The sequence below is a fragment of the Catellatospora vulcania genome, from assembly GCF_009720385.1.
In the GTDB taxonomy this organism is placed as follows: domain Bacteria; phylum Actinomycetota; class Actinomycetes; order Mycobacteriales; family Micromonosporaceae; genus Catellatospora; species Catellatospora vulcania.
This window is the reverse complement of sequence record NZ_WARX01000001.1, coordinates 631,531-689,201: the sequence shown is the minus strand read 5'-3', so window position 1 is coordinate 689,201 and position 57,671 is coordinate 631,531. Positions and strand designations below refer to the sequence as shown.

49 protein-coding genes (2 of these 49 only partly in view) are annotated in these 57,671 nt (G+C 71.9%); 25 read left to right on the top strand and 24 right to left on the bottom strand.

The annotated features are described in order from the left end of the window. Positions 1-224 carry the end of a TIGR03086 family metal-binding protein gene (locus F6W97_RS22305; RefSeq protein ID WP_155372360.1) on the top strand. The gene continues 352 nt to the left of window position 1, outside the view, so the window shows 224 of its 576 coding nt (coding positions 353-576); its start codon lies beyond the left edge, outside the window; it ends in the stop codon at positions 222-224. On the opposite strand, the gene F6W97_RS22300 is transcribed toward F6W97_RS22305, so the two are convergent. Then, positions 185-1,789: an MFS transporter gene (locus tag F6W97_RS22300; RefSeq protein WP_155372359.1), complete on the bottom strand. Its 1,605-nt coding sequence runs from the start codon at positions 1,787-1,789 to the stop codon at positions 185-187. The two genes, F6W97_RS22305 and F6W97_RS22300, sit on opposite strands and share 40 nt — an antisense overlap. Positions 1,790-1,915: 126 nt before the next feature. Here F6W97_RS22300 and F6W97_RS22295 point away from each other — a divergent pair, with 126 nt between their 5' ends. Both F6W97_RS22295 and F6W97_RS22290 read left to right on the top strand, forming a co-directional pair. Continuing rightward, positions 1,916-2,890 carry a LysR family transcriptional regulator gene (locus tag F6W97_RS22295; RefSeq protein ID WP_155372358.1) on the top strand — a complete coding sequence of 325 codons (975 nt, stop codon included), beginning with the start codon at positions 1,916-1,918 and terminating at the stop codon, positions 2,888-2,890. 113 nt (positions 2,891-3,003) lie between these two features. Then, entirely contained in the window at positions 3,004-3,531 is a 528-nt protein-coding gene (locus tag F6W97_RS22290; RefSeq protein WP_155372357.1) for a hypothetical protein, read from the top strand. Positions 3,532-3,563: 32 nt separating this feature from the next. Here F6W97_RS22290 and F6W97_RS22285 read toward each other — a convergent pair whose 3' ends face one another. Further along, complete coding sequence (locus tag F6W97_RS22285) at positions 3,564-4,064, bottom strand: winged helix-turn-helix transcriptional regulator (RefSeq protein WP_155372356.1); 501 nt, start codon at positions 4,062-4,064, stop codon at positions 3,564-3,566. A gap of 55 nt (positions 4,065-4,119) precedes the next feature. Between F6W97_RS22285 and F6W97_RS22280 the strand changes: the two genes are divergently transcribed. Both F6W97_RS22280 and F6W97_RS22275 read left to right on the top strand, forming a co-directional pair. Then, complete coding sequence (locus tag F6W97_RS22280) at positions 4,120-4,647, top strand: PaaI family thioesterase (RefSeq protein ID WP_155372355.1); 528 nt, start codon at positions 4,120-4,122, stop codon at positions 4,645-4,647. A 226-nt stretch (positions 4,648-4,873) separates the two neighbouring features. Next, positions 4,874-5,872, top strand: coding sequence for a S1 family peptidase (locus F6W97_RS22275; protein ID WP_230686874.1), 999 nt, complete (start codon positions 4,874-4,876; stop codon positions 5,870-5,872). 33 nt (positions 5,873-5,905) lie between these two features. Here the strand turns inward: F6W97_RS22275 and F6W97_RS22270 are convergent, their stop codons facing one another. After that, positions 5,906-7,297: a GH1 family beta-glucosidase gene (locus F6W97_RS22270; protein ID WP_155372353.1), complete on the bottom strand. Its 1,392-nt coding sequence runs from the start codon at positions 7,295-7,297 to the stop codon at positions 5,906-5,908. Positions 7,298-7,622: 325 nt separating this feature from the next. Between F6W97_RS22270 and F6W97_RS22265 the strand changes: the two genes are divergently transcribed. The 3 genes from F6W97_RS22265 to F6W97_RS22255 are packed head-to-tail and all read left to right on the top strand — an operon-like array spanning position 7,623 to position 10,467. Next, on the top strand, positions 7,623-8,633 hold the full coding sequence (locus tag F6W97_RS22265; RefSeq protein ID WP_155372352.1) for a LacI family DNA-binding transcriptional regulator: 1,011 nt from the start codon (positions 7,623-7,625) through the stop codon (positions 8,631-8,633). A 23-nt stretch (positions 8,634-8,656) separates the two neighbouring features. Continuing rightward, positions 8,657-10,006 carry a dihydrolipoyl dehydrogenase family protein gene (locus F6W97_RS22260; protein WP_155372351.1) on the top strand — a complete coding sequence of 450 codons (1,350 nt, stop codon included), beginning with the start codon at positions 8,657-8,659 and terminating at the stop codon, positions 10,004-10,006. 14 nt (positions 10,007-10,020) lie between these two features. Next, positions 10,021-10,467 (top strand): hypothetical protein, encoded by a 447-nt coding sequence (locus F6W97_RS22255; RefSeq protein WP_155372350.1) that lies wholly within the window; start codon positions 10,021-10,023, stop codon positions 10,465-10,467. Positions 10,468-10,509: 42 nt separating this feature from the next. Here F6W97_RS22255 and F6W97_RS22250 read toward each other — a convergent pair whose 3' ends face one another. The 8 genes from F6W97_RS22250 to F6W97_RS22215 all read right to left on the bottom strand — a co-directional run bounded on the left by F6W97_RS22250 (position 10,510) and on the right by F6W97_RS22215 (position 20,504). After that, positions 10,510-12,276 (bottom strand): ABC transporter ATP-binding protein, encoded by a 1,767-nt coding sequence (locus F6W97_RS22250; RefSeq protein WP_155372349.1) that lies wholly within the window; start codon positions 12,274-12,276, stop codon positions 10,510-10,512. Between the two features lie 194 nt (positions 12,277-12,470). Further along, a complete protein-coding gene (locus tag F6W97_RS22245; RefSeq protein WP_155372348.1) occupies positions 12,471-12,938 on the bottom strand; it encodes a peroxiredoxin in 468 nt (155 codons plus the stop codon). A 96-nt stretch (positions 12,939-13,034) separates the two neighbouring features. Further along, positions 13,035-13,397 (bottom strand): cupin domain-containing protein, encoded by a 363-nt coding sequence (locus tag F6W97_RS22240; RefSeq protein WP_155372347.1) that lies wholly within the window; start codon positions 13,395-13,397, stop codon positions 13,035-13,037. A 147-nt stretch (positions 13,398-13,544) separates the two neighbouring features. Continuing rightward, positions 13,545-15,002 (bottom strand): glycoside hydrolase family 6 protein, encoded by a 1,458-nt coding sequence (locus F6W97_RS22235; protein ID WP_230686873.1) that lies wholly within the window; start codon positions 15,000-15,002, stop codon positions 13,545-13,547. 246 nt (positions 15,003-15,248) lie between these two features. Next, positions 15,249-16,235 carry an AEC family transporter gene (locus F6W97_RS22230; protein ID WP_155372346.1) on the bottom strand — a complete coding sequence of 329 codons (987 nt, stop codon included), beginning with the start codon at positions 16,233-16,235 and terminating at the stop codon, positions 15,249-15,251. Positions 16,236-16,506: 271 nt separating this feature from the next. Continuing rightward, positions 16,507-18,057 carry an AMP-binding protein gene (locus tag F6W97_RS22225; RefSeq protein WP_155372345.1) on the bottom strand — a complete coding sequence of 517 codons (1,551 nt, stop codon included), beginning with the start codon at positions 18,055-18,057 and terminating at the stop codon, positions 16,507-16,509. 362 nt (positions 18,058-18,419) lie between these two features. Then, entirely contained in the window at positions 18,420-19,331 is a 912-nt protein-coding gene (locus F6W97_RS22220) for a proteasome assembly chaperone family protein (protein WP_155372344.1), read from the bottom strand. Positions 19,332-19,484: 153 nt separating this feature from the next. Beyond that, on the bottom strand, positions 19,485-20,504 hold the full coding sequence (locus F6W97_RS22215; protein WP_196279265.1) for a hypothetical protein: 1,020 nt from the start codon (positions 20,502-20,504) through the stop codon (positions 19,485-19,487). 99 nt (positions 20,505-20,603) lie between these two features. Here F6W97_RS22215 and F6W97_RS22210 point away from each other — a divergent pair, with 99 nt between their 5' ends. The 4 genes from F6W97_RS22210 (at position 20,604) to F6W97_RS22195 (ending at position 25,443) form a co-directional block, all read left to right on the top strand. Then, a complete protein-coding gene (locus F6W97_RS22210; RefSeq protein WP_155372343.1) occupies positions 20,604-21,206 on the top strand; it encodes a TetR/AcrR family transcriptional regulator in 603 nt (200 codons plus the stop codon). 103 nt (positions 21,207-21,309) lie between these two features. Then, positions 21,310-23,286 carry a CocE/NonD family hydrolase gene (locus F6W97_RS22205; protein WP_196279264.1) on the top strand — a complete coding sequence of 659 codons (1,977 nt, stop codon included), beginning with the start codon at positions 21,310-21,312 and terminating at the stop codon, positions 23,284-23,286. A 56-nt stretch (positions 23,287-23,342) separates the two neighbouring features. Continuing rightward, positions 23,343-24,662, top strand: a complete 1,320-nt coding sequence (locus tag F6W97_RS22200; RefSeq protein WP_155372341.1) for an MFS transporter — start codon at positions 23,343-23,345, stop codon at positions 24,660-24,662. A gap of 178 nt (positions 24,663-24,840) precedes the next feature. Continuing rightward, on the top strand, positions 24,841-25,443 hold the full coding sequence (locus F6W97_RS22195; RefSeq protein WP_155372340.1) for a TetR/AcrR family transcriptional regulator: 603 nt from the start codon (positions 24,841-24,843) through the stop codon (positions 25,441-25,443). A 205-nt stretch (positions 25,444-25,648) separates the two neighbouring features. Here F6W97_RS22195 and F6W97_RS22190 read toward each other — a convergent pair whose 3' ends face one another. Together F6W97_RS22190 and F6W97_RS22185 are read right to left on the bottom strand one after the other, a co-directional pair. Continuing rightward, on the bottom strand, positions 25,649-26,434 hold the full coding sequence (locus tag F6W97_RS22190; protein ID WP_155372339.1) for a DUF6807 domain-containing protein: 786 nt from the start codon (positions 26,432-26,434) through the stop codon (positions 25,649-25,651). Positions 26,435-26,483: 49 nt separating this feature from the next. Further along, a complete protein-coding gene (locus F6W97_RS22185; RefSeq protein ID WP_155372338.1) occupies positions 26,484-27,548 on the bottom strand; it encodes an arginase family protein in 1,065 nt (354 codons plus the stop codon). A 73-nt stretch (positions 27,549-27,621) separates the two neighbouring features. Between F6W97_RS22185 and F6W97_RS22180 the strand changes: the two genes are divergently transcribed. The 6 genes from F6W97_RS22180 to F6W97_RS22155 all read left to right on the top strand — a co-directional run bounded on the left by F6W97_RS22180 (position 27,622) and on the right by F6W97_RS22155 (position 34,419). Continuing rightward, positions 27,622-28,725, top strand: coding sequence for a P1 family peptidase (locus tag F6W97_RS22180; protein ID WP_155372337.1), 1,104 nt, complete (start codon positions 27,622-27,624; stop codon positions 28,723-28,725). A gap of 367 nt (positions 28,726-29,092) precedes the next feature. Then, positions 29,093-30,712 (top strand): glycoside hydrolase family 13 protein, encoded by a 1,620-nt coding sequence (locus F6W97_RS22175; RefSeq protein ID WP_155372336.1) that lies wholly within the window; start codon positions 29,093-29,095, stop codon positions 30,710-30,712. A 97-nt stretch (positions 30,713-30,809) separates the two neighbouring features. Continuing rightward, on the top strand, positions 30,810-31,802 hold the full coding sequence (locus F6W97_RS22170; RefSeq protein WP_196279263.1) for an alkaline phosphatase family protein: 993 nt from the start codon (positions 30,810-30,812) through the stop codon (positions 31,800-31,802). Between the two features lies 1 nt (position 31,803). Beyond that, positions 31,804-32,667, top strand: coding sequence for a DMT family transporter (locus tag F6W97_RS22165; protein WP_155372334.1), 864 nt, complete (start codon positions 31,804-31,806; stop codon positions 32,665-32,667). A gap of 133 nt (positions 32,668-32,800) precedes the next feature. Continuing rightward, positions 32,801-33,823: an aspartate-semialdehyde dehydrogenase gene (locus tag F6W97_RS22160; RefSeq protein WP_155372333.1), complete on the top strand. Its 1,023-nt coding sequence runs from the start codon at positions 32,801-32,803 to the stop codon at positions 33,821-33,823. Between the two features lie 191 nt (positions 33,824-34,014). Next, positions 34,015-34,419: a hypothetical protein gene (locus F6W97_RS22155; RefSeq protein ID WP_155372332.1), complete on the top strand. Its 405-nt coding sequence runs from the start codon at positions 34,015-34,017 to the stop codon at positions 34,417-34,419. A 261-nt stretch (positions 34,420-34,680) separates the two neighbouring features. On the opposite strand, the gene F6W97_RS22150 is transcribed toward F6W97_RS22155, so the two are convergent. From F6W97_RS22150 to F6W97_RS22125, 6 genes are all read right to left on the bottom strand, one after another. Next, entirely contained in the window at positions 34,681-35,142 is a 462-nt protein-coding gene (locus F6W97_RS22150; protein WP_230686872.1) for a GNAT family N-acetyltransferase, read from the bottom strand. Positions 35,143-35,379: 237 nt separating this feature from the next. Beyond that, positions 35,380-36,423: an ABC transporter ATP-binding protein gene (locus tag F6W97_RS22145; protein ID WP_155372330.1), complete on the bottom strand. Its 1,044-nt coding sequence runs from the start codon at positions 36,421-36,423 to the stop codon at positions 35,380-35,382. A gap of 31 nt (positions 36,424-36,454) precedes the next feature. Beyond that, positions 36,455-37,510, bottom strand: a complete 1,056-nt coding sequence (locus F6W97_RS22140) for an ABC transporter ATP-binding protein (RefSeq protein ID WP_155372329.1) — start codon at positions 37,508-37,510, stop codon at positions 36,455-36,457. Continuing rightward, complete coding sequence (locus F6W97_RS22135) at positions 37,507-38,397, bottom strand: ABC transporter permease (protein ID WP_155372328.1); 891 nt, start codon at positions 38,395-38,397, stop codon at positions 37,507-37,509. Before F6W97_RS22135 ends, F6W97_RS22140 begins: the two co-directional genes overlap by 4 nt. Beyond that, on the bottom strand, positions 38,394-39,407 hold the full coding sequence (locus F6W97_RS22130; RefSeq protein ID WP_155372327.1) for an ABC transporter permease: 1,014 nt from the start codon (positions 39,405-39,407) through the stop codon (positions 38,394-38,396). Before F6W97_RS22130 ends, F6W97_RS22135 begins: the two co-directional genes overlap by 4 nt. Then, the gene (locus F6W97_RS22125) at positions 39,404-41,284 is read right to left on the bottom strand and encodes an ABC transporter substrate-binding protein (protein WP_155372326.1); all 1,881 of its coding nucleotides are present in this window, start codon (positions 41,282-41,284) and stop codon (positions 39,404-39,406) included. Before F6W97_RS22125 ends, F6W97_RS22130 begins: the two co-directional genes overlap by 4 nt. Positions 41,285-41,332: 48 nt before the next feature. Between F6W97_RS22125 and F6W97_RS22120 the strand changes: the two genes are divergently transcribed. Next, positions 41,333-43,396 (top strand): S9 family peptidase, encoded by a 2,064-nt coding sequence (locus F6W97_RS22120; protein ID WP_155372325.1) that lies wholly within the window; start codon positions 41,333-41,335, stop codon positions 43,394-43,396. Positions 43,397-43,513: 117 nt separating this feature from the next. On the opposite strand, the gene F6W97_RS22115 is transcribed toward F6W97_RS22120, so the two are convergent. Beyond that, complete coding sequence (locus F6W97_RS22115) at positions 43,514-44,518, bottom strand: hydroxyacid dehydrogenase (RefSeq protein WP_230686871.1); 1,005 nt, start codon at positions 44,516-44,518, stop codon at positions 43,514-43,516. A 271-nt stretch (positions 44,519-44,789) separates the two neighbouring features. On the opposite strand from F6W97_RS22115, the gene F6W97_RS22110 reads away from it, so the two are divergent. From F6W97_RS22110 to F6W97_RS22100, 3 genes are all read left to right on the top strand, one after another. Beyond that, complete coding sequence (locus F6W97_RS22110; protein WP_155372324.1) at positions 44,790-46,094, top strand: ABC transporter substrate-binding protein; 1,305 nt, start codon at positions 44,790-44,792, stop codon at positions 46,092-46,094. A gap of 76 nt (positions 46,095-46,170) precedes the next feature. Next, the gene (locus F6W97_RS22105; RefSeq protein WP_155372323.1) at positions 46,171-47,076 is read left to right on the top strand and encodes a carbohydrate ABC transporter permease; all 906 of its coding nucleotides are present in this window, start codon (positions 46,171-46,173) and stop codon (positions 47,074-47,076) included. Further along, entirely contained in the window at positions 47,073-48,002 is a 930-nt protein-coding gene (locus tag F6W97_RS22100; protein WP_230686870.1) for a carbohydrate ABC transporter permease, read from the top strand. Before F6W97_RS22105 ends, F6W97_RS22100 begins: the two co-directional genes overlap by 4 nt. Before the next feature lie 284 nt (positions 48,003-48,286). Here F6W97_RS22100 and F6W97_RS22095 read toward each other — a convergent pair whose 3' ends face one another. Together F6W97_RS22095 and F6W97_RS22090 are read right to left on the bottom strand one after the other, a co-directional pair. Then, complete coding sequence (locus tag F6W97_RS22095) at positions 48,287-49,321, bottom strand: LacI family DNA-binding transcriptional regulator (RefSeq protein WP_155372322.1); 1,035 nt, start codon at positions 49,319-49,321, stop codon at positions 48,287-48,289. Positions 49,322-49,442: 121 nt separating this feature from the next. Further along, positions 49,443-52,325 carry a polysaccharide lyase family 8 super-sandwich domain-containing protein gene (locus F6W97_RS22090; RefSeq protein WP_196279262.1) on the bottom strand — a complete coding sequence of 961 codons (2,883 nt, stop codon included), beginning with the start codon at positions 52,323-52,325 and terminating at the stop codon, positions 49,443-49,445. Positions 52,326-52,588: 263 nt separating this feature from the next. Here F6W97_RS22090 and F6W97_RS22085 point away from each other — a divergent pair, with 263 nt between their 5' ends. The 3 genes from F6W97_RS22085 (at position 52,589) to F6W97_RS22075 (ending at position 56,528) form a co-directional block, all read left to right on the top strand. Continuing rightward, on the top strand, positions 52,589-54,109 hold the full coding sequence (locus F6W97_RS22085; RefSeq protein ID WP_155372321.1) for a beta-N-acetylhexosaminidase: 1,521 nt from the start codon (positions 52,589-52,591) through the stop codon (positions 54,107-54,109). Between the two features lie 139 nt (positions 54,110-54,248). Continuing rightward, positions 54,249-55,292, top strand: coding sequence for a zinc-dependent alcohol dehydrogenase family protein (locus F6W97_RS22080; protein ID WP_155372320.1), 1,044 nt, complete (start codon positions 54,249-54,251; stop codon positions 55,290-55,292). A gap of 33 nt (positions 55,293-55,325) precedes the next feature. After that, on the top strand, positions 55,326-56,528 hold the full coding sequence (locus tag F6W97_RS22075; RefSeq protein WP_155372319.1) for a cytochrome P450: 1,203 nt from the start codon (positions 55,326-55,328) through the stop codon (positions 56,526-56,528). Between the two features lie 91 nt (positions 56,529-56,619). On the opposite strand, the gene bioD is transcribed toward F6W97_RS22075, so the two are convergent. Together bioD and F6W97_RS22065 are read right to left on the bottom strand one after the other, a co-directional pair. Next, positions 56,620-57,333 carry a dethiobiotin synthase gene (bioD, locus tag F6W97_RS22070; RefSeq protein ID WP_155373045.1) on the bottom strand — a complete coding sequence of 238 codons (714 nt, stop codon included), beginning with the start codon at positions 57,331-57,333 and terminating at the stop codon, positions 56,620-56,622. Positions 57,334-57,350: 17 nt separating this feature from the next. Beyond that, positions 57,351-57,671, bottom strand: the 3' portion of a protein-coding gene (locus F6W97_RS22065) for an 8-amino-7-oxononanoate synthase (protein WP_155372318.1). The gene runs 816 nt beyond the window's last position; only the last 321 of its 1,137 coding nucleotides appear in the window; its start codon lies off the right edge, out of view; the stop codon is at positions 57,351-57,353.

Below are 57,671 nucleotides of genomic sequence, written 5' to 3'. Positions count from 1 at the left end.
TCGACTTCCTGGTGCACGCCTGGGACGTGGCCAGGTCGACCGGCTCGGACGCCACGCTCGACCCTGACCTGAGCGCGGCCGCCATGAAGATCGCATTGCGGTGGCCCACCGACCGGCCCAGCAAGGCCTTCGGCGTCATGGTCGAGCCGGACGAGGCCGCCCCGCCCGGCGACCGGCTCGTCGCCTACCTGGGCCGCTCCCCCGGCTGGCCGGACGGCCACTGAGCGGACGCCCCCCGCAGCTCGGTCAGCGTCGACTCGAGCTCGCGCAGATTCGCCCGCACCGCCGCCGCCCGTTGCTCGGCGTCCCGGCGAGGCGCCAGATGCAGCTCCTCCACCGTCCCGTACACCTCGGGCAGCTCCAGCGCGGCCACGTGTCGCAGCGCCGCGGCGGACGAGACGGCGTACGGCCGGATCAGCCGCCGCCTGCCCCGGCGTGCCGTCACGGTCCAGCCGCCCGCGGCGTAGGCCAGCGTCACCGACACCGGCACCGCCGGGCCGGTGTCCACCAGGCCCATCCGGCGGCCCAGCTCGGACAGGTACTCCTGCCACAGCGGGGCCGCCGGGGCGGCCTGCCCCGGCTTGATGTCGTTGATCTGTTGCCACAGCCGCCAGCCGAACACCGGCGTCAGCGTGGCCGCGAAATACGCCGCCCCGGCCAGCCACAGCCCGCCGGACAGGCCCAGCGTCTCGACAGACCACGCGCCGACCATGCCGCCCAGCGGGATGCCGCCGAACGTGATCGCCCCGGTCAGCCCGAACACCCGGGTCTGCATGGCCCGCGGCACCCGCTGGAACATCAGCAGCCCGTACGTGGGGTTCACCGAGGACATGGCCATCCCGGACACGAACGACACGAGCAGCGCCACGCGCAGGTCGTCGCTGAGCGCCAGCACGAGAAAGCGCGGCGCGCCGCCGATGAAGTATCCGATAACGAGGGTCGGATAGCGCGGCAGCCGGGTCACCAGCGCCGCGAAGGCGGCCCCGCCCGCGATCGCGCCGAGCGCGAAGGCCCCGCCGACCCAGCCCAGGGCCACCGGCGAGCCGAGGTGCTCGCGTACCCACATCGGAATGAAGACGACCGCGCTGGCCTGGTTGAACAGGTTCGTCACAAACATCATGCCGACGAGGCTGCGCAGCAGCCGCTCCCGCCGTACGAACCCGAACCCGGTCCGCAGCCCCTGCCAGTAGGACTCCTGCTCGGCACGGGCCGGGTGGTTCTGCTCGCGGGTGATCCGCACCAGCACCGCCACCACACCCGCGCAGCCCGCGAAGGTCACCGCGTCGGCCCAGATCGCGCCGACCGGGCCGAGCCAGGCGATCAGCACCCCGGCCACCGCCGCGCCGATCACCATGGCCGTCCGGTTGAGCGCTGAGAAGACCGCGGTGACCCGTGCCATCGGCGTGCCCGACGCCTCCACCACCGGCGGCAGCAGCACCCGCTTCGACTTGTCGCCGACCCCGCGCAGCGCGCCCAGTGTCGCGACGAGCGCGACCAGCACCGTGAAGTCCGCGCCGCCGAACGCCGCGACCCCGCCCACCACCAGCGCGCTGCCCAGGTCGGTGGCGATGGACACCTCGCGCACCCCGAACCGGTCCGCCAGCGGCGTGCCGAAGATCCCGGCCAGGATGTAGGGCAGCGCCTCGGCGAACGCCACCACGCCGACCTTCGTCGGATCGTCGGTGGTGACCAGGACCAGCCACGGTATGGCCAGGAACGACATCCGCGAGCCGACGGTCGACACCAGCTCGGCGCCGAGCAGCCCGATCAGCGCCGCTCTGCGCTGCATCGCCAACCTCCTCCGGCCACGGGTCCACCGACCCTACCGACGAGTTTCGATCTCCGTCCATACCGATCGCGTGCAGACCGGACGCGACGCCTTCACGTGCCGCCGGTGCGGCCATAACATCAGCGGGTGAGGTTGGAGCTGCGGCACCTGCGGGTGGTCTGCGCGATAGCCGACGCCGGCAGTGTCACCAAGGCGGCGGCCGTGCTCGGCCTCGCCGCGCCCGCGCTCACCACGCAGTTGCAGCGCATCGAACGCGCCTTCGGCGGGCAGCTGTTCGAACGCGACCGCCGCGGCGCCCGCCCCACCCCGCTGGGCGAGCTGGTGCTGGCCCGCGCCCGGGTGCTGCTGCCCGCGGTGCAGGGCCTGCAGGACGAGGCGACCCGGTTCGCCGGGCTGGCCCAGGACGCGGGCGGCGACGGGCTGCCCGGCTACCGCATCGGCGCGGTGAACGGCCCGCTCATCGGCGGGGTGGTGCACCGGCTGGCCGCCGCGCAGCCCAGCGCCCAGCTGAGCACGTACCCGTCGTGGTCGTCGGCGGAGCTGGCGGCGATGCTGGCCGACGCCCGGCTCGACTTCGCGCTCATCGGCACCTGCGGCGAGGCCACCCCGCCCGACGACGGCCGCCTGGTCTGGCACACCGTGGCGACCGCCCCGGTCTTCGTGCTGCTGCCCGCCTCCCACCCCTACGCCGACGCCGACGAGGTCGAACTCGCCGACCTGGCCGGCTCCCGCTGGGCGGCCACCCCCGGCGACGGCTGCTTCGCCGACTGCTTCGCCGCCGCCTGCGCCCGCGCCGGGTTCACCCCCAGCCCGATCCACGAGAGCGACCTCGGCGGCTGCTCCGACCTCGTCCGCGGCGGCAGCGTCGTGGCCCTCTGCCAGCCCACCTTCCGCGAGATCGCCGGCGTACGCGCCGTCCCCCTCACCGACACCCCCCTGCGCTGGCGCCACCTCATCGGCTGGCACCCCGACTCCCCCGCCGCCCGCGTAGCCCCCCGCCTCATCCACTACGCCGAAGAGTCCTATGCCGACGCCATCCGCCTGAGCCCCGGCTACACCCGCTGGCTCACCCACCACCCCGACCCCACCCCCTCGCGTTGATCATGAACTTATGGCACGGGTCGACGGCGTGTCGCTGCCACAACTTCATGATCAACGATCCGTGCGCGCCGCGTTGGTCCCACGAGCGCCGTTAGCCTGGCTAAGCTCTGATGGTGATCGGATTCCGTGCGCTGGTGACGGCGGGACTCGCGGTGGTGACCATGCTCAGCCTGCAGGGCTGCATCGGCGTCGGCGACTCGTGGACCCGCGACCAGGCCGCGCCGAGCGTGGCCACCTCGCCGGCCGCCGGTCGACCGACCGCGAGCGCGCCCGCCGCCACGTCCGCCGCGGGTGCCACCATCAGCCGGGTGGAGTCCAATGTGGCCGCGGTCGGCAACCCGACCTGCGGCGGCGTCGCGCCCTCGGCCATCGCGGTGACCGCCGAGATCACCGACGGCGGCACGCCGGTGACCGCCAAGGCGCACTATGCGATGACCGGCGGCAGCTACACCGGCGAGGTCTCGCTGACCCGCGACGCCACCCTGGCCCGGTACACCGCGACGCTGCCCAAACTGGAGAAGAAGCACTTCACCAGCGCAGCGACCAACATCTTCGTCACCGTGACCATCCAGGGCTCCACCGGCCAGCAGGGCTTCACCTCCATCACCGTCACCCCGTGCGGCGGCAGCACACGCGCCTGAAGGGACGCACCTGCTTCCCGCCGGGCGGCGGGTCAGGCCGCTTGCCCTGCGGCGGGCGTACGCACGCGCCGGATCGCCCCCGGCCCCGGCCGGGTCACCACCTCCCGCGGCGAGCCCACCTCGTGCCCCTCGGCACAGGCCAGCGACACCCGCACCGGCGACCCGCAGTCGCGGTGCACCATGTCCACGGGCGGCCCGGCCGGGTCGGCGAGATAACGGTCGCCCCACTCCCGTACGGCGACCAGCACCGGGTACAGGTCGAAGCCCTTCTCGGTGAGCCGGTACTCGTGGCGCTCGCGCTCACCCGGCTCGCGGTACGGCACACGGTGCAGCACGCCCTGCTCGACGAGCATGTTCAGCCGGTTGGTGAGCACCTGGCGGGGTATGCCGCTGTGCTCGCGCATGTCCTCGAAGCGGCGGATGCCGTTGAAGACCTCCCGCAACACCACCAGGGTCCAGCGTTCGCCGAGCACGGCCATGGCACGGGCCACGGTGCAGTTCTCGGCCGACCAGTCGAGTGCGGTAGGTCTCACTCCTCCAGGCTAAGTCTCGTTGACAGACTCAGCAACCGCCTGCCAGGCTGAGTCCATGACGCAGACCCAGACCGAGCCGGCCGCCGACCGCGCGAACCCGGAGCGCATGCGCACCTTCTCCTGGTCGGACCCCCGGCGCAACGCCGCCGAGCTGGGCCGGCTCAGCGGCCTGGAGCTGCTGCACGCGATGTCCCGCGGCGAACTCCCGGCCCCGCCGGTGATGCACCTGCTCGGCATGGACGGCGTGCAGGCCGAGGAGGGCCGCGTCGTGGTCACCATGCGCGCCCAGGAGTTCCACTACAACCCGCTCGGCGGCGTGCACGGCGGCATCCTGGCCACCCTGCTCGACACCGCCGCGGCCTGCGCCGTGCACAGCACCCTCCCGGCGGGCGTCGGCTACACCTCCCTGGACCTGACCACCAAGTTCCTGCGCCCGGTCAGCGTCGACTCCGGCCTGCTGCGCTGCGAGGGCACCGTCATCTCCCGCGGCCGCCGCACCGCCCTCGCCCAGGCCCAGCTCACCGACGCCCAGGGCCGCCTCCTCGCCCACGCCACCTCCACCTGCCTCATCTTCGACCTGTAAGGACGAAGGAAGGGCACCTTCACATCGCCTGGCGTAGAGGAAGGGCACCTTCCGAACCCGGACCCCGCCCTCACCTGGCGAGCCGCCCGTGACGCGTGCCGTGTCGCGGGCGGCGTGACGCAGCACCCTCCGAAGGCCCGTTGAGCACGCCCCATCGGCTTGGAAGCATGTCCATCAATCGATGTGCAATTCGTCCTACCGGACGGACCTCATCAGGGGAGGACATGTGAAGGCCACCAGAATCGTCCTGTCGATCGCCACCGCCGCCACCGTGGCAGCCGGCCTCGTCGGCATCACCGCACCCGCCCAGGCGGCACCGTCCCGCATGGACGGTGTCGCGCTCGCCGCGTCGCTGGGCGACGACCGCAGCGCGGGCAGCTTCGTCGACGGCTCCGGGCACACCGTCGTCAACGTCACCGACACCGCGGCCGCCGATGCGGTACGCGCCGCGGGTGCGCAAGCCCGCCTCGTCACCCGCAGCACCAAGCAGCTGGACCGGCTGATGGCGGCACTGGACCGCGGCGTCGTCGGCACGGCCTGGTCCGTCGACCCGGTCGGCAATCAGATCGTCGTCGACGTCGACAGCACCGTCACCGGCGCCCGGTACAGCGGCCTCGCGCAGGCGGTGGCCCATTCCGGCGGCGCGGCCCGCATCCAGTCTGTGGCGGGGCGGCTCACCCCGACCATCGCGGCCGGCGACGCCGTCTACGGCAGCCAGTACCGCTGCTCGCTCGGGTTCAACGTGCGCAACGGCAGCACGTACTACTTCCTGACCGCCGGGCACTGCACCGACCTGGCCACCGAGTGGTTCTCCAACGCCAACCACACCACCAAGCTCGGCGACCGGACCGGCACCAGCTTCCCCGGCAACGACTACGGCATCGTCCGGTACACCAACACGTCGATCGCCAAGACCGGCGGCTTCACCTCCGCCGCGAACCCGGTGGTCGGCCAGTCGGCGACGCGCCGCGGCAGCACCACGGGCACCCGTTCCGGCACGGTGACCGGCCTGAACGCGACCGTCCACTACGCCGAGGGCACCGTCAAGGGCATGATCCGCACGAACATCTGCGCCGAGGGCGGTGACAGCGGCGGCCCGCTCTACTCCGGCAACACCGCGCTCGGCCTCACCTCCGGCGGCTCGGGTAACTGCCAGTCCGGCGGCATCACGTACTTCCAGCCCGTGGTCGAGGCCCTCGGCAAGTACAACGTCTCCGTCTACTGACCGCAGGGCACACCGCGAGACCGCCGCCGTGGGTCAGAGCTTGCCGGTGCGCATGACGTCGCGGTACCAGAGCGCGGAGTCCTTGGGGTAGCGGCGCTGGGTCTCGTAGTCGACGTAGACGAGGCCGAAGCGCTTGTCGTAGCCGAAGGCCCACTCGAAGTTGTCCAGCAGCGACCAGGCCAGGTAACCGCGCACGTCGGCGCCGCCGGACAGGGCCGCGTGCACGGCGCGCAGGTGGCCGTCGAAGTAGGCGATCCGGTCCGGGTCGGCCACCCGGTCCCCGGTCAGCGTGTCGGCGTACGCCGCGCCGTTCTCGGTCACCATCAGCGGCGTGCCCGGATACTCCCGGGACAGCCGCAGCAGCAGGTCGGACAGGCCGGTCGGGTCGACCGTCCAGCCCATGTCGGTGACCGGGCCGGGCTGCGGCAGGAACGCGACCCCCTCGCTGCCGGGGTACATCGGGTGCGCCGCCGCGCCGACCTGCGCGCGTACCAGGGCGGGCTGGTAATAGTTGATGCCCAGCAGGTCGATCGGCGTGGCGATGACCGCCAGGTCCCCGTCGGCGATCGCGTCCGCCGCCCCGAACCGCTCGAACAGCCCCAGCATGTCCAGCGGGTAGCGGCCGCGCAGCACCGGATCCAGGAAGATCCGGTTGAGTACGCCGTCGACGCGCCACGCCGCCGCCACGTCGTGCGGGTCGCCGGGGTCCTCGGGGTTGACCCGGGCGAGGTTGACGGTGAGCGACAGCTCGCGTACGCCCGCCGCGCGCAGCGCCTGCGCCGCCAGCCCGTGCCCGAGCAGCAGGTGGTGCGCGGCCCGGAAGGCGGTGCGATTGTCGGTGTGCCCGGGTGCGTGGTCCCCGCTGGCGTAGCCGAGGAACGCCGACACCCACGGCTCGTTCAGCGTGGTCCAGGTGCCGACGCGATCCACGAGCCGGGACGCGGTCACCGCGGCGTACTCGGCGAAGTACGCCGCCGTGTCCCGGTCCCCCCAGCCGCCCCGCCCGTGGGACTGCAGCGCGTGCGGCAGGTCCCAGTGGTAGAGCGTCACCATCGGCTCGATGCCGTGCGCCAGCAGCTCGTCCACCAGCCGGTCGTAGAAGTCCAGCCCGCGTACGTTGACCGGCCCGGTCCCGTCGGGTTTGACCCGCGGCCACGCCACCGAGAACCGGTACGTGCCGACGCCCAGCTCGGCCATCAGCGCGACGTCGTCCCGGTAGCGCCGGTAGTGGTCGCACGCGACGTCCCCGGTGTGCCCGGCGAACACCCGGCCGTCCCGGCGGGCGAACGTGTCCCAGATGGACGGCCCGCGCCCGTCCTCCGCCGCGGCCCCCTCGATCTGGTACGCCGCCGTGGCCGCGCCCCACCGGAACCCCTCCGGGAACCGCAGCGTCTCCGCCGCCGCCTCGGCCTGTTCGATGCTCATCGGTTCTCCTCGTCGCGATGGTTGCCGAACCCGCTGTTCCGCTCGACACTCATCCCTTGACGGCTCCCCAGCAGGAACCCGGCCGCTCATCAGGGCGATTCGCGGCCGGGTCGGGAGAGCGCTCTCAAAGCAGAGAATGGTGTCGAGCCACGGTGCTGTCAAGGGTCTACTACCGTACCGTTTCCGACCATTGCAAACGCTCTCACCATGAAAGCGCTCTCACATGCGGCTTCGTGCCGTAACGCGCAAGGGGTAAGGTCACGTTCGCCGGGATGTGGTCCGGCACAGGTCGGCGGCACTGCCGATGGGGCAGCGAGGAGCACGCATGAGCCAGGCACACGAGCGGCCCACGCTGGAGGCCGTGGCACGCCTGGCCGGGGTGTCCCGGGCGACCGTGTCCCGGGTCGTCAACGGCTCACCCAAGGTCGCCGAGCCGATCCGGAGCGCGGTGCGCCGGGCCGTCGAGGAGCTGGGCTACATCCCCAACGCGGCCGCCCGCAGCCTGGTCACCCAGCGCACCGACTCGATCGCGCTGGTCCTGCCGGAGAGCGCCAGCCGCGTCTTCTCGGACGACCCGTTCTTCCCGAGCATCATCCACGGCGTCAGCCAGGAGCTCGACGCCGCAGACAAGCAGCTCGTGCTGATGATGACCAACACCGTCGCCGGGTACGAGCGCGTCGAGCGCTACACCACCGCCCGCCACGTGGACGGCGTGCTGTTCGCCTCGACGCACGGCGTCGACCCGCTGCCCGGCCAGCTCGCCCGGCTCGGCGTCCCGGTCGTGGTCACCGGCCGCCCGCTGGGCCGTTCCGCGGTCCCCTACGTCGACGTCGACCACGTGGGCGGGGTGCGCGCCGCGGTGCGGCACCTGCTGGAGACCGGCCACTCCCGCATCGCCACCATCGCCGGGCCCCAGGACATGGTCGCCGGCATCGACCGGCTCGCCGGATACCGCGCCGAGCTGCACGGGTCGGACCGGCGCTCGATCGTGGCGGTCGGCGACTTCACCCGCGAGTCCGGCGCGACCGCGATGCGCCAGCTGCTGGAGGACGACCCGCAGCTGGACGCGGTCTTCGTCGCCTCGGACCTGATGGCGCACGGGGCCATCACCACGCTGCGGGAGCTGGGCCGACGCATCCCCGAGGACGTCGCCGTGGTCGGTTTCGACGACTTCGACATCTCCCGGTACACCGACCCGCCGCTGACCACCGTGCGGCAGCCGATCCTGGAGCTGGGCCGGGAGCTGGCCCGCCAGCTGCTGCGGGTCATCGCGGGCGACGAGGTCCCGCCGGCCGTGGTCCTGCCGACGGAACTCGTGGTACGCGCGTCAGCCTGACCGGATTCGGATATACAGGACTCATGGCTGAAGAAGTGGACGTCATCGTCCTCGGCATGGGCGTCGGCGGCGAGGAGGTCGGCGGCAGGCTGGCCGACGCCGGGCTGAGCGTGGTCGGCATCGAGAACCGGCTGGTCGGCGGCGAGTGCCCGTACTGGGGGTGCATCCCGAGCAAGATGATGATCCGGGCTGCCGACCTGCTGGCCGAGGGCCGCCGGATCAACGGCATGGCGGGCTCCTCGGAGGTATTCCCCGACTGGGCCCCGGTCGCCAAGCGCATCCGCGAGGAGGCCACCGACTTCTGGGACGACAAGGTCGCCGTCGACCGGTTCGTCAAGCGTGGCGGCCGGTTCGTGCGCGGCACCGGCAAGCTGGCGGGCCCGAAGACGGTCGAGGTCGACGGGCAGACGTACACCGCGCGCAAGGGTGTGGTCGTCGGCACCGGGACCAAGGCCGCGGTCCCGCCGATCCCGGGCCTGGCCGAGACCGACTTCTGGACCAACAAGGAGGCGATCGAGGTCGAGGAGCTGCCCGCGTCGCTGACCGTGCTCGGCGGCGGTGCGATCGGCCTGGAGCTGGCGCAGATGTTCCAGCGCTTCGGGGTGCGGGTCACCGTCATCGAGGCCATGGACCGGCTGATGTCCTTCGAGGAGCCCGAGTCGTCGGAGCTGATCACCGAGGTGCTCCAGCGCGAGGGCGTCGCCGTGCACACCGGATGCCGGGCGGTCCGGGTCGAGGGCAGGACCGTGCACCTGGCCGACGGCCGGGAGTTCACCTCGGAGAAGCTGCTCGTCGCCACGGGGCGCACGGCGGACCTGCACAAGCTCGGTCTCGACACGGTCGGCCTGGACCCGGCCGCGAAGGCGATCACCGTGGACGGGCACATGCGGGCCGCCGACGGGTTGTGGGCCGTCGGCGACTGCACGGGCCACGGGGCTTTCACGCACATGGCGATGTACCAGGCGGCCATCGCGATCCGCGACATCCTCGGCCAGGAGGGGCCGCCCGCCGACTACCGGGCGCACCCCCGGGTCACCTTCACCGACCCCGAGATCGGGTCGGTGGGCCTGACCGAGGAGGCGGCTCGCCACCAGGGCATCCACGTGCAGACGGCGTACACGAAGCTGCCCGAGGCGACCCGTGGCTGGATCCACAAGGCGGGCAACGACGGGTTCATCAAGCTCGTCGCCGACCGGGACCGGGACGTGCTGGTCGGCGCGACCTCGGCCGGGCCGACCGGCGGCGAGGTGCTCAGCGCGCTGGTCGTCGCGGTGCACGCGCAGGTCCCGGTGCACATGCTGCAGCACATGATCTACGCGTACCCGACGTTCCACCGCGCCATCGAGGCGGCCGTGCAGCAGCTGGAGGTCTAGGGCACACTGCCGCCATGCGACAGCTGATCGTCCGGCTCGGACTGGCCGGCATGGCGGTGGTGCACCTGTGGTGGGGGCTGTGGGCGTACGCCGCGCCCCGCCATTTCTTCGCCACGTTCCCCGGCTTCGGGCACCACTGGACGGCCGCGTATCCGCCGTACAACGAGCACCTCACCGCGGATCTCGGCGCGACCTTCCTGACCCTGGCCGTCCTGCTGGCGATCCCCGCGGTGCGCTACCGCCGCGCGACGGCCCGCCTGGCGCTGGCCGGCTCCGTCGTCTTCAACGCCCTGCACCTGGGTTTCCACACCTTCCACCACGGCACCCTCACCGGGCTCGACCTGAGCGGAAGCCTGTTCACCCTGGTCGCAGGCCTCGGCGTGCCGCTGGCTCTCTTCCTCCTCGCCCCAAAGGAAGGGCACCTTCTTCACGCTATGCGTAATGGAGGGGCGCCTTCTTAACCTCTGACAGCTGCTGAGCTGCGGCTGTGCGGCGCGACGGGTTCAGGCGAGCTGGGCGGACTGGAGGCGGGCGTACGCGCCCCGGCGGTCCAGCAACTCGTCGTGCCGGCCGACCTCCTCGATGCGGCCGTCGCGCATCACGATGATGCGATCGGCGTTGCGGATCGTCGACAGGCGGTGCGCGACGACGAAGACGGTCCGCCCCGCGACCAGGCGCTCCATGGCCTGCTGGATCAGCGCTTCGGAGTGGGTGTCCAGGGCGGAGGTCGCCTCGTCCAGGATCAGCACCCGCGGGTCGCGGATCAGCGCCCGCGCGATCGCCAGGCGCTGGCGCTGGCCGCCGGACAGCCGTGCGCCGCGCTCCCCCACCACCGTGTCCAGGCCGTCGGTGAGCTGGTCGACGAAGTCCAGCGCGTTCGCGTCGGCCAGTGCCCGGCGCACCCGCTCCAGCGGCACGTCGGCCATGCCGTACGTGACGTTGTCGAAGATGCTGCCCTCGAACAGGATCGGCTCCTGCGGCACCACCGACACGAACCGCCGGTAGGTGCGCAGGTCCAGGGTCTCCATGTCGCGGCCGTCGAGCAGGATGCGGCCCGAGGTCGGCCGCAGGAAGCCGATGACCAGGTTCAGGATGGTGGACTTTCCCGCGCCCGACGGGCCGACCAGTGCGATGCGCTCGCCCGCGGCGACGTCGAGATCGAAGTCGCGCACCGCGGCGCCCGCAGCCCCGTCGTACGCGAACCCGATGCCCTCGAAGCGCACCGCGCCGCGTACGTCGTCGACCTGCTGCTTGCCCGCGTTGACCTCCAGGTCGGGGGCCTGCAGCAGCTCACCGGCCGAGCGCACCGACTCCAGCCCCTTGACGAAGATCGGCCCGAGGCTCATCAGGGTCATCACCGAGCCGGTCAGCGTGGTGAAGTACGCGCTGAGCATCACCACGTCGCCCTCGGTGATCGGCACCCAGCCGTAGTACGCGACCAGCGCCGATCCGGCCAGGCAGGCCACGCTCAGCACCTGCATCTGGGTCCAGGCCAGCGCGCCGAAGCGGCCGTTGAGCAGGTCCAGGCGCAGACCCGCGCGCAGTACGCGGTCCAGCGAGCCGTCGACCCGGCGCAGCGCGTCGCGCTCCAGGCCGTGCGCGCGGGTGATCGGGATCAGCGTGGTCATCTCGGCGACCCGCGACGACAGCCGCTCGACCTCGCGGCGGAACGACTCGTTGTCGGTGCGCATGCGGTTGCGCAGCTTCATCACCAGGAACGCCGCGCACGGCACCAGCACCAGGAAGACGGGGAGGAACAGCGGCACCCGCAGCGCGATCACGACGGCCCCGCCGAGCAGCATCATCAGCGCGCCGACGCCGACGTCACCGGCCTGCTGCACCATCTGCTCGATCGCCTCGACGTCGCGGATCACCTTCGACTGGAGCACCGCGGCCGACGAGCGGGAGTGGTAGCCGATGGACAGCTCCTGCATGCGGCGGCACAGGGCCGAGCGCAGGCGGGTGCCCATACGGCGGACGGAGCCGCTGTGGTTGCGTACGAACAGCACGTGGAACGGGTAGTTGAGGCTCAGGCAGGCGACCATCAGGCCCGCGTTCCACCACAGCTGCTCGACGGGCTTGTGCCGCACCACGACGTCGATCACGTTCGCGGTGACCAGGGGCAGCAGCCAGGTCGGGCTGTGCTTGACGGCGAACGCGAGCACCCCGAGCAGCAGCCGCCAGCGGTCCTCGCGCAGCAGGTAGGCGACGGTGCGTACCGGATGCTCGCCGTGGTAGCGGTGGTCAAGGGGGTGCTGGGCCAGCGCCATGTCGTTTCCTGCCTCGCCGGGCGGCCCGCGGGCGAAGGGGTCGTCGGCCGCGGGCCGCCCTTCGCCTTCGAAGTCCAGGCACGAGCCTAGGCGAGGCTGCCCGGCCGGGCCAAGACGGCCCGCTCAACCACGTCGGGCGTTAAGAAGGGCACCTTCTATAACGCGGAGCGTTAAGAAGGTGCCCTTCCTTGCTCTCAAGCCAGGGTCTGGACTACTTCGAGGGCGCTGGAGACGTGCTTGCCGATGTTGGCCTGCGACGAGAACACGTGGCGCACCACGCCCTCCCGGTCGATCACGTAGGTGACCCGCCCCGGCAGGATCCCGAACGTGGACGGCACGTCGTACGCCTTGCGCACCTCGCCGCCTTCGTCGGCCAGCAGCACGAACGGCAGCCGGTAGCGCTGGGCGAAGCCGTCGTGCGACTCGACGGAGTCCGAGCTGACGCCGATGACCTGCGCGCCGGCCTCGGTGAAGACCTCGTAGCTGTCCCGGAAGGAGCAGGCCTCGGCGGTGCAGCCGGACGTGTTGTCCTTGGGGTAGAAGTACAGGACCACCTTCTGCTTGCCCCGGTAGTCGCTGAGCCGCACCGTCTCGCCGCCCTGCGAGGGCAGCTCGAAGTCGGGCGCCACCTCGCCCACCTGCGGACCACGTGCCTTCGCCATGCCTGCCTCCACTGTCACCGGATCATCCACCGTAGGACCCGAATCGTATTCGTGTCCGTTCCGGCGAACACCCGCCCGGTGCCGGTTGTTCCCTCGTCAACGCCGCTTCGCGTACTCGGCGATCTCGCCGAAGTCGAGGAAGACCACGGCCTCGTCGCCGATGACCTCGGCCTCATGGCCGGGCTTGATGGCCACCATGTCGCCCGCCGTGAAGTCCTGGCTGGTCCCGTCCTCCATGGTGATGCGCATGGTGCCGGATTCGCAGTAGCCGAGATGCGAGGTCTGACAGGTGGCGGTGCCGGCGATCGGCCCGACGTTCACCGACCAGCGCCAGCCCGGCTCGAACCGCCCCCGGCCGACCGTCCTGCCGGCGACCTGCACCAGATCCATCCGGCCCAGGCCCTCGAACTGCCGGGACTCGTCGGGCCGGTCGAAGTTCTTGAGTTCCATCCCCGTCATCGCGGTCGCCTCTCAGCGGGCGGGCGCACAGACGTACACCCGAAAGGCCCTTTATCGACCATAAGCCCGGCGGCGTACGGTGCGCAGGCAATGGCCCGACGCCACGACGAAGGGCCGGCGCGTCGTGCGCCGGCCCTTCGTCCCTGCTCAGCTACAGGTGACGTTGTTCAGCTTGAACGCGGTCGGGTTGGTGTTGGTCCCGCTGTACGAGGCCTGGAAGCCGAAGCTCGCGGTGCCGTTCGTGGCGATGCTGCCGTTGTGCGTGGCGTTGCGGGCCGTGACGTTCGCCCCGCTGGCCGTCACCGTGGCGTTCCAGGCGTTGGTGACCGCCTGGTTGCCAGCGTAGGTCCAGGTCAGCGTCCATGAACTGATCGCCGGGCCGCGGTTGGTGATGACCACCGAGGCGACGAAGCCGTTGTTCCACTGACTGTCCACCCGGTAGCTCACCGAGCAGGAACCCGTGCCCTGGCTCGCCGACGGGGACGGCGAAGGCGGAGTGGACGGCGAGGCCGAGGGCGACGGCGAGGCGGACGGCGACGGCGGACGCGACGGGGACACCGACGGCGACGGGACCGTGGACGGGCTCGGCGGAGGGCTGGTCACGATGCCGTTCTGCGCCAGCGAGTAGGCCAGGTCCGGCACGAACTGCCCCGCGCCCGCGGCACAGCCGTCCGCCTCACCCGGCAGCTTGATCCAGATGTACGCGTCCACGGTCGCCTCACCCGTGTTCGTGGTCGGCGCCTGGCCCGTGCCCCGGCCTGCCGGGTCGCACCACTCGCTGCCCAGTGGGCCCTTGCCGTTGCGCGACGTGTCGACGACCTGGTGCAAGTTGCCGTTGCCGAGCGCGTTGAGCACGTTGCGGCCGAAGTTGACCTCGTCGGCGGTCCAGCGGTAGTTGGACGCGTTGGAGTAGAAGCCCGCCGCGTTGGCCACGCCCGCCGCCTGCAACCGCGATGCCGTGTCCGCAGGGCTGTTCCAGGCCGAGTGCCCCGCGTCGAGGTACACCTTCACGCTCGGGTTGACCTGCTTGAACTTGGTCACCGCGTAGCTGAGCGCGGAGTTGCGCTCGGACTTCTCGGTCGCCGACAGGCAGGTCTGCAAGGCGAGCGAGTCCGGCTCCAGGATGACCACGGCGGTGCGCGTGCCGAGGCCCGCGGCGAAGCTGTCGAGCCAGGTCCGGTAAGCGGCGATGGTCGGTGCGCCGCCCGCGCTCGCCCCGCCGCAGTCGCGGTTGGGCAGCATGTACGGCACCAGCACCGGGACCTGGTTGGCGTTGTTCGCGGCGGTGACGTACGAGCTCACCTGCGACTGGATGGTGCTCTGGTTGTAGTTGGCGAACCAGACCGCCTGCGGCTGGCTGCCGATGCGCTGGCCGATCAGGCCCGCGCGGGAGTCGTTCGGGTTCGCGGCCAGCCACCGGTTCACATTGGAGGTGGGGTCGCGGTAGAACGTGCCGGACAGCGTGCCGGCGGAGGCCTCGGTGGTGGCCAGCAGGACGCCGGCCAGCGCGGTGGCGGCGGTCATGGCGGCGGCCGCGCCGAGCGCGACCAGGCGGCGGTCACGGCGGCGACGGTAGCGCGGCGATGACGTGAGATCGGGGGTCAACGCGTCTCCTAGGGACGTCTGTGCATGGTCTAGGTGCAGTGAGCTGCCCGGACCCGGCTACGACAGACGGCACGGCCCTGCGCTACCCGTACGAACCGAATGGTTCTGCCCTTCGCACGGCAACGCCCGACTCCCGCCCCCATCATCACCCGCCCCGACGTGGAAAGGAAGGGCACCTTGACATCGCCATAGGTAGCCCAAGGGCACCTTGTCAACGCTGTACCGGGCGTGAGCAGGGAGGACTGGTCAGACCGGGCCGAGCAGCCAGAGGATCAGTGTGAGGGTGCCCATCGACAGCAGGCTGGAGAACAGGATCGCGTCGCGGCTCAGCGCGGTCGAGGCGCGGAACTCCGAGGCGTACACGAAGGTGTTCTGCGCCGTCGGCAGGCCCGCGACCAGCGTGACCGCCAGCAGTGCCGCGCCGTCGAGGCCCAGCAGCCAACGCCCGATCAGATACGCGGCGACCGGCTGAGCGACCACCTTGAGCAGGACCGCCACGGTCACCTCCCGACCGGGCAGCCGCCACGACGACGCCTCGGTCTGGTGCAGCGACATGCCCAGCGCGAACAGCGCCGCCGGCACCGCCGCGCCGCCCAGCAACTCCAGGGGCCGCAGCAGCCACTCCGGCGGCAGCCACCCGGCCGCGCTCGCGGTCACCCCGGCCATCGACCCCAGGATCACGGGGGTACGCAGCGGCAGCATCGCCAGCCGCCGCCACCGCGACGACGACCCGCCACCACCCGACGGGCCCTCGGCCCCGTCGACCGCCTCGGCGGCCAGCCGGTCCACGTCGGCCCGATGCGCCGAGGCGTCCAGGCGGCCGACGATCAGCGGGGTGAGCAGCATGGTCTGGAAGACCAGCACCGCCATGATCAGCGAAACGTCGTCGAGCACGTACACCGCCACCGGGACGCCCAGGTTGCCGGCGTTGAGGTAGGCCGACGCCATCGCCGCGATGACCCGGTCGCCGTCGGGGCCGGGCATCAGCCGGCGGGCGACGAAGTACACCGACAGCCCGATGAGCAGCGTGCTGGCCGCGATCGCGGCGAGCGGGCGCAGCGGCAGCTCCCCGAGCGGCACCTTGACCAGCGAGGTGAACAGCACGCACGGGATCGCGATGACGAAGGTGAAGTTCGCCAGCGCCTGCTGGGTGGCCCGGGTCAGCACCCCGAACCGCATGGTGCCCCAGCCCAGGGCGGTGATCATCCAGATCGGAGCGAACGCGGCGAACACCTGGTCACGCTAGCCCTCCACCCGGCGCACCCGCGCGGCCGGGTGGCCCTCACGCCCGGATGCTCCCTTGATCATCGGACTTGCCGGGCACCTGTGCGAATCTTGAGCGCCGACAAGACCACCTGCTCGGCAAGTCGAACGATCATGGCTGGCCGGACCACGCCGACCGCCGCCACCGCGGACCACCGGCCCTGCTCACCCTGCATCCTGCGTTGGGAAGGGCGCCTTCCATGACGCGGAGCGTCAAGAGGGCGCCCTTCCTTCGCTCGACTCACAGCTGGGCGCGGAGGTCCTTGCGGAGGATCTTGCCGGAGGCGCTCTTGGGGATGGCGTCGACGAAGGTGACGGCGCGGACGCGCTTGTACGGGGCGACGCGTTCGGCGACGTAGTCCTTGACGTCCTGGGCGCTCAGCTCGGCGCCGGGGGCCGCGGCGACGAAGGCGTGCGGGATCTCCTCGCCGTCGGCGTCGTGCCCGGCGACCACGGCCGCGTCGGCGATCTGCGGGTGGCCCAGCAGCACCGCCTCCAGCTCGGCGGGCGGCACCTGGTAGCCCTTGTACTTGATCAGCTCCTTGACCCGGTCGACGATGAACCAGTCGCCGTCCGCGTCGACGAGGCCGACGTCGCCGGTGTGCAGCCAGCCGTCGGCGTCGACGGTGGCGTCGGTGTCCGCGCGGCGGCCAAGGTAGCCCTGCATCACCTGCGGGCCCTTGATCCAGAGCTCGCCGGGCTCGCCGACGCCGAGGTCGTCTCCGGTCGCCACGTCCACGACGCGGGCCAGCGTGTTCGGGATCAGCGGGCCGACCGTGCCGGGCTTGACACGGGTGTCGCCGTGCACCTGCGCGTGCGAAACCGGCGACAGCTCGGTCATGCCGTAGCCCTGCTGCACCAGGCAGCCCAGCCGGGCCGCGCAGGCCTGCGCGAGGTCGCCGTCGAGCGGGGCCGCGCCGGAGAAGACCACCTGCAGCGCGGACAGGTCGTACTGGTCGACCAGCGGGTGCTTGGCCAGCGCCAGCACGATCGGCGGCGCGACGAACGCCCGGCTGACCTTCTGGTCCTGCATCGCGGTCAGGAACTCGACCAGGTCGAAGCGGGGCAGCACGACCAGCGTCGCGCCCTCCGACAGCGCCATGTTCATGAGCACGGTCAGGCCGTAGATGTGGAAGAACGGCAGCACGGCCAGCACCTTGTCGGCGGGGTCGTACTTCACCACCTGCTGGGTCTGCGCGATGTTGGCGACCAGGTTGCGGTGGGTGAGCATGACGCCCTTGGCCACCCCGGTGGTGCCGCTGGAGTACGGCAGCACGGCCAGCGCCGTGGCCGGGTCGAGCACGACCGCGGGCGCGGGCTCGGTCGTGGCCATCAGCTCCTGCACCGAGCGGTATCCCTCGGCCGTGTCGCAGACGAAAATCTCCTGCACCTGCGCGGCGGCGGCCGTGGCCCGGTCCAGGAACGGCGACACGGTGACGAGCAGTTTCGCGCCGGAGTCGCTGAGCTGCGTGGTCAGGTCCTTCGGGGTGGCCAGCGCGTTGACAGTGGTGACCGTGGCCCCCGCGGCCAGCGCGGCGTGGAACACCACCGGGTAGAGCAGCGTGTTCGGGCTGAACAGGGCCAGCACGTCACCGGGCCGCAGACCGGCGGCGGCCAGCCCGGCGGCGAGCCGGTCCACCATGTGCGCGAGCTGCGCGTAGGTCAGCGTCTGCCCGGTCCGGCCGTCGATCAGCGCGGGATGGTCGCCGCGCGCCGCCGCCGTCCCGATGACGAGCTGGGGGACGGAGACCTCGGGGATCTCGACGTCGGCCAGGGGGCTGGAAAAGGGCATCGTCGCCTCACTCTCGTACGCGGTGCACGTCGAAGTTCCGTCATCATGCGTGCACGTTCACCGTTCGGCAATACCCCGGCAACGTCCGGCGACGATCCGGCCCGCGCGGTCGCCGCACGTCGCGATGATCGCCGGACCGCCCTGCGATACCACTAGCACGAGGCCGTGAGCTGCGCATTCGTCGCGCACCGGGACGCGGTCGACTCATGTCGCAAACATGCGGGGGAACGTACACGCGACCTATCACGACAGGACTGTGCGCTCGGCGTCGTCGCGGTCACCACCATGATCGCCCTGCCCACCTGACCCAGCACACGGAAAAGGGGCGGCACGCCGTGGCGTGCCGCCCCTTTTCCGTGTCGTCAGCCCTCGCTCTTGTCGCCCTTGCTGTGCTCGGCGAGGAAACGCTCCAGCTCCGCGCCCAGCTCGTCGGCGGTGGGCAGCGGCGCGGGCTCGGTCAGCAGGTTGCTGCCACGACCCCGCATGAACGCGTCGTACTGCTCCTCCAGCGCCTTGACCACGGCCGCGGCCTGGTGGTTGTCGGTCAGCTGGCGCTCGATCTCGGCACGCACCCGGTCCCCGGCCTCGCGCAGGTCCTCGGTCGGCAGCAGCAGGCCGGTGGCCCGCGACACCGACGTCAGCAGCAGCTCCGCGGCCTGCGGGTACTCGCTGTCGGCCAGGTAGTGCGGCACGTGCGCGGCGAAGCCCATGGCGTCGCGGCCGGACTCGCCCAGCCGGAACTCCAGCAGGTTGGTGATGCTCGCCGGGACCTGCACGTCGGCGATCCACGGCTCGTGCCCCACCACCAGCTCGGGCTTCGTGCCGTGGGCGGTGATGCCGGCGGGGCGGGTGTGCGGCACCGACATCGGGATGGCGTGGATGCCGATGGTCAGCCGCACCTGGAGCTGGTCGATCAGGCCGGTCGTCGCGGCGACGAACCGCTCCCACTGGAAGTCCGGCTCGGGGCCGGTCATCAGCAGGAACGGGGTGTCGTCGTGGTCGCGCAGGGCGTGCAGTTCCAGCTTGGGCTGGTCGTACGCCTCCCAGTGGTCGGCCGAGAAGTGCATCAGCGGCCGGCGGGAGCGGTAGTCGTAGAGCTGGTCGAGGTCGAACTCGGCCACCACGGTCGACTCCAGCGAGTCGAGCAGGTGCTCGCGGGCCAGCTTGCCGGCCGCACCGGCGTCGACGAACCCCGAGAGCGCGTGCAGCAGGACCGGACGGCCCAGCTCGGGCAGTTCGTCGCTCAGCTGGTAGAGCTTCTGTGGGTCGAGCACGTCGTTCGCCTCCTGCAGATGGTCGTTCCACCGGAGCCAACAACGCGCGCGGGGAGCGCATTCCTGTTCCGGAACACGATCGTCTCGTTTCCCGCACCGCGCTGTGCGGGGATACGCCGGGCGCGCAGGCGGGCGCGCCCGGCGTACGTCAGCTCAGGCTGCCACCGTAGCGCCGAGCTGGCGGGCTGCCTCGTGCGCCTCCGCCTCCTCCGATCCAGCCTGCTCCTTGCGCCCGAGCCAGGCAACGCCGATCAGGGCGAGGCCGATCAGGGCCCACGAGGCCAGCACCCAGGCGGCCGCGCCGCCACCGGCGCCGCCGAACCAGGCGACCGAGCGCAGCAGCGTCGCCCCGGCGCCGATCGGCAGCCACTGGCCGACCTCGCCCCACGGCTGCGGCAGCAGCTCGGGGGCCGCGCCGACCGCGCCCAGCGCGTTGCCGACCAGCAGGACGAGCACCGCGCCCAGGCCGATGCCGCGTGGGCCGGCGACGCTCGCCAGGCCGTGCACGGTGGCGCTGACGGCCAGGGTGATCAGCGCGATGACACCCGCCACCGGCCACCAGTCGCCGCCGACCACGCCGAGCCAGCTCTGCAGCACGGTGGCACCGGCCGCGCCGGACAGCGCGGCGAAGGCGAGCAGCCCGATCACCCGGGCCGCGAAGCCCGTCACCGCGAAGTAGAGCGCGATCGCAGCCAGCATGGACGTGATCACCAGGGGGAAGAAGCCCGCCGCGAAGCCGCCGCCGTGCGGGTCGTCGGGGCTCAGCGGGGCCAGGTCGGTGACCGTCACCGGTATGCCGCTGCCCGCGCCCAGCTGGGCCGCGGCGGCGTTGAACAGGTTCGCGACCGCGGGCGCCGCGGCCGAGGCGGTGTGCAGGGAGATGCCGGTGGGGCTGAGCACGAAGGCGGCGTACGCCTCGCGGTCGAGCACGGCGGCATCGGCCGCGGCGGCGTCGGCGACCGCGGTGACCTCGAACGCACCAGGGCTCATCGACTCGATCTTGGAGGTGAAGGCCTCGACTGCCGGGTCCGGGCCGGCGACGACCACGGGCAGGTCACGCGGTGCCACGTTGGCGGCGGGACCGGCGAACAGGGGCAGCAGCAGTGCCTGCAGGGTCATCACCGCGGCGGCGATGCCCACCGCCAGGGCCGCCGGGGGCGGGGTGCGGCGCATGGGAAGTCTCCTTAAAACGAATGTTCGTTCTCTTAGCGAGACGATGCGCCCACCGACCGCCGGCTGTCAAGAACGATCGTTCGTTTTACGATGAGACCCATGCCACGCGTCTCCGAAGCCCACCTCGCCGCCCGCCGCCAGCAGATCCTCGACGCCGCGCGCACCTGCTTCGCCCGCAACGGCTTCCACGCCACCTCGATGCAGGACGTGATCTCCGAAGCCGGGTTGTCGGTCGGTGCGTTCTACCGCTACTTCAAGAGCAAGGAGGAACTCGTCACGGCCATCGCCGAGGAGGTGATCGGCCGGGTCAGCACCCTGCTCGACGAGGTCCGCGACCTGGACCCGCCGCCGCCGATCGACGAGGTCATGCGCCGCCTGCTGCACACCGTCGACCCCCAGTTCGGCCCGGACGGGGCGTTCCCGATGGCCCTACAGGTCTGGGCGGAGTCGCTGCGCAATCCGCAGCTGGCCGAGTTCGTCCGCGGCATCTACGGCCGGGTCCGCGCCCACTTCGACGAGATCGCCCGCGCCCAGCAGGCCGCCGGCCGGCTGCCGGCCGACGCCGACCCCGAGGCCGTCGGCGCGGTGCTGTTCAGCATGGTGCCCGGGTACGCGCTGCAGCGGGTGCTGCTGGGACAGCCCGATCCGGACACGTTCCTGGCCGGCATCAAGGCACTGCTGCACACTCCTGACCAGAACTGAGATCTCCTGTGACCTGGGAGACCCCTGCGGTTCATGCGGGCTTTGTTGACTGATGACTCAGTCAGCCAGTAGCCTTGCTGGGGAAACCGGGAGGGGTGTCACCATGGCCACGCGGGCCGTTGGGCGCAGCGAGCAGGTCTGGATCACCATGGACGACGGCGTCCGGCTGTCCGCCACCGTGCACCTGCCCGCCGGGGACACCCCGCAGCCCTGCCTGCTGGAGGCGCTGCCCTACCGCAAGGACGACATCACCTCCTCGTACACCGAGGAGTACGAGCGCCTGCGCGACGAGTTCTCGTACGCCGTCTGCCGCGTCGACCTGCGCGGCACCGGCTCCAGCGAGGGCGTCGCCGTCGACGAGTACCCGTCACGCGAGCAGGACGACCTGGTCGCCGTCATCGCCTGGCTGGCGGACCAGTCCTGGTGCGACGGCCGCGTCGGCATGTACGGCACGTCCTACTCCGGGTTCAACGCGATCCAGGTCGCCATGCGCCGCCCCCCGGCACTGAAGGCGATCGCGCCGATCTACGCGACCGACGACCGGTACACCGACGACGTGCACTACATGGGCGGCTCACTGCGGCTGCTCGACGTCGTCGACTATCCGACGTACATGATCGCGATGAACGCGCTGCCGCCGGTGCCGTCGATCGCGGGGCCGGACTGGCGCGAGCGCTGGCGCGACCGGCTCGACCGCACCGAGCCGTGGCTGCTGCGCTGGCTCGACGAGCCCGCCGACGGCCCGTACTGGCGGCACGGCTCGCTGCGCGACCCGTCGCTGCCGGACCCGGAGGGCCGCTACCACCTCGGCTACGAGCGCATCAGCGTGCCCACGATGATCATCGCGGGCTGGGCCGACGGCTACCGCAACACCAGCTTCCGCACCGTGGCGTTCCTGCGCGACGCGGGCACCCCCGCGCGGCTGCTGGCCGGGCCGTGGAGCCACATGTCCGCCGAGTCCGCGCTGCCCGGCCCGCACGTCGACCTCGCCGCCGAGCTGGCGCGCTGGTTCGACCGCTGGCTGCGTGGCGTCGACAACGGCGTGGACGCGGAGCCGCCGTACACCTTCTTCCTGCGCGAATCCGGCGGCACCCCGGAGCCGGACGCGGCGCGGGTCGCCGGGTCCTGGCGCAGCATGCCGGACTGGCCGAACACGACCTGGCGCTGCCCGCGGTCCTGGGCGATCGGCGGCGGCACCCGGGTGCTCGCGGTGCGCCCCGACACCGGCACCGCCGCGTGGAACAGCTGTGCCGGGCGGCTGCCCTGGGGCCAGCCCACCGACCAGCGCTTCGACGACGCTGCTTCACTGACCTGGGACTTCCCCGTCGACGACGCGCCGTTGACGCTCATCGGCCCTGGCCGCGTGGACCTGCGGATCGCCGCGGACCAGACCGTGGCGAGCGTGTCGGTGAAGCTGTGCGACGTCGCCGACGACGGCGCCTCGACGCTCATCACGCGCGGCTTCCTCAACCTGACCCACCGCGACGGGCACACCGATCCGGTGCCGCTCGTGCCCGGCGAGTTCGTCGACGCCGAGGTCGAGCTGGAGACCTGCGCCTACAGCGTGCTGCCCGGACGGCGGCTACGGCTGTCCGTCGCCGGGGTGGACTGGCCCAACACCATCGCGCCACCGCGGCCGGTGACGCTCACCGTCGACGGCGACGCCAGCGCGATCTCGCTGCCCCCGCCGCACGCCACCGATCCCGCCCCCCGCTACGACCAGGGGCAGCGCGCGGTCGAGGGCGACCCGGCGGGCTGGCGCATCAGCGACGACGTGGTCGACCGCGTCACCACGGCGACCGTAGAGCACGGTTCCACCTGGGACATCACCGACGGCGCCTGCACCGACCGGTACACCGGGTCGGTCACCGTCGACCGGCGCACCTGGCGGCAGACGTCGACGTCGACCGCCCGGTTCACGCTCACCTGGGGCGAGACCAGCGTGAGCACCGAATGCGCGGTCGAGCTGACCGCCGACGCCGACCGGCTGACGGTCGCGATCACGCTGCGGGCGTACGACGGCGACGCCGTCGTGAGCAAGCGCTGCTGGAACCACCAGGCGGCCCGCCGCTTCGCTTGACGTCCGCACCGCGCCGACGTCGACGTTCCTTTACTTCCTCCTCGGGAGACCTTTCCATGTCCGGCCTCGCGGTCGTCACCGCTGCCCGCCGTTACCGTGCCCTCATCGCCAGCCCGGGTGTCGCCCGGGTGGCGCTGCCGTCCCTGATCGGCCGCCTGCCCTACGGCATGGCGACCCTCGTGTTCATCCTCGCCGTCCAGCACGGCACCGGCTCGTACGCCGTGGCCGGCATCGCCACCGGCGCGCACTCGGCGATCACCGCGTTCACCTCGCCCTGGCTGGGGCGGCTGTGCGACCGCGGGCACGCCGTCGCGGTGCTGCGCGTCACCGGCGTGGTCTACGCGCTGCTGCTGTCCGGCATGGTCGCCGCGCTGTGGACGCGCCAGCCGGTGGCGCTGATCATCGGCCTGGCCGCGCTGGCCGGAGCCGCGAACCCGCCCGTCGGCGCGGTCACCCGGGTCGTGCTGCCCGGCCTGGCCCCGGCACACGTGCAGACGGCGTACGCCTTCGACGCCATCACCGTCGAGCTCACCTACGTGCTCGGCCCGGTGCTGATCGCGCTGGTCACCGCGGCCACCAACCCGTACGTCGCGGTGATCGTCACCGCGCTGCTGGCCACCGCCGGTTCACTCGGCCTGGCCGCCGCGCCTGGTTTGACCTCCCGCTATCGCGAGGTGCGCACCGCCGCGCTGGCCCGCGCGGCAACCGTCTCGGACGGCGTCACGACGAGCGCGGCCGCCCTGAAGCGGGCGCTGCGGGCCAACCGGCTGATGCGGCTGAGCATGGTCGTCGTGCTGGTCGTCGGCGCGCTGGAGGCCGCCGCGTACGGCGTGATGGAGGTGGCGATCCCGAAGTACGCCGCCGACCTGGGCGCGCCGCAGGCCGCGGGCGCGGTGGTGGCCGCCTGGAGCGCGGGCTCCATCGTCGGCGGCGTCTGGTTCTCCGGCATGAACCCGAAGCTCAGCCAGCCGAAGCTGTTCGCGCTGCTGCTGTGCCTGAACACGGTCGGTTTCGGCGCGATGCTGCTGGCCTTCGGCCTGCCCAGCCTGGCGCTGATCCTGTTCCTGGGCGGCATGGTCATCTCCCCGACCACCGCGGTCGAGTGCGCGCTGGTCACCCGGATCGCCCCGGCCGGGCGCAGCACCGAGGCCTTCACCTGGGTCGGCACCGGCATCTACGTCGGCTTCGCCGCCGGCTCCTCGATCTCCGGCCTGATCATCAACCAGGGCACCAGCCTCAGTGTCGTCATCCTGATCGCCACCGCGATGGTCGCCACCGGCGCCCTGCTGGCCGTGGCCGCCAGCCGCCGCATCGCCGCCGACGCCGACGCCAACCCCGACCCCGCCGCCCTCCCGGCCCCAGCCCCCGCCCACTGACCCGCCCCGCCCGCCGCCGCCCTCCCCCGGCGCAACTCTTAAAGACCTGCGGCCTCGTCCCGCCTCGAAAGCCGCAGGTCTTCAAGAGTTGCGACGCCGTCGCGGGCGGCCGGGCGGGGGGCTGGTCGGCGAGTTGGTGGATGGTGAGGCATGGACGGGCGTGCGTTAGGGTTCAGCGGTGGCTCGACGAACTGCTGAAGTGCGCCTGGACTCGCTGCTGCGCACCGCAGTGGACGTGATCGTCGAGCGTGGCTTCGCCAACACCCGCACCGCCGATGTCGCCAAGGCCGCCGGGGTCAGCCAGGCCCTGGTCTTCTACCACTTCACCAGCAAGGACGCGCTGCTCGCGCAGGCTTTCGCGTACGCCGCCGAGCAGGACATGGCCCGGCTGCACGCGGTGATCGACTCCAACGCGTCGTCCGTGGAGAAGCTGAAGAAGCTGGTGAAGCTGCTCGCGCCGACCGGCCGGTCCAAGTCCTGGATGATGTGGATCGACGGCTGGTCGGAGGCGCTGCGCACGCCGGAGCTGGAGAAGGTGTCGCGCCGCATGGACCTGCGCTGGAAGGAGGGCCTCACCGAGGTCATCGCCAACGGGGTCGCCGACGGCTCGTTCACCTGCGACGACCCGGCCGGCGCGGCGTGGCGCATCAACGCCATCATCGACGGCCTCGCCGTCCAGCTCACCGTCCACGAGAAGGCCATCTCCCGCAAACAGGCCTTCGAATGGATGCGCATGGTCGCCGCTCGCGAAGTCGGCCTGGACCCCTCCGCCCTAGCCTGACCTGCCCTCACCAACCTCACCCCGCCCCGCAGGCCACGCCCTGCCGCGCCCTGCCGCGCCCTGCCGCGCCCTGCCGCGCTGCGGCAGTTTCGGGGAAAGTGCACGAAAAGGCGCGCTCATAGGCGCAGTTTCCCCGAAACTGCAGACCGGCGTCGCGGTGAGCGCGAGTGGTGTCGGGTGTCGGGTGTCGGGTGTCGGGTTCGGGTCAGTCGCTGATTACTACGCGGAGCCCGCCGGTGCGGGTCTGGCCCGCCTCGATGGTCCGGGTCTGCGTATAGGCCCACGCGGCGCAGACCCCCGGATACCCCGTCGCACCCTCGCTGGTCCGCACGAACCACCGGTCGCCGTCGCCCAGCCCCGAGAACCGCAGGGTGTACGCCGCCCCGCCGGACTCGCCCCGCCACACCAGCTCCGGCTCCGCGCTCCCGTTGACCTGCTCCTCGCCGGTCAGCTCCCCCGCGGTCAGCGCCAGGTTCGCCCCCGGCGCGACCCGCCAGAAGCACCCGCCGTACCCCGCTCCGCCCGGCCGCCCGTTCGTCGCCGGGCTGCCCAGCGTCACGGTCTCCTCCGCGGTCAGCGCCCAACCGAGCTCCAGCACCCACGACCGCTCGTCGAGCACGGCAGCGGCCATGGTCCGCCGTTCCGACAGCAGCGCCTTGCCGTCCGCTCCGCGCCAGGCCAGCCGCTGGGCGAACCCGTCCGGCCGCACCTCGTCGAAGCCTTCACCGGTGATCGACCCGTGGTCGTCGAGCCAGGTGTACCCCTGGTCCCGCACGTACGTACGCCCGCCCCAGAGGTTGTTGCGGTTGACGTCCTGCATGGCCAGCGACAGCCCCAGGTGCCACCGGTGGTCGGCGGGCAGCGTGTCGGTGACCACCGTCCCGGCGAGCGTCCGGATCGGATGCAGGTGCGGCCGCGGCCCCAGCGTCGCCTCGATCCCCTGGCCCGAGTGGTACTCCGCGACCACCCGACCCGACACCGTGAACTCCACCCGGACCCGCCACCTCTCCCAGCACGGAAAGCGCTTACCGCAGGTGAGATTAGCGGGTTCCGGTGATGCCCGCCAGGGCGGCCACCGTGAGCGGGCCGAGGGTGGGCAGGTGGTAGCCGCCCTCGTGCACGGCGACGACGGGCAGGCCCAGCTCGCGGACCAGCTCGCCGGTGCGGCCGTAGCCGTCCTCGGTGACCTGGAGCGGGCTCTCCGGGTCGTCCCTGGCGGCGTCGACGCCGAGGGAGAGCACCACCGCGTCGGCCCGGTCGCCGATGAACTCGACCAGCCGGCGCACCCCGGCGAGCCAGCCCTCGTCGCCGGTGCCCGGCGCCAGCGGCACGTTGCGGTTCGCGCCCTCGCCCGCACCGGTGCCGGTCTCGTCGGCGAAGCCCGCGTAGTGCGGGAACCAGCCCTCGCCCGGGTCCACGTGCACCGAGGCGTAGAGCACGTCGGCACGGTCATAGAAGATCGACTGGGTGCCGTTGCCGTGGTGGGCGTCCACATCGACCACGGCGACCCGGGCCACGCCGGCCCGCTGCAGCGCGAGCACCGCGACGGCGGCGTTGTTGAGGTAGCACGAGCCCCCGAACCCGCTGCGGGTCGCGTGGTGGCCGGGCGGGCGGCAGATGGCGTACGCCGCCCGCTCCCCCGCGGCGACCAGGTCCGCCGCGGTCGCGGCCGCGTGCGCGGCAGCCCGCGCCGCGGGCCAGGTGCCCGGCCCGACCAGCGTCATCGTGTCGTAGCAGAACTGCCCGGCCCGCGCGTGCGTCGCCGTCGGCCGCCGCACCGGCAGCCCTTCCAGCATCGCCGGAGTCGGGAAGACGTACGGCACCACCCGGTCCTGGTACTCCAGGTAGCCGCCGTCGACCCACTGGCCGTACACGCCTTCGAGGTGCGCCAGCAGTTCGGGGGTGTGCGCCTGCGCGAGCAGCTCGTCGCCCAGCGGACGTGCCTCGACCAGCCGGGCTCCGGCGCGCACCAGCGCCGAGCGCAGCACGGTGGCCCGCTCGGGCAGCTCCGTGCCGGGCGTGCGCACGCCGATCCAGATCTCGGCCTCCGGCACGTGCCGCAGCACGTCGTCGCTCCACACCACGGGCAGGTCCAGCTTCGCCATCCCGGCATGATGCCAGCACAGACGGCCGCCGACGGGGATCGTTACTGAGTCGAGACTCAGTTAGGCTGCGCCCATGCCTCGCGTGACCGAACTCGGCATCACCATCGGTGAGCTGCCCAGCGGACCCAGCCGCTCCATCCTCGACGTGCCCGGCGTGGGCGTCGGCCATGCCACCGTATGGCGCGACGAGGACCCGCCGCCGGCCGGACGCGGGGTCGCCCGCACCGGGGTGACCGTCATCGACCCGGGCGGCAACGCGTTCCGCGAGCCGATCCCCGCGGGCGGCGCGATCCTCAACGGGGCCGGCGAGTGCACGGGCTTCATGTCCGCGCAGGAGTGGGGCCTGGCCGAGACGCCGATCTTCCTGACCTCGACGATGCAGCTGGGCCGGGTGTACGACGCCGCCTGCGAGCTGCTGATGGAGTCCGAGCCCGGCATCGGCGACGACGACGTGGTCATCCCGGTGGTGGCCGAGTGCGACGACAGCTTCCTGTCCGAGTCCCGCCGCATGCAGGTGACCCGCGACGACGTCGCCGCCGCGCTGGACGCCGCGCGCAGCAGCGCCGCCACGGCCGCCGCCGACCGTGCGGCGGGACGCCCTGTCACGCCGCCCGCCGAGGGGGCGGTCGGCTCCGGGACCGGCATGAGCTGCCTGGGTTTCAAGGGCGGCATCGGCACCGCGTCGCGCGTGCTGCCCTCGGGCCACACCCTGGGCGTGCTGGTCATGACGAACTTCGGCGAGCGCGGCCGGTTGACGGTGGCCGGGGTCCCGGTGGGACAGCTGCTGCCGCCCGCGCCCGCGCCGACCGCGCCACCGGCGGGCTCCTGCATCGTCATCGTGATCACCGACGCGCCGATCGATCCCGCGGGCTGCCGGCGGCTGGCCCGCCGCGCCGGGCTGGGGCTGGCCCGCACCGGCTCGACCGCGCACCACGCCAGCGGCGAGATCTTCCTGGCCCTGGCCACCGGCCTGCGCGCCCCGCGCGGCACCGTCTCGCCGGTCACCGCGCTGCAGGGCCGCCAGCTGGACCCGTTCTTCGCCGCAGTGGTCGAGGCAGCCGAGGAGAGCGTGCTCAACAGCCTGCTCAACGCCCCGACCGTGGTCGGCCGTAGCGGCAACTCATCCGAAGGCCTCCCGGTCGACCGCGTCGCCGCCCTGCTCGCCCTCCACTCGTAAGCGACCTGGGCCCGACCGGACCCGGCCCGGCCCGGCCCTGCCAAGGCCACCCGATTTGCCAGGCACATGTGCGAAAGCGCGACCAGGATACGCACATCTGCCAGGCAGGTCGGGTGATCGAGCCGGCCTGGCAAGGCCGACGGTTGCGACGACAGCCGCGCGCCGTCCCACCGGAGGCGATGATCCGTTTTTGTGGACGCTGGACGCTGCTCTGGCGACACCCAGCGTCCACAAAAACGGATCATCGACCGTGTCCGGGCCGTTGACCGTGAGTGAAGCGCCCCGGTAGGGTGAGCGACCGCGATGGAAAGCGTTTTCCATCTTGTTACTATCGGGCCACGAACCCCACTCGCCCACGGAGGCGGACATGTCCCCACGGCACGAACACCCCTGGTGGCGCGACGCCGTCATCTACCAGGTCTACCCGCGCAGCTTCGCCGACGGGAACGGCGACGGCGTCGGCGACCTCGCCGGCCTGCGCGAGCGCCTGCCCTACCTGCGCGACCTGGGCGTCGACGCGGTCTGGCTGAGCCCCTGGTACGTCTCCCCGATGGCCGACGCCGGCTACGACGTGGCCGACTACCGCGACATCGATCCGGTCTTCGGCACCCTCGCCGAGGCCGAGCTGTTCATCACCGAGGCGCACCAGCACCACCTGCGGGTGATCGTCGACGTGGTGCCCAACCACTGCTCCGACCGGCACCCGGCGTTTCAGGCCGCGCTCGCGGCCGGCCCCGGCTCACCGGAGCGGGAGCTGTTCTGGTTCCGCCCCGGCCGCGGCGAAAACGGCGAGCTGCCGCCCACCGACTGGGGCTCGCACTTCGGCGGCCCGGCCTGGACCCGGGTCCCCGACGGCGAGTGGTACCTGCACATGTTCGCCCCCGAGCAGCCCGACTGGAACTGGGACAACCCGGCCGTGCCCGAGGACTTCCAGGCCACGCTGCGGTTCTGGCTGGACCGCGGGGTCGACGGGTTCCGCATCGACGTCGCCGACCACCTGGTCAAGGACCCGGCGCTGCCGGACCTGGCGACGCTGCGCCCGGACGTGATCCGCCCCTGGCGCGACCAGGAGGGCGTGCACGAGATCTACCGCGAATGGCGCAAGATCGCCGACTCGTACCCGCAGCGCGGGGTGTTCGTCGGCGAGCTGTGGGACGACGACCCCGACCGGTTCACCCGCTACCTGCGCCCGGACGAGCTGCACACCGGCTTCAACTTCCCGTTCCTGTCCTGCCCCTGGGACGCGGCGGCGTTCCGTGACGTCATCGACACGACGCTGGCCACCCACGCCATGGTCGGCGCGCCCGCGACCTGGGTGCTGTCCAACCACGACGTGGTCCGCCACGCCACCCGCTACGGGCGGGCGCACACCGCCCACTCATTCGAGGACGCCAAGCACGTCGAGCCCAGCGACCTCGTGCTCGGCACCCGGCGCGCCCGCGCCGCCGCGCTGCTCACCCTGGCCCTGCCCGGGTCGGCCTACGTCTACCAGGGCGAGGAGCTGGGGCTGCCCGAGGTCGAGGACATCCCGGCCGAGCTGCTGCAGGACCCGCGCTGGCTGCGCTCCGGGCACACCGACCGCGGCCGCGACGGCTGCCGGGTGCCGCTGCCCTGGTCGGGCGACGCCAAGCCGTACGGCTTCAGCCCGGACGGCGCGGCCGCCGATCCATGGCTGCCACAGCCCGCGAGCTGGGCCAGGCTGTCGGCCGCGGCACAGACCGGGGACCGGCGCTCGATGCTGGAGCTGTACCGCCGCGCCCTGCACCTGCGCCGCACCGAGCCGGACCTCGGCGACGGCCCGATGCAGTGGCTGCCCGCCCCCGACGGCGTGCTGCACTTCCAGCGCGGCGACGGCTTCGCCTGCCTGGTCAACCTGAGCGGCGCCCCCGCCGACCTGCCGCCGTACGAGTACCTGCTGCTCACCAGCGACCCGCTGGAGGACCTGAAGGTCGCCCCGGACAGCGCCGTCTGGCTGCGCGTCGCCTGATCCTGCCCAGACGGCCCTGACGGCCCTGACCCACCTGCCCGCCCACCCGCGGCGGGCAGGTGCCACGACCATGCCCCGAACACCCTGGAGTCACCGCATGAGCGCACACATCCTCGTCGTCGGCATCGACGGGGTCCGGCTGGACACCGTCCGCGCGGCGCGCACACCGCACCTGGACGCGATCGAGCGCGAAGGGTGGCTGGCCGAGTTCGAGCTGAGCACCGACGCGCCGACGCTGTCCGGGCCGACGTGGGCGTCGGTGGCGACCGGGCTGTGGCCGCGGACGCACGGCATCTACGGCAACGTGTTCTCCGGCCACCGCCTGGACGCGTTCCCCGACGTGTTCACCACTGCCAAGCGCCGCGGCTTCACCACGTTCGTGGGGGCGAGCTGGGCCCCGCTGGTCACCACCGCGTACGGCGGCCCGATGTTCACCTCGCCCAGCCTGCTCACCTTCGCCGACGGGCACACGCTCGGCCACGACGTCGCCGACCAGCACGTCGCCGACGCCGCCGTGCACGCCCTGGGCCAGGGGGCGTTCCACGCCTCCTTCGTCTACCTGGGCGAGCCCGACGAGGTGGCGCACGAGCTGGGCACGGGAGCGGAGTACACGGCCGCGATCGAGCGCGCCGACCGCCGACTCGGCCAGGTTCTCGACGCCGTCCGCGCCCGCCCCCGGTACGCCCAGGAGAGCTGGACGGTCCTCGTCGTCACGGACCACGGGCACCGCGACGAGGGCGGCCACGGCGGCCGCAGCCGCTGGGAGCGCACGGCCTGGCTGGCCGCGTGCGGGGCGGGCGTCGGCACGAACCCGCCCGCCGACGTCAGCCACGTCTCGGTCGCCCCGACCGTGCTGGCCGTGCTCGGCCAACCGCTGATCGGGGAGAGCCACCTCGCCGGAACCTCACTGGTCCCCGAGCGCGCGACCACCCGACCGACCGCGGGCCAGGGACCGGCCGCCGAAACCGCGCCGTCCGCCGAGCACGATCGAGCCGAGCCGACCGCGCCGTCCGCCGACCACGGTCTAGCCGAGCCGACCGCGCCGTCCGCCGAGGCGGCGGACGACTTCGAGTCCGCTGCGGCGGCCTGACATGTCACTCACCGCGTTCGCTCTGGTCGCCGCGTCGGTGGTCTGCCACGCGACCTGGAACCTGCTGTCCAAACGGGCCGCTGCGGCGGGCACCGCCTTCGTCGCAGTCTGGTCCGTGGTCGCCGCGCTGATCTGGGCGCCGTTCGGCGTCTGGGCGCTGGTCACCGGCTGGGAGGCGCTCGGCTGGGGCAGCCTGGTGCTGCTCGGCGGGGCGGCGCTGCTGCACACCGGCTACTACCTGCTGCTCCAGCGCGGCTACGCGGTCGGCGACCTGTCGGTCGTCTACCCCGTCGCCCGGGGGCTCGGCCCGGTGCTGATCTGCATCGTGGCGGTGCCGTTCTTCGGCGAGGACCCCGGCCTGCTCGGCTGGGCCGGCACGCTGGCCCTGTCGGTCAGCGTCGCCCTGATCGGCAAGCCCTCCCCCGACGCGCTCAAACGCAAGGCCCCCATCCTTTACGCGCTCGCGACGGGCGTGTTCATCGCCGCGTACACCCTGTGGGACCGCAACGCGGTCGCGGTCGCCGCCCTGTCCCCGATCCTGGTCAACTGGGCCGGTGACACCGGCCGGGCGCTGATGCTGGCTCCGTGGCTGTTCCGGCACCGGGCCAGGGCGAAGCAGGTGTGGCGCGAGCACCGCCGCGAGGTGTTCGGCACCGCGATCTGCTCGCCGGGGGCGTACATGCTGGCGCTGACCGCGATGACGATGGCCCCGGTGACCGTGGTCGCGCCGCTGCGCGAGGTGAGCGTGCTGCTGGTGGTGTTCCTCGGCGCGCGGTTCCTCGGCGAGCGCGACATGTGGCGCCGCCTGACCGCAGCCCTCGGCGTCGTCGGCGGCGCGGTCGGCGTCACCATGGGCCGCGGCTGACTTCGCGCCCGGCCGCGACCACACCCGCGGCCGGGCGCGAATCGCGCCTGACGTGCCGCTCGTCACGGGTTGGCACAGCCCGGATGACGGGACGGCGGCCCTGGTAGATCAACCGATTGAGTAACCTGTGCGTATGAGAATCGGCATTGTCGGAGCCACGGGCCAGGTCGGCGGCGTCATGCGCCGGGTGCTCGCGGAGCGCAAGTTCCCCGTCGACGAGCTGCGGCTGTTCGCCTCGTCCCGTTCCGCCGGGCGCACCCTGGCCTGGGGCGACGGCGAGGTCACCGTCGAGGACGCGGCCACCGCCGACTACGCGGGGCTCGACATCGTGCTGTTCTCGGCCGGCAAGACGACCTCGCTGGCGCTCGCGCCGAAGGTCGCCGCGGCCGGGGCCGTCGTCATCGACAACTCCTCCGGCTGGCGGCTGGACCCGGACGTGCCACTGGTCGTCGCCGAGGTCAACCCGCAGGCGGCCAAGGTGCGGCCCAAGGGCATCATCGCCAACCCGAACTGCACCACCATGGCCGCGATGCCGGTGCTGCGCCCGCTGCACGACGAGGCGACGCTGACCGGCCTGATCGCCAGCACCTACCAGGCCGTCTCCGGCACCGGCCTGACCGGCGTCGACGAGCTGCACGAGCAGGCCAGCGCCGTGGTCGGCGAGGCCCGCGCACTGGCGCACGACGGCCGCGCCGTCGACTACCCGGCGCCGAAGGTGTATGCGCACCCGATCGCCTTCAACGTGCTCCCGCTCGCCGGGTCCGTGGTCGCCGACGGCACCAACGAGACCGACGAGGAGCAGAAGCTCCGCAACGAGACCCGCAAGATCCTCGGCATCCCGGGCCTGCCGGTCTCCGGCACCTGCGTGCGCGTGCCCGTCTTCACCGGACACTCGCTGCAGCTCAACGCCCGCTTCGCCAACCCGCTCAGCCCCGAGCGCGCCCGCGAGCTGCTGGCCCACGCCCCCGGCGTGATCCTGGCCGAGGTGCCCACCCCGCTGCAGGCCGCCGGCCAGGACCCGACCTACGTCGGCCGCATCCGCCGCGACGAGACGGCCCCCAACGGGCTGGCGCTGTTCTGCTCCAGCGACAACCTGCGCAAGGGCGCCGCCCTCAACGCCATCCAGATCGCCGAACTCCTCCTCGCCGACATCTGAGGTCAAAGGAAGGGCACCTTCTCAACGCTCCGCGTTGTAGAAGGTGCCCTTCTTAACGCCGGTCACGCTTTTCCACAGGCCAGACGGATGCACCACGGATGCGCGCCCGCCGCGCCGCGGGTACGTGCGGATGCTGTGAAGACATCGTGCAGCCAGGCGCGATCCGGCCGCCGGGTTGGTGCAATGGACAGGTGACCGCCAACCCCTACCGGGCGCCCCTGCTGCCGACCCGACCGCTCGCCGCCGTCGCCGAGTTCGAAAGCCGGAACCACCCCACCGCACCGCCCGCCGAAGACCGCCGCCCGCGACGGGTACGGCGGGTGCGCTCCGGCATCGGGACCGCGCTGGCCGGGCATGGCCTGGCCGTCGCGCTGCCGCTGCTCCCGGCAACCCTGGCCGACGAACCGGGCACGGTGTACGTCGTCAGCGGCATCGCCGCGCAATTGCTGCTCGCCGCCGTGGTCGTCGCGCTGGGCATCGCCCGTACCGTACGCCGCGACGGGTCAAACGGTGTCGGACTGGTCATCGGCTGGGTGGCGGGTGTGCCGATCGCCGCGGTGGGCGGCATCGCCCTCCTGATCGCGCTGACCGCCTGAGCGCTTTGCGGGCCCGCCGCCCCGTCGGCGGGTTCACGGCTCCAGCGCCTGGGCGAGGTGGCCGCCGGTTCGCTTCGTGCTCCCAGTACGCGGCCCAGACCAGGGTGTGCGTCGCGGCCAGCCGCAGCAGCAGCGGGCCGTGCGCACGGCACACCCGCACCAGCTCGCCGGGGAACAGCTCGTACTCGGTGTAGCCGGGCGGGCAGGCAGCCGTGCCGTGCGGGTTGAGCACGCCGTCGACGTCGATGAGCGCCAGGGGCTTCACAGCATCCTGCGCATGACGATCCGGGGGCCGAGATCGTCCAAGCCGATCGCCGCCTCGTGGTGGCGGATCGCGCGCAGGCCGGGGCTGAGATCGGTGACCGGAGTGAAGCCCCGACCCGCATAGAACGGGCCGTTCCAGGCGATGTCGGCGAACGTGGTCAGTGTGACGGCCCGGTAGCCCGACCGCGCCGCCCAGTCGCAGGCTGCTGCCAGCAGCGCGGTGCCGACACCCCGGCCGCCGTGATCGGGATGGACCGACAGCTGCTCCAGATGCGCCTGCCCGTCGACGCGGCCCAGCCGGGCGAACCCCACCGGCGGATCCCCGACGACGAGCACGCACTCCGCGGCGGCCAGCTCCTCGACACTGCCCGGCGGCGGCAGCGGACCCATGCCGGTGCCGTCGAACACCCGGTCTGCGGCCAGCTCCACCGCCACCAGCAGCGGCAACTCAGCTACCACCGCCGCCCGAACCTGATGACCGCCCATCTGCGCCCCCCGACCGCACCGCGCCGAAACCCGACCCTATGGCACCACCCCGGCAGCGTCTCCCGGTTATCCGGCGGCAGCCTCGCCTCCCGTACGCCGACGGTGATGATCGCTGTTTCGTGCACAGAAGTGAGGTGCCACCACACTTTTCGACACGAAACAGCGATCATCACCGTCCCGCACCATGCGGTAGCCCAGCGGGACCGCTGGTCAGGCCGACAGCAGACCGGTCGGCGAGCCGCCGGCCGCACCGGCGATGCCGTCGCCGATGTGGCCTGACAGCAGGCAGGCGGCGGCGTGCGGGCCGTGCAGCGGCAGCACCGGCAGCGTCTCGCCGACGCACCGGTCGGCGATGCCGGCCCGCTGCGCGAGACCACTGGCCAGCGCCGGGCAGCGCGGGTGGAAGCGGCAGCCGGCCGGGATCCGCGACGGGTCCGGCGACTCGCCGGACAGGATCACGGGGGTACGGCCGGTGGCCTCCGGCAGCACCGACACCAGCGCCGCGGTGTACGGGTGCTTCGGAGCGGCGAGCACCTGCTCGGTCCGGCCGACCTCGACGATGCGGCCGAGGTACATCACCGCGAGCCGGTCGGCGATGTTCCAGGCCAGCCCGAGGTCGTGCGTGACGACCAGCACGGACAGGCCAAGCTCGTCGCGCAGCGACAGCAGCAGCGCGAGGATCTCGCCGCGCACCGAGGCGTCCAGGGAGGCCACCGGCTCGTCGGCGATGATCAGCTCGGGTTCCAGCACCAGCGCACCCGCGATGACGACGCGCTGGCGCTGGCCGCCGGACAGCTCGTGCGGATACCGCTGGAAGAAGCGCTCGGCCGGCCGCAGCCCGGCCTGCGACAGCGCCTTGGCGACCAGCTCCCGCTCGTTGCCGGGCACTTTGTGGATACGCAGCCCTTCGGCCACGGCCTCGTACACGGTGCGGCGCGGGTTGAGCGCGCCGGTCGGGTCCTGCAGCACCAGCTGGACCTTGCGCCGCAGCGCCTTGAGACCGCGGCTGCTGTAGTCCAGCGGCCTGCCGTGGTGCAGCACCTGGCCCTCGTTCGGCCGCTGCAGGCCCAGCAGGGTGCGGGCCAGCGTCGTCTTGCCGCTGCCCGACTCCCCGGCCAGCGCGACGATCTGCCCCCGGTCGACGGACAGCTCGACCCCGTCGACCGCACGCACCGGCGGCACGCCCTTGCCGCGCCCGCCGAACCCGACGTGCAGGTTCCGCGCCTCCAGCACCGGATGCAGCGAGACACTCATGCCTGCTCCTCGCTTCGCTCGCCAAGCTCGCTCATGCCGGGACCCCCACGTGCACACAGGCGGCGCTGCGCTCGGTGTCGACCGTGCGCAGCCGGATGTCGTACTCGACGCACTCCGCCACGGCGACCGGGCAGCGGGGCGCGAAGGCGCAGCCGCCGCCCAGCTCGCGCGGGTCCGGCGGGTCGCCGGGCAGGCCGCGCGGGGCGCGGCGGGACGCCATGTCGCCGATCACCGGGAACGCCGCGGCCAGCGCCTGGGCGTACGGGTGGGCGGCGTCGGCGAACAGCCGGTGCCCCGGCCCCTGCTCGACGATCCGGCCCGCGTACATCACGGCGACGCGGTCACAGGTCGACGCGAGGACCGACAGGTCGTGGCTGATCAGGATCAGGCCGACGCCCCGCTCCTGGACCAGTTGCTTGAGCAGCGTCAGCACCTGGGCCTGCACCATCACGTCGAGCGCGGTGGTCGGCTCGTCCGCGATGATCAGCTGTGGTGAGCAGGCCAGCGCCATCGCGATCATGACGCGCTGCTTCTGCCCGCCGGACAGCTCGTGCGGGTAGGACTCGGCCCGCCACGCCGGCACGCCCACCTGCTCCAGCAGCTCGCCGACCTGCTTGCGGGCGGTGGCCGCGGACGACTTCGGGGCGTGCAGCACGATCGCCTCGGCGATCTGGCGGCCGATGCTGCGCACCGGGTTGAGCGCGTGCATCGCCCCCTGGAACACGATCGACGCCTCGTTCCAGCGCACCGCACGCAGCCGTCCCCAGCTCATCTTCAGCACGTCGCTGCCGTTGAGCAGGATCTCGCCGGACACCTCGGCGTTGCCGGGCAGCAGCCGCAGCAGCGCGCCCGCCAGCGTCGACTTGCCGCAGCCGGACTCCCCGGCCAGCCCGAGCGTCTCCCCCGCCGCGAGCGTGAGGTCCACCCCGCGCACGGCAGGAAGCGGCACGCCCCGGTCCCGGTAGGACACCCGCAGGTCTCTGATCTGCAGCAGGCCGGTGCCGCCCGCGGTCCGCGGGCGCGGAACCCGTGCCGCACCGGGGCCGTCGACCGTTCCCGCTTGCGGGTCTCGCTGCTCGCCGTTCATGACCTGCCCTCCAGCCGCGGGTCGAGGATGCGTTCCAGCGCCCGGCCGCACATGTTGAAGGCGCGGACCACCAGCACCACGGCGACGCCGGGGCCGAGCACCCACCACCAGGCGCCGCGATCGATCGCGCCGAGGGCGTACGCCTCGTCGAGCACCCGTCCCCAGGAGACCCGCAGCGGGTCGCCCAGGCCGAGGAACGACAGCGTGGTCTCGGCGATGATGGCGATGGACACGGTCAGCGTGGTGTTGGCCAGCACCAGCGGCATGACGTTGGGCAGCACGTGCCGGGTCATCTGGTGCCAGTGCCCGCCGCCGAGCGCCTTGGCCCGTTCCAGGTAGGGGCGGGCCTCGATGGCCATCGTCTGCGCCCGGACCAGCCGCGCCGTGCCCGACCACGACGTCACGCCGATCACGATGATCACCGCGATCAGTTTGGGCACGTCCGCGGGGAACACCGTCGCCAGCACGATGGCCAGCGGCAGGTACGGGATGACCAGGAACCACTCGGTGAATCTGTTCAGCGCGCCGCCGAACAGGCCGCTGAAGTGCCCGGACGTGATGCCGATCAGGGTGCCCAGCAGCATCGAGATGACCGTGGCGGCCAGGCCGACCAGCAGGGTCACCTGGCTGCCGTGGATGACCATGGTCAGCACCGAGCGGCCCGCGTGGTCGGTGCCGAGCGGGTACTCCCACGACGGCGCGGCCGCGAGCGGGCCGTCGGCCTTGGTGACCTCCAGCCCGGCGGGGTCGGCCAGCAGCGACGCGAAGATCGCCACCAGGCCGAACAGGGTCAGCACGATCAGGCCGGACATACCCTCCCGGTCGCGCAGGAAGGCCCGCCACGCGCTCGCCCGCCGGCGCGGGGCGGCCGCCGCGAGCGCGCTCATGCGGCACGCACCCGGGGGTCGAGCACCGGCATCAGCAGGTCGGCGACGAGGTTCATGATGATCACTCCTGCCGAGAAGACCAGGAACAGGCCCTGCAGCAGCGGGATGTCCGGACCGCGCAGCGCGTCGTAGGTGAGCCGGCCCAGGCCCGGCCAGGAGAACACCGTCTCCACCGTGATCGCGCCCGCCACCACGAAGCCCATACTCAGGAAGAACAGCGTCATCGACGGCAGCAGCGCGTTGGGCATCGCGTGGCGGCGCATGACCAGGTCGTCGCGCAGCCCCTTGGCCCGCGCGGTGGTGAGGTAGTCGGCCCGCCGCTCGTCCAGAATCGACGACCGCATGATCAGCGAGTACTCGGCGACGTAGACGACGGCGAGCACGGTCACCGGCAGCACCATGTGCCAGAGCACGTCCAGCCAGGCGGGCAGGGTCGAGCGGGGGTCGTTCATGCCCCGGGTCGGGAAGATGCCGTACCGGTTGAGGAAGACCAGCAGCACCAGGCCGAGCAGCCACTCGGGCATCGAGTAGAAGGTGACCGCGGCGTTCGAGCTGAGCTTGTCGAAGCGGCTGCCCCGCCGCCAGCCGGCCCGCGCGCCCAGCCACACCCCGAGCACCGCGGCGATGACCAGCGCCGTGCCGGACAGCAGCACGGTCGGCCAGAGCCGGTCCATGATCACGTCAGTGACCTTGGCGTGCTGGCTGAACGAGACGCCGAGGTCGCCGCTGAGCACGCTCTTGACGTACTTGCCGAAGGCGACCGTCCAGTGGTCGTTGAGGCCGAGCCGTTCGCGGAGTTCGCGCAGCGCCTCCGGGTCGGCGTTGCGCCCGCGCGGGGCGAACACCTTGGCCGGGTCGCCCGGCAGCACCCGGAACAGGAAGAAGTTGACCACCACGACGAAGGCCAGCATCAGCAGCGCCGCGCCGCACTTGCGCAGCACGAACAGCGGGGAGGGGAGCCGGGAGGGCCGGCGCGTCACCGCGCCGGCCCCGCTGGACGGGCCGGTCATTCCCGGTCGTCCGCGCTCTTGCGCCGGACCAGCACCAGCACCACTCCGGCCACGACCACCAGCAGCACCACGCCGCCGACGACGTAGAGCACGACGCCCGAGCCGGAGCCTTCGTCGGCCGCCTTCTCGGCGACCGGAGCGATGTTGCGGTAGCTGTGCGTGCCGTACTGGAAGGCGAGGATGCCGCCGTTGGACGGCTGCGGCACGAAGCCGGTGAACCGGTCCGACCGGTACGCCTCGGTCTGGTTGTAGTAGTAGGTCAGCGAGTAGGCGACGTCGTCGTACAGGATCTGCTGCGCCTGCTTGACGACCTCGGCGCGGGCCTTGGCGTCGATCATCGCCTGCTGCTGGGCGTACAGCTTGTCGAACGCCTCGTTGCAGTAGAAGCTGTCCGACCAGCCCGCGGCGATCTCGCCGTCCTCTTCGTACGACCGCTGGTCGCAGGTCATCACGGAGAGCTGGAAGTCGGGGTCGGGCTCGACGACCCAGCCCCACTCGAACAGGTCGAACTCGCCCTTGCCGAGCACCGCGGTCAGGTTGTCCTCACTCATGATCGACACGACCGCGTCGATGCCGATCTCCTTGAGCCAGGAGCGCACGTACTCGGTGCTCTGCTTGGAGTACTCGGAGCTGTCCCGGCCGAACAGGCGGAACTTCAGCGCCTTGCCGTCCTTGGCCCGGATGCCGTCGGCCCCCTTGGCGTAGCCCGCCGCGTCCAGGATCGAGTTCGCCTTGGCCAGGTCGAACGCGCGCTCGGCCGAGCCCGGGTTCCAGTGCATGTCGGCGTAGATCGGCGGGATGACCCCGGTGGCGGTGGTGCCGTGGCCGCTGAGCACCTTCGACACCAGCGTCTTGCGGTCGATGGCGTGGTCGATGGCGAGCCGGACCTGCTTGTCCTTGAGCGCCGGGTGGCCGTCGCCGATCGCCTTGCCGTCGGTGGTCTCGGCGCCGAGGTTGTAGCCGATCTCGTTGAAGCCGTAGTACTTGGCGTCGTTGACGGTGATGCCAGGGGTGTTCACCAGCGTGTCGGCGATGGCCGCGGGCAGGTCCTGGGCCATGTCGATCTCGCCCTGCTTCAGCGCCTGGGACAGCGCCGAGTCGTCGGCGAACACCGTGAAGATCAGCTCATCGATCTTCGGTGCGCCGGCGAAGTGCTGCTTGTTGGCCGTGAACCGGTAGAACTGCCCCTTCTTCGCCTCCGCCAGCTCGAACGGGCCGGAGCCGACCACGTTCTTGTCGTTGGCGAACGTGGCGGCGTCCTTGTCGCTGATCTTCGACCAGATGTGCTCCGGGAGGATCGGCACGGCGAGCCGCAGCATGATCGGGCTGGGGTTCTCGGTCACCATCACGACGGTGTGGTCGTCGGTGGCGCTGATCTTCGTGATGCCGTCGACGTAGCTGCTGTACTGGCCGTTGGCCGTCTCGTCGTCCTTGGCCCGCTGGAACGTGTAGACCACGTCCTTGGCGGTCAGGTCGACGCCGTCGGACCACTTCACGCCCTTGCGGATGTGGAACGTCCAGGTCTTGCCGTCCGCCGAGGTCTCCCACTTCTCGGCCAGCCACGCCTGCGGGGAGAAGTCGCCGGCGCTGGAGGTGGTGAGGTAGTCGTACATCAGCTGGTAGGTCTCGAACGCGCTGGCGACGACACCCACGTACGGGTTGAGCGAGTCGATGTCCTGCTTCACGCCGATGACGAAGCTGGTCTTGCTGCGTTCCGCGGAGGAGCCCGGGGTGGGCGTCCCGTCGGCGGCGGCAGGCGAGGCAAGGGCGCCGAGTGCGGCCAGCGCGGCCGCGGCCGCCAGCGCCACCCCGGTGCGCAACCGGCGCACTGACTGATTGGTCAACCAGGACGTTGGAGCAGGAGGGGTGCTGCTCATCGGTTCTCTCCTTGGTGCCCGGGGGCGTGGCGGGTAGGGTGCCCGTTCATGCCGCACGATCTCGACAACATCGACGTCCCGCCGGTCGCCCCGAGCGAGCCCTGCGAGCGCGAGCTGCACGGACGCCGGTGGACCGACGATTACGGGTGGATGCGCGACCACTCCGACCCGCGGTTTCTCGCCTACCTGCGCGCTGAGCGCGAGTACTACGATGCCGCCGCGAACCGGCTGGAGGGCCTCCAGACCGAGGTCTTTCACGAGGTGGAGCGACGCCTCCTTCCGACTGATAGCTCAGTCAGTTGGAGACATGGTTCACGTTTCTACTACACCCGAACCGTTGCGGGAAGTGAGTACGAGCAGTTCTTACAAGCTGGTCATGACGGCGACTCCGACCGGGTGCTGCTCGACGGGGCCCGGCTGGCGGGTCCCGACGGGTTCGCCGAGATCGGGTTGCGGGAGCTGAGCCCCGACAACACGCTCCTGGCGTACTCAGTGGATACCACCGGCGACGAGGTCTATCGATTGAAGTTCCTCCAGTTGGCGACGTTGACTGACCTTTCGGAGGAGCTGCCGCGTACGTACTACACCGGCGCGTGGAGCGCGGACTCGGGCACGTTCTTCTACACCGTGCACGACGAGCTGTTCCGCCCCCACCAGGTCTGGCGGCACGTCCTCGGCACCCCGCCCGAGGCGGACGTGCTGGTCTTGCAGGAGGACGACGCCCGGTTCGAGCTCACCGTGCAGGCCACCCGGGACCTGCGGTGGATCATGATCGAGGCGCGCAGCCGGGACACCGCCGAGTGGCGGCTCATCCCCGCCGACGCCCCGGAGGCCGCGCCGCGGCTCGTCGCGCCGCGGCGCAAGGGCGTCGACTACCGCGTCGACCACGCCGACGGGCGGCTGGTCATCGTCACCGACGACGGCGCGCCCGAGTTCCGGGTGATGTCCGCGCCGGTGCAGACCCCCGGCCCGGAGCACTGGACCGAACTGCTCGCGCCCCGTGCGGGCGAGCGGGTCACCGCCTGCCACGCGCTGCGCCGGCACTGGCTGGTCGAGCTGCGCCGCGACGGCTTCCCGCTGCTGCGTGCCGTGGACCGGGCGACCGGGGCCGTGGTCGAGATCGACGCGGAGATCGATGCCGGACACGTCCGGCTGGCCACCCCGGTGGAGTACGGCGACACCACCGTCACGGTCGTCGTCGAATCCCTGGTCGAACCGCCGTCCTGGCACTCCGTCGACCTGTGCACCGGCGAACGTGAGCTGCGCAAACACCGCGAGCTGCCAGGCTACGACGCCGCGGCGTACCGGACCGCGCGGCGGCACGCCACCGCCCCGGACGGCACCGCCGTGCCGGTGACGCTGGCCTGGCGCGCGGACACCCCGCTCGACGGCACCGCCCCCGCCCTGCTCTACGGCTACGGCGCCTACGAGTCCGTGCTGGACCCGGAGTTCGACCCGGTGCTGCCCAGCCTGCTGGACCGCGGCGTGGTGTACGCGCTGACCCACCCGCGCGGCGGCGGCGAGAACGGCCGCCGGTGGTGGCACGACGGCCACCTCGCGGCGAAGGCCAACACCTTCACCGACCACCTGGCCGTGGCCGACTGGCTGGCCGACGGCATCGCCGACGGGTCCCGGCTGGCCACCCGGGGTCTGTCGGCCGGTGGCCTGCTGCAGGGCGCGGTCTACACGCAACGCCCCGGGCGCTGGGCCGCGGTCGTCGCGGAGGTGCCGTTCGTGGACGTGATCACGACGATGCTGGACCCGGACATCCCGCTGACCGTCAACGAGTGGGACGAGTGGGGCGACCCGCGAAAGCCCGACGAGTTCGACTGGATGTGGGCGTACTCCCCGTACAACCACCTGCCGCAGGGCCCGCGCCCGGCGCTGCTGGCCACCGGCGCGCTGCACGACCCACGGGTGATGGTCCACGAGCCCGCCAAGTGGGTGGCCCGCCTGCGCGCCACCGCCGGCCCCGCCGACGGCCCCCTCTACCTGCGCACCGAACTCGGCTCCGGCGCCCACACCGGCCCCGCCGGCCGCTACGCCCACGCCCACTACGAAGCCGAGATCATCGCCTTCCTCCTGTCCCACCTCCGCCCCGCCACCCCCTGACCCACCCGCCCCCGCCGCAACTCTTAAAGACTTGCGCCCTCGGATCACTCCTGAGGCCGCAAGTCTTTAAGAGTTGCGCAAGGTGGTGGGCGGGCGCGGGCGCGGGCGGAGGGCGGGTCAGGCGAGGACGGCGAGTTGGTCGGCGTGGATTTCGCCGGACAGGGGGCGGCCGGCGAGGAGGTGTTCGACCTCTGTCACCGCGTACGCGCCCAGGCGGCGGGCCTCGGTGCCCTGGACCCCGGCGAGGTGCGGGGTGATCCAGACGTTGGGCAGGGCGAACAGCGGGTGCCCGGCGGGCAGCGGCTCGGGGCTGGTGACGTCGAGCAGGGCGTCGATGCGGCCCTCGGCGCAGGCGCGGGTGAGCGCCTCGGTGTCGATGAGCGCCCCGCGCGCCGTGTTGATGACGATGGCCCCGTCGGGCAGCATGGCCAGCCGCCGCTCGTCGATCATGTGCACGGTCTCGGGCAGCTCCGGCGCGTGCAGGGTCAGCACGTCGCTGCGCCGGCACAGCTCGTCGAGCCCGACCGGCTCCGCGCCCAGCGCGGCGGCGTCCAGCGGGTCCAGGTACGGGTCGCTGACCAGGACCCGGAATCCGGCCGCGCGCAGCCGCACGATGACGCGGCGGCCGATGCGGGACGCGCCGACCACCCCGACGACGCGGCCGTCGTTGCCCGCGCGCTCGTTGACGGCGAACGTCGGCTGGCGGCCCTCGGCGTACCGGCGGGCGAAGGCGAAGGCGCGCTTGCCCGCCAGCAGCAGCACGGCGAGGGTGAAGTCCACGACCGGCTCGGCGTTGGCGTCGGCGGCCGAGGAGACCGCGATGCCGCGGGCGAAGACCTCGGGGCCGACGTGCAGCTTCACCGAGCCCGCGGCGTGCACGACCGCGCGCAGGCGCGGCATCGCGTCGAGCACGTGGGCGTCGAGCGGGGGGCAGCCCCAGCCGGTCAGCAGGATCTCCACCTCGGACAGCACCCCGGCGGCGAGCGCGAAGTCGCCGACCGGATCGGGCGTGAGCAGCCGCAGCGAGCCGTCGAGCCGGGTCAGCAGATCACCGGGGAACACCGCGCCTGCCGCCGGCGGCGACATCACGATGAGCCCGGCAGGGCGGTCCGGCTGGCTCACGGCTTCTCCCCAACGATCTTTAGTAAACGGTTGCTGTACGGATTCAGGACCGTAGCCGCATCCGTTTACGAGGTCAACACTGGGTATCCGCGTGTTCTACAACGAGATGGAAACGGTGACTTGACGGCGTCGTAGAAAACGGTTTACTTTCGGTCTCCGCCAGGGACGGTGATCTGAACCACTGCCCCGGCATCACACTCGGGCCCCAGGGCCGGGGCTCTGAACTGCGAAAACCTCCGCTACGATCCATTCCCCCCGCAAAGGAGCGGTCATGAAGACCCGATCGATGAAGGCAGCCGCGACGCTCGCCGGAGCCATGGTTGCCATGGCTCTGGTCGCGACCGGCTGCAGCAAGGGCGCCGACACCCCCGCCGACAAGCCCACCGTCACCGAGATCACCTTCTGGTCCTGGCTGCGCGCCTCGCAGGAGGTCACGGACGCGTTCAACAAGACCCACACCGACGTGCAGGTCAAGTTCGAGCAGATCCCGGGCGGCGCCGAGGGTTACGGAAAGCTCACCAACGCGGTCAAGGCGGGCAACGCGCCGGACGTGGCCACGGTCGAGTACGCGATGCTCCCGGACATGCTGGCGCAGGGGAACCTGCAGGACATCTCAGGCGACATCACCGACCTGGTGAAGTCGAAGTACCCGGCCCCGATCCAGGAGCTGGTGACGCTGGGGGGCAAGACCTGGACCGTGCCGCTGGACGCGGGCGCGATGGTCATGTTCTACCGCAAGGACCTCTTCGAGCAGCACAAGATCGCCGTGCCGAAGACCTGGGACGAGTTCCAGGCCGCGGCCGAGGCGGTGAAGAAGGCCGACGCGAAGTCGCGCATCACCGACTGGAACCAGACCGACTCGGCGAACTTCGTGTCGCTGAACTGGCAGGCCGGCGCGAAGTGGTTCGGCATCCAGGGCGACTCCTGGAAGGTCACCCTGGACTCCCCCGAGTCGCAGAAGGTCGCCGGCTACTGGCAGGGCCTGATCACCAAGGACCTGGTCACCAACGTCCCGGCTGAGGAAGTGCAGAAGCGCAAGGCCGCCGGCCAGGTCTGGACCCAGCTCGGCGGCGCGTGGGCCGCGGGCGGCCTCAAGGCGGGCCTGCCCGACCAGTCCGGCAAGTGGGCCTCGGCCCCGCTGCCCTCGTGGGACGCGAACCCGGCCTCGGCGATGGTCGGCGGTTCCTCCTTCGGCGTGAGCAAGACCAGCAAGAAGAAGGAAGCCGCGCTGAAGTTCATCACCTGGATGACCACCACCCCGGAGGGTATCCAGGCCCGCCTGGCCAGCGGCGCCAGCTCGACGCTGCCCGCCATCCCGGAGCTGGCCGACGTGGCGGCCAAGAACTTCGACACCAAGTTCTTCGGCGGCCAGGACATCTACGCCGTGGCCAAGGCGGCCCTGCCGACCATCAAGACCGGCTGGGTGTGGGGTCCGGGCATGCGCGGCGTGTTCGACGGCATCGGCGAGCAGTTCAAGCTCGTGCAGACGGGCAAGCAGCAGCTCCCGGCCGTGTACGCCCCGGTGCAGACCAAGACGATCGAGGACCTGAAGGGCCGCGGCATCAACGCGTCCTGACGACCGCAGGGGCGGGCGGCGCTGTCATCGGGCAGCGGCGCCCGCCCCGCTCTCGCTGCTGAAAGGAGGTGCGCTCATGCCCCCCACCCGCTCCGGCCTGGCCCGCCGCCAGTACGGCGTCGCCGCGCTCTTCACCGCCCCGTTCTTCCTGCTGTTCTTCGCCTTCACCCTCGCACCCATCGGGTACGGCGGCTGGCTGAGCCTGCACCGCGAGCAGACGTCGGGCCTCGGCCTCGGCGGGGAGCCCGAGCAGGTCTTCGTCGGCCTCGACAACTTCACCAAGGCGCTGACCGACCCCCGCTTCCTCGGCAGCTTCGTCACGGTCGGCCTCTACTGCCTGGTCTACATCCCGATCATGATCGGCATCGCGCTGCTGCTGGCCCTGCTGCTGGATTCGGCGTACGCCCGCGCCAAGCGCTTCTTCCAGCTCGCGCTCTACCTGCCCAACATCGTGCCCGGCCTGATCGCCGCGATGATCTGGACGTACCTCTACACCCCCGGCCTGTCCCCGATCATCGACGCGCTGGAGCAGGTCGGCGTCCCGTTCAATCTCGGCTCGGACGCCGGGGCGATCGGCGCGGTGGCGAACCTGACCACCTGGATGCACACCGGCTACAACGTGATCATCTTCTTCGCCGCGCTGCAGGCCGTGCCGCGTGAGGTCATCGAGGCTTCCACTGTCGACGGCGCCGGGCAGATCCGCATCGCGTGGTCGGTCAAGGCCCCGATGATCCGCGGCGCGGTGGTGCTGGCCGTGCTGTTCACCGTCATCGGCGCGATGCAGCTGTTCACCGAGCCGTTCATCGTGCGCGACGCCGCCACCACGATCGACCAGGCGTGGACCCCGAGCCTGTACATCTACCAGCTCACCAAGGCGTACGACATGGGCGGCGCGGCCGCGGCCTCGCTGATCCTGACCGTGGTGCTGGCCGTGGCGTCGTTCCTGGTCACCCGATTCTCGAAGAAGGGCGCGAAGCTGTGAGCCCCTCGCAGACCCTGACCCGGCCCGACGCTGCGGTCACGTCCGGCCGGGCGGCCGGGCCCGCCGAGCGGCGGAGCACCCGGTCGGCCCCGCCGCTGCTGTCCAAGGGCGTCGTCAACGGCGTGCTGCTGGCCGCCATGCTGTGGACCGTCCTGCCGCTGACCTGGCTGGTCATCGCCGCGACGAAGGGCTACGCGGACCTCTACTCCACCGGCGGGTTCGAGTTCGCCCGCGTACGGCTGTGGGAGAACCTGGTCGAGCTGTTCACCTTCGGCGACGGGCTGTTCCTGCGCTGGCTGCTCAACAGCTTCCTCTACGCCGGGGTCGGCGCGCTGGCCAGCTCGATGATCTCGATCATGGCCGGATACGCGTTCGACAAGTTCCGCTTCCCCGGCAAGGAGCGCTGGTTCGGGTTGGTGCTGCTGGGTGTGCTGGTGCCCGCCGCGGTCACCACGGTGCCGCTGTACCTGATGGCCTCGGACCTGGGCCTGACGAACAGCTTCTGGGGTGTGTTCCTGCCCGGTCTGGCCAGCCCGTTCGGGGTGTACCTGGGCCGGGTGTTCAGCCAGGCGTACGTGCCTGACGAGCTGCTGGAGGCCACCCGGGTCGACGGTGCGGGCGAGCTGCGCACCTTCTGGCAGATCGCGTTCCCGCTGCTGCGCCCGGCCTTCGCGACGCTGTTCCTGTTCGGTTTCACCGCCGGCTGGAACGCGTTCTTCATGCCGCTGCTGATGCTGTCCGACCACCACCTGTACCCGGTGGGCCTGGGCCTGTTCATGTGGCGCCAGCAGATCAACGCCGACCAGGACCTGTTCTACCCGCTGCTGATGACCGGCTCGCTGGTGGCGATCCTGCCGCTGATCGTCGCCTTCTTCAGCCTCCAGCGGTACTGGAAGGCCGGCCTGACCGCCGGCGCGGTGAAGTAACCTCCCCCACCGGCCACCGGGCCGACCGCTGGCCGTTGGCCGCTGGCCGTTGGCCGCCATGATCGCCGTTTCGTGTCAGAACCTCAGGTCCGACCGCAGGTTCTGACACGAAACGGCGATCATGCATCCGAAACCGGCCCGCACCCGTGTGCCGCCCGGCGAGTGGCCCCGGGGCGCGGCCGTCCGGAACGGCTCGCCGCCCGCCTGCTCACGGCTTCGAAACGATGGGAAGGGCACCTTCTACAACGCATAGCGTTAAGAAGGTGCCCTTCCCATCGGCTCGGTCAGATGAGGGGGCGGACGGAGTCGCGCATGGCGATGTGGGTGCCGAGCATGACGTGCTGGCGGGTGGAGCCTTCGCCGCGCTGGAGGGCCAGTTTGACGGCGGTGCGGCCTAGTTCCTCGTGCGGGAGGTGGACGCTGGTCAAGGCCGGGGTGAGTTCGGGGGCGAAGGGGGTGTCGTCGTAGCCGATGACGGAGACGTCGTCGGGGACGGACTTGCCCGCGGCGCGCAGCGCGCGCATCGCCCCGGCGGCGACGAAGTCGTTGGCGGCGAAGATGGCGGTGAACTCGACGCCCTCGGCCAGCAGGCGCTGGACCTGGCGGAAACCGGCGTCCTGGCTCATGTCGCCGTGGGTGATCAGCGCCGGGTCGACGGTCACCCGGAACGCCTCCAGGGCGCGGCGGTAGCCGTCGAGGCGGGCGTCGAAGGTGGTGTTGCCGATCGGGCCGCCGAGCATCGCGATCCGGCGGTGGCCGGAGGAGAGCAGGTGGCTGGTGGCCGAGAAGGCGCCGCCGGCGTTGTCGTACTCGACGGTGATGGCCGGGAAGTCGGGGCCGAGTGAGGGGCGGCCGCACAGCACCAGGCGGCTGCCCGCGTCCTCCAGGCCTTTGGCGTAGCGGTACATGCGTTCGCGGTAGTCGTCGGTCATGTTCACGCCGCCGACCAGGATGACCGCGTCGGCGTGCTGCTCACGCATCAGCTTGACGATCTCCAGCTCGCGGTCCGGGTCGCCGTGCGTGGTGCAGACCAGGCACAGCCGGTCGGACTCGGTGGCCTGGTACTCCACCCCCGAGGCGATGAACGCGAAGAACGGGGTGACCACGTCGTACATGACCAGGGCCACGACGTTGGAGGTGGAGCCGGACAGCGCCCGCGCGTGGGCGTTGACGACGTAGTCCAGCTCCCGCACGGCGCGCTGGACCTTGGTGCGGGTGGCGTTGGCGACGGGGTAGTCCCCCGAGAGCACCCGCGACACGGTCGCCACCGACACCCCGGCCATCGCCGCGACGTCGCGAATGGTGGGCCGCTTGTTCATAGGAACCCCAGAAGGATGAGGAAAGCAGGGGAAACGATCTTAGAAAGCGTTTACCCTACTCGTCCTCATCGCTTCTGTCCACGCCGGTCGCCACGAAGATCATTCAGCGCGGAGGATTCCTTCAGCCGGTGACGACCTGCAGGAACGCGGGCCGGGTCGCGTTGCTGCGACTGTTCAGCACCGTCGCCCGGCCGACCGCGGACTGCCACAGCCCGATGGTCGCGGACTTGTCCCCCGCGTATTCGACCTGGACGAACGAGGTGACGTCGAGCGGGATCCAGTCGGCGACCTGGCACAGCGGCGCGGTGGACAGTGCTGCGCCGAGTGCGGGTGCGGTGTTCCAGGTGAGGCCGGTTTCGGTCCAGGTGTCGGCGGTGACGGCGTACGCGCTGATGGTGGTGTGGGTGCCGACGGAGTCGGCGGTGTTGCCGCTGACCCAGAGCACCGCCCGTTTCGGGGCGGCGGCCAGCGTGGTGAGGTCGAACTTGAGGTACGCCTTGCGGGCGTAGCCGACGCCGTCGTTCTTCACTTCGAGGGTGGTGCCGTTGTAGTTGGTGGTGGCGTAGCTGCCGTCGCGGGTGTGCGCGTCGGCGGTGGGGGCCAGGGTCAGGTGCTGGCCGCCGGTGACGGTGCTGCCGGTGCCGAAGGTGATGGTCCGGGAGCTGCCGAGCGCGCCGCCGACCTCGGCGACCAGCTTGATCGGGTTGAGGCCGGTGACGGTGATGCGGCCGTCGCCGGTGGCGGTGCTGTAGCCGCTGCGGGCGATCGTGACGGTGATCGTGGTGGCGGCCCGGGTCGGGTCGGCGACGGTGATTTTGAGCTGGCCGCCGGATTCGCGCATGAGCACCGAGCAGGGTGCGCTGACCGTGATCGGGCCCGCGGTGCCCGCGGCGAAGAAGTTCGCGGCCGTAACGCCCGTGGCGGTGTCGGTGATCGCCTGCACAGATGCCGTGTTGGCGAGCACGGTCACCGTGGGCGAGGCGGCGCGGGCGGCCGTCGTGGTGGTGTCCGCGCCGGGCAGCAGGTGGTAGCTGTACGAGCCGGTGGTCGGGTTGACACCGTGGTCGATGTACAGGGTGAGGTATCTGCGGGTCAGGACCTCGGTGGTGCCGCCGGTGTTGATCTGCGACCAGCTGCCGGAGCGGGCTTCGCGCAGCGCTTTGACGGTCGCGCCGCCGGGGAACACGATCCCGGCGAAGGAGTTGTGGGCCCAGTTGACGCCGGTGAAGGTGGCCGAGCCGAGGGACGCGAGCTGTGCGGCGCCGTTGACGGTCAGCGGCTGGTTGCCGGTGCCGCCGCCCAGGTTGCGGTTGTCGACGATGGTCTCGACGGCGACGCCGTCGGTGCTGGTGATGCCCGCGCCGAGGCAGACGATGCCGTCGTCGAGGCAGAACCAGGACTTCTTGGCCTGCAGCGTGGACTCCAGGCCGCGGGTGTCCTGGCCGAGTGCGGCGAAGGTCCCGTCGGTAGCGCCGCCGACCCAGCTCGTGCCGGGATCGGGTGCGCCCCACGTGCCGCCCGCCCCGTCGGCGAGGGCCTTCTTCGACACCGTGGTGCCGGGTAGTCGGTAGGGGTCGACGGTCGGCCAGAAGGCGTCGGAGTACTGCCCGTTGCCCCAGGTCGCACCCCAGTACGACAACATGCCGTTGTTGGTGTGCCAGCCCTTGAGGTGCTCGCCGTTGCCGGTCTCGTAGTAGGTGGTGCGCTTGGAGCACATGGCGATGGACGCGGCCCAGCCCGGACGGCGGTGCACGGCCTGGTCCTGGGCGGCGAGCAGGCGGTGGTCGACCGGCTCGGCGACGGCGGTGACCGACGCGCTGTCGCGGATCGTCAGGCACGCGGCCAGGGTGGGCACGCTCAGGTTCTGGTCGTCGGCGAGGTTGCCCCAGTACTCGCGCTGGATCCAGCCCTTGACCATGCCCCGCCACAGCGCCGCCTCGGCCGGTGACGCGGCGTCGGCCATCCGCACGAAACTGGCGACGATGCCGTGGCCGCGCACGTGGTCGTCGCCCTGGATGCCGAGCGGGTCCCCCAGGGACAGGCCGCGGCTGACGCCCCGGCCGCTGACGCAGTCCATGATCAGCCCGTTGTAGACGAACGGGGCCCAGGACCGGGTCATCGCATCGAACGCGATCTGCCGGTTGGGGTCGCTGACCGCCCAGGTCGAACCGGCCAGCAGCCCGAACAGGCCGGCCAGCCCGGACAGCAGCACGGCTCCGTAGGTCCCCTGGTAGGGCACCACACCGTGCTGGATGAAGGAGCCGTCCTCGTAGTAGCCGTCGCCGGTGCGCACGTAGGTGAAGATCGGGGACAGGCCGTCCCGCCCGGCGATGATCTTCGCGGCGTTCTTGCCGACGATGCCGCGCCGCACCACCACGATGCACACGTCGGAGCGGTTCGCACCGGTGCTCGCCCCACCGTTGAGCAGCGGGGACACCGACGGGGTGAAGGTGTCGACAGCGGCCAGCCAGTTGGTCACCTGGGTGGCGGTCAGGTGGTCGTAGACCAGCGCCATGATGTCGAGCAGCGTCTGCGGGGCGCCGATGTTCCAGTCCCACCAGTTGCCGAACCAGCTGGTCGAGGGCTTGAAAATCTTGGTGTGCAGGTAGTCGAGGCCGGTGATGACCTCACCGAGCAGGGTCGCGTTCCCGGTGAGGCCGGTGCCGGGCTGAGCCCAGGCCAGCGCCATGCCGCGCAGCCGCGAGTAGCTGCCGGTGATCGACGACGAGACGTCGAGCGGCAGGTCCGGCCACAGCGCGGTGCCACCGGGGGTCATCGTGGCCCGGCGTTGCGCCGCGACCTCGCCGATGGCGGCCAGGCGGGAGGCGTAGGGCTCCACCGCGGGGTTGTAGCCGGTGCCGGTGATGCTGCTGCGGTAGCGCAGCCGGAGCGTGTCGAACTCGTCGGCGGCGTACGCCGGGCCGGCCGGGAGCAGGGGCAGGGTCAGCGCGCCCAGCGCGGAGGCGCTGCCTGCCTGCAGGAGGTGACGGCGGGACAGGTGCATGGTCCATCCTCTTTACGTCAGTGCTACAGCGGACTTACGTAACCGTTTCCCCCACCAATGACGCAGAACATAGGGCATGTGCTCTGCACCACACAAGAGAAATCGGAAAACGTTCTCCCCATTGCGGAGCCCACCGCCCGCTGACCATTGCCTGACACCGGCGACACGTCCGTTGTTGATCTTGACTACTGTTAAGAAGCTGTACTACGGTCGCAGGGTTGTTCCTGAAATCGTTTTCTGCGTTGCCACCTGGAGGAGCCGCCGTGCTGATCCCGCAACCCCTCTCGTACGCACCGGCCCCGGGACAGCGGACGCTCGGCCCGCAGACCACGGTCCACGCCCCGGCCGAGATCGCCGAACTGCTCCGCGAACTGCTCGGCCCCGCCACCGGCCTGCCCCTGGCCGACGGCGACGGCGCCGCCGAGCTGGTCTTCGTCCTCGACGGCACGACCGGGCTCGGCGACGAGGGCTACCGGCTCACCGTCGACGACACGGGCGTGCGCGCCGTCGCGGGCACCCTGACCGGGCTGCGCTGGGCGGTGCAGTCACTGCGGCAGCTGCTGCCCCCGCAGGCGTACGCGGCCGCGCCCGTCACCGGGACCGCGTGGACCCTGCCGTACGCGCAGATCGAGGACCGGCCCCGGTACCCGTGGCGCGGCGTGATGGTCGACGTCGGCCGGTGGTACCAGCCGGTGTCCTGGCTGCGTACTGTGATCGACCTGCTCGCGCTGCACCGCATGAACACGCTGCACCTGCACCTGACCGAGGACCAGGGCTGGCGGTTCGAGGTGAAGCGCCACCCGCGGCTGACCGAGGTAGGCGCGTGGCGGCAGGAGTCGCCGATCGGCCACGAGAACATCAAGCAGGCCGACCGCACCCCGCACGGCGGCTACTACACCCAGGACGAGCTGCGCGAGCTGGTCGCGTACGCGGCCCGGCGCGGGGTGACCGTGGTGCCCGAGATCGACCTGCCGGGGCACACCACGGCCGCCATCGCCGCCTACCCGGAGCTGGGCAACAACCCGGGCACGCAGCTGGCCACGGGCACCCGCTGGGGCATCTACGACACGGTGCTCAACTGCGACGACGACACCGTGCGGTTCATGAAGGACGTGCTGGACGAGCTGGTCGACGTGTTCCCGTCGACGCTGATCCACCTCGGCGGCGACGAGGTGCCGCCCGCGGAGTGGTCGGCCAACCCGGGCGCGCAGGCGCGCATGAAGGAACTCGGCCTGACCGACCCGGAGCACCTGCTCGGCTGGTGGATCTCCGAGCTGGCCGCCCACCTGCGCGGGCACGGCCGCCGCGTGGTGGTCTGGGACGAGCTGGTCGGCCGGGGCGCGCCCGCCGAAGCCGTGATCATGGCGTGGCGCAACCAGGACCATGTCACCGCGGCACTCCAGGCCGGGCACGACGTCGTCGCCTCCCCGTGTGAGCACGTCTACCTCGACTACTGCGAGTCCGACGCGCCCGGCGAGCCGCTGAGCATCGGCGGGCTGCTGCCGCTGGACAAGGTGTACGCCTACCAGCCCGAACCCGACGAGCCGCCGGCCCGCGACAACCGGGTCCTCGGCGTGCAGGGCAACCTGTGGGGCGAGTACCTGCCCACGGTCGGCCGGGCCGGGTACAACCTGCTGCCGCGGATGTCGGCGGTGGCCGAGGCGGGCTGGGGCACCCGTACCGAGCTGGGCGACTTCCGGCAACGGCTGGACGTGATGCTGGCACGCTTCGACGCGCTCGGGGTCGCGTACCGCCGGCCGGAGCCTCATCCGGCAGCCGAGTAGAGACGGCTCCACACGCGCCTGAACGGGACGCACGCCTTGGTCACGTGCGTCCCGGGCCTACCTCGCGCCTCGGATCGCGACGTAATGTGCTGAGCATCGTGGCCGGAGCACCGGCTGCGGCCCGGTGGGAGGGGAACAGGTGCGCGCGGTCACCTACGACGGTTTCGGACAGCAGCCTGACGTGCGCGAACTGCCCGAGCCGGCCGCACCGCCGCACGGCTGTGTGATCAAGGTCGAGGCGACCGGGCTGTGCCGCAGCGACTGGCACGGCTGGATGGGCCACGACCCCGACATCGCGACCTTCCCGCACGTCCCGGGGCACGAGCTGGCCGGCACCGTGCACGCCGTCGGCGGGGACGTCACCGGCTGGCGGGTCGGCGACCGGGTGACCGTGCCGTTCGTCTGCGGCTGCGGCGGCTGCGAGCCGTGCCGCCGCGGCGCGCCGCAGGTCTGCGAGCACCAGACCCAGCCCGGGTTCACCCACCGCGGCTCGTTCGCCGAGTACGTCGCGATCGACCACGCCGACCTCAACCTGGTCAGCCTGCCCGAACAGCTGTCGTACGCCGCCGCGGCCGCGCTGGGCTGCCGGTTCGCGACCGCGTACCGCGCGGTCGTGGCGCAGGGACGCGTCGCCGCCGGGGAGTGGGTCGCCGTCTACGGCTGCGGCGGCGTCGGGCTGTCCGCCGTGATGATCGCCGCCGCGTACGGCGCGCGGGTCGTCGCCGTCGACGTCTCGGGCGGCGCGCTCGATCTCGCCCGCGAGCACGGAGCCGTGGCCTGCGTGAACAGTCGCGAGAGCGATCCGGTCGCGGCGGTGCGCGAGCTGACCGGCGGCGGCGCGCACCTGACCCTGGACGCGCTGGGCAGCCCCGCGACCTGCGCCTCAGCCATCCTGAGCCTGCGCCGCAGCGCCCGCCACGTGCAGGTCGGGCTGCTCCCGCACGGCGCGCCCGAGCTGCCGATGGGCCGGGTCATCGGCTGGGAGCTGGAGATCCTCGGCAGCCACGGCATGGCCGCCGCCGACTACGGGCCGATGCTCGACCTCGTCGTGTCCGGGCGGTTGCGCCCCGACGCGCTGGTCACCCGGACCATCGGGCTCGACGAGGCGCCCGCGGCGCTGACCGCGATGGGCGACACGCCCCCGACAGGCATCACCGTCATCACCCCGCAAGCCCTTGCCTGAACGGTCGCTCACTTCGCCTAGTACGGTGTCCGAGTGCTGTTCCGTACCTGGGACCAGCCTTTCGACATCGACGGGCGGGCCGAAGCGACCGTCGAGGTGACCGACCACGTCGGCGTCACCCACGTCGTCGTCAGCGATCACCGGCTCGTCCGGCAGGTGCTCGCCGACCCGGACACCTTCCACCCCGGCAACGCCCTCGACGCGATCAGCCCGATGCCGGTCAGCGCGCTGCGCATGCTCACCTCGTACGGCTTCAAGCTGCCCGCCACGCTCGCCAACAACGGCGGCGTCTCCCACCCGGCGATCCGGGAGATCACCGCGCAGGCCCTGCACCCGACCCGGGTCGAGGCACTCCGGCCCTGGCTGACCGGCATCGTCCGCCGCCGCGTCACCGCGCTGGCCACCCGCCTACGGGCCGGTGAACCCGTCGACCTGTACGCCGACCTCGCCGCCGACCTGCCCCTGCTGGTGCTGGCCAAGCTCGTCGAGCTGCCCGACGCCGACGCGGCCGTGGTCAAGGAGTTCTCCCGGGCCGCGCTGGAGCTGTTCTGGGCCCCGCTCGACGCGCCCCGGCAACTCGCCCTGGCCGAAACCGTCGGCCGGTTCCACACGGTGCTGCGCGACTTCGCCGCCACGGCCGGTGGCATGGTCGGCGAGCTGCGCGCGCACACCGCTGCTGCCGGCCTGCCCAGGGACACCCCGGTCGGGGCGCTGTTCTTCCTGCTGGTGGCCGGTCAGGAGACCACGTCGCAGTTCCTGACGCTGCTGCTGCACCGGCTGTCCGGCGAGCCCGCCGTGCTCGACGGCCTGGCCCGGGGCACCGTCAGCGTGGACGACGTGGTCGAGGAGGGCCTGCGGCTCGTGCCGCCGATCCCCACCTGGCGGCGGGTCGCCACCCGGGACACCGAACTCGGCGGGTTGCCGGTGCGGGCGGGCGCGAGCATCGTGCTGTGGCTGGCCCGCGCCGGGCTCGCGGTCGCCGAGCACCCCCACGACTTCGTACCCGGCCAGCGCGGCTCCCGCCGCCACCTGGCCTTCGGCGCGGGCGCGCACCGCTGCGTCGGCGCACAACTGTCCCGCATGGAAGCCGCGGTAGTCGTCGCCGAAACCGCCCCCCTCCTCCGCGACACCGAGGTCCTCCGCGCCCCCTGGTGCCCCGACAACCTCAGCTTCCGCATGCCCGACACCTTCACCATCCACCGCCCCACCTGCCGCCCCACCTGCCGCAACTCTTAAAGAGTCGCGGCCACAGAACACCTCGGAGGCCGCGACTCTTTAAGAGTTGCGGCGCGGGGCGCGCGGCGCGGGGCGCGGGGCGGTGGTGGGGTCAGTCTTCGTCGAGGTCGGTGAGGGTGCGGGGGTCGTCGTTGTCGCCGTGGAGGGCGGGGGTGAGCCAGCCGGGGGCGCTGCGGCGGAAGACGCCGGGCTCGATGCCGCCCGCGCCCTCGGGCAGCAGGCCGTCGAGGTCCTCGGGCAGGTCGGCGAGGTTGGCGTAGTGCACCAGTTCGGGGCGGCTGGGCCAGGAGCCCAGCACGACCCGGGCGGGGATGCCGCGGCGGGCCATCGCCTCCAGCGTCAGCGCGGTGTGGTTGAGCGTGCCCAGCCCGGCTCGGGCGACCACGACCGCGGGTGCGGACAGCGCCACCGCGAGGTCGGCGAGTGACCACACCGCGCCGCCGGGGTGCAGGCCCATCGGCACCAGCAGCCCGCCCGCGCCTTCGACCAGGGTCAGCTCGTGCTCGGCCGCGATGGACTTGATCTGGTCGAGGATCTCGAACATGTCCAGCGGCGGGAGGCCGGCGACCCGGGCGGCGGCGGTCGGCGCCAGTGGGTCCGGGTACTCGGCGAGGGTGACCGTGGTGGCGGGACCGGCCAGCCGGGCCACGACCGCCATGTCGGGCACCTCGCCGTAGGCAGGGTCGATGCCGGTCTGGGCGGGTTTGACCACCGCGGTGCGTACCCCCGAAGCGGTCGCCGCGGCGGCGATCGCCGCCGTGGTGATGGTCTTGCCCACACCGGTATCCGTGCCCGTGATCAGCACGATTCCCGTCAGCGCCGTCACGGCCGCACCTCCACGATGATCTCCAAAGCCCGCGCGAAGTCATCCGCGGGCACGCCTGTGTTGACCGTCAGCCGCAGCCGGGAACGACTGTCCGGAGTGGACGGTGGGCGGAAGCACCCTACCGCCACGCCCTTGTCGCGGCAGGCCCCGGCCCAGGCCCAGGCCAGCTCGGCCGACGGGGCCTGCACCGACACCACGCCGCCCGCCGGGTCGGTGACCGTCAGGCCCGCTGCCCGGAACGTGTCGCGGATCGCGGCGGCCCGTTCGCGCAGCACCGCACGCAGCGGCTCGCCGTCGCGGGCGAGGTCGAGGGCTGC

Coding starts and splice junctions, on each gene's coding strand:
- F6W97_RS22200 (WP_155372341.1), top strand. CDS start 23,343: ATGTCCGGCCTCGCGGTCGTCACCGCTGCCCGCCGTTACCGTGCCCTC.
- F6W97_RS22130 (WP_155372327.1), bottom strand. CDS start 39,407: ATGACCGGCCCGTCCAGCGGGGCCGGCGCGGTGACGCGCCGGCCCTCC.
- F6W97_RS22110 (WP_155372324.1), top strand. CDS start 44,790: ATGAAGACCCGATCGATGAAGGCAGCCGCGACGCTCGCCGGAGCCATG.
- F6W97_RS22260 (WP_155372351.1), top strand. CDS start 8,657: ATGGCTGAAGAAGTGGACGTCATCGTCCTCGGCATGGGCGTCGGCGGC.
- F6W97_RS22240 (WP_155372347.1), bottom strand. CDS start 13,397: ATGACGGGGATGGAACTCAAGAACTTCGACCGGCCCGACGAGTCCCGG.
- F6W97_RS22210 (WP_155372343.1), top strand. CDS start 20,604: ATGCCACGCGTCTCCGAAGCCCACCTCGCCGCCCGCCGCCAGCAGATC.
- F6W97_RS22205 (WP_196279264.1), top strand. CDS start 21,310: ATGGCCACGCGGGCCGTTGGGCGCAGCGAGCAGGTCTGGATCACCATG.
- F6W97_RS22300 (WP_155372359.1), bottom strand. CDS start 1,789: ATGCAGCGCAGAGCGGCGCTGATCGGGCTGCTCGGCGCCGAGCTGGTG.
- F6W97_RS22180 (WP_155372337.1), top strand. CDS start 27,622: ATGCCTCGCGTGACCGAACTCGGCATCACCATCGGTGAGCTGCCCAGC.
- F6W97_RS22165 (WP_155372334.1), top strand. CDS start 31,804: ATGTCACTCACCGCGTTCGCTCTGGTCGCCGCGTCGGTGGTCTGCCAC.
- F6W97_RS22140 (WP_155372329.1), bottom strand. CDS start 37,510: ATGAACGGCGAGCAGCGAGACCCGCAAGCGGGAACGGTCGACGGCCCC.
- F6W97_RS22255 (WP_155372350.1), top strand. CDS start 10,021: ATGCGACAGCTGATCGTCCGGCTCGGACTGGCCGGCATGGCGGTGGTG.
- F6W97_RS22145 (WP_155372330.1), bottom strand. CDS start 36,423: ATGAGTGTCTCGCTGCATCCGGTGCTGGAGGCGCGGAACCTGCACGTC.
- F6W97_RS22095 (WP_155372322.1), bottom strand. CDS start 49,321: ATGAACAAGCGGCCCACCATTCGCGACGTCGCGGCGATGGCCGGGGTG.
- F6W97_RS22270 (WP_155372353.1), bottom strand. CDS start 7,297: ATGAGCATCGAACAGGCCGAGGCGGCGGCGGAGACGCTGCGGTTCCCG.
- F6W97_RS22090 (WP_196279262.1), bottom strand. CDS start 52,325: ATGCACCTGTCCCGCCGTCACCTCCTGCAGGCAGGCAGCGCCTCCGCG.
- F6W97_RS22280 (WP_155372355.1), top strand. CDS start 4,120: ATGACGCAGACCCAGACCGAGCCGGCCGCCGACCGCGCGAACCCGGAG.
- F6W97_RS22135 (WP_155372328.1), bottom strand. CDS start 38,397: ATGAGCGCGCTCGCGGCGGCCGCCCCGCGCCGGCGGGCGAGCGCGTGG.
- F6W97_RS22225 (WP_155372345.1), bottom strand. CDS start 18,057: ATGCCCTTTTCCAGCCCCCTGGCCGACGTCGAGATCCCCGAGGTCTCC.
- F6W97_RS22215 (WP_196279265.1), bottom strand. CDS start 20,504: ATGCGCCGCACCCCGCCCCCGGCGGCCCTGGCGGTGGGCATCGCCGCC.
- F6W97_RS22245 (WP_155372348.1), bottom strand. CDS start 12,938: ATGGCGAAGGCACGTGGTCCGCAGGTGGGCGAGGTGGCGCCCGACTTC.
- F6W97_RS22160 (WP_155372333.1), top strand. CDS start 32,801: ATGAGAATCGGCATTGTCGGAGCCACGGGCCAGGTCGGCGGCGTCATG.
- F6W97_RS22265 (WP_155372352.1), top strand. CDS start 7,623: ATGAGCCAGGCACACGAGCGGCCCACGCTGGAGGCCGTGGCACGCCTG.
- F6W97_RS22175 (WP_155372336.1), top strand. CDS start 29,093: ATGTCCCCACGGCACGAACACCCCTGGTGGCGCGACGCCGTCATCTAC.
- F6W97_RS22250 (WP_155372349.1), bottom strand. CDS start 12,276: ATGGCGCTGGCCCAGCACCCCCTTGACCACCGCTACCACGGCGAGCAT.
- F6W97_RS22185 (WP_155372338.1), bottom strand. CDS start 27,548: ATGGCGAAGCTGGACCTGCCCGTGGTGTGGAGCGACGACGTGCTGCGG.
- F6W97_RS22170 (WP_196279263.1), top strand. CDS start 30,810: ATGAGCGCACACATCCTCGTCGTCGGCATCGACGGGGTCCGGCTGGAC.
- F6W97_RS22105 (WP_155372323.1), top strand. CDS start 46,171: ATGCCCCCCACCCGCTCCGGCCTGGCCCGCCGCCAGTACGGCGTCGCC.
- F6W97_RS22120 (WP_155372325.1), top strand. CDS start 41,333: ATGCCGCACGATCTCGACAACATCGACGTCCCGCCGGTCGCCCCGAGC.
- F6W97_RS22125 (WP_155372326.1), bottom strand. CDS start 41,284: ATGAGCAGCACCCCTCCTGCTCCAACGTCCTGGTTGACCAATCAGTCA.